Here is a 57,671-nt window from a genome sequence, read left to right on the forward strand (position 1 = left end):
GCGGCCTCCACGGCACGGCCGGACTTGGCGATGACGTTCAGGCGGACCAGACGGTCCATCCCGGCAATGCCAATCGCCGACAACAGGCCGCCGATGGTGGTCGGGATCAGCGTGACCAGCAACGCCACCAGAAACACCAGTGGCAGGTTGCCCACCGCGAAATGAGCGAACGGCTGAAGCGTCACCACTACCAGCAGAAAAATCAGGGTCAAACCGATCAGGAGGATATCCAAGGCCACTTCGTTGGGGGTTTTCTGACGCTTGGCGCCTTCCACCAACGCAATCATGCGGTCGAGGGTCGATTCGCCGGGGTTGCTGCTGATGCGCACCAGCAACCAGTCCGAGACCAGCCGAGTGTTGCCGGTCACCGCCGAGCGATCGCCGCCAGATTCACGAATCACGGGAGCGGATTCACCGGTGATCGCCGCTTCGTTGACCGCGGCGATGCCAGCGATCACCTCACCGTCGCCGGGAATCAGCTCGCCCGACTCGACCCGCACCACGTCGCCCTTGCGCAATGTGCTGGCATTGACCGTGATAAAGGCCCCGGTGGCCCCCTGCAAACGAGCTTTGAGGCCTTCGGTTCCGGCTTTCAGGCTGTCGGCCCGGGCCTTGCCGCGTCCCTCCGCCAAGGCTTCGGCGAAGTTGGCGAACAACACGGTGAACCACAACCACAGCGCAATCTGCACCGCCACGAACGTCGGCACGGCAGGGTTGGGAATCAGGCAGAGCAGCGTGGTCAGAATCGCCGTCAGCTCCACCACCAGCATCACAGGTGCCCGCTGCAACTGACGGGGGTCGAGTTTGACGAACGCCTGGACCAACGCCGGCCGCCACAGCTCGGCGAAACCAGTCTTTACCGAGTCGGCCGCCGGTTCAGGGTGTTTCGGTGCAGCAGCGTTTGGGACAGTAGCACGCATATTCATGATTCGATCCTCAGAAGCCCAGGCTCAGGTGTTCGGCAATGGGGCCCAGTGCCAGCGTCGGCAGAAACGTCAGGCCTCCCACCAGCAAGATGGTCACCATCAGCAGGGTGACGAACAGCGGGCCATGGGTCGGGAAACTGTTGAGGCCAAGGGGCGCGGTCTTTTTCGCGGCCAGGCTGCCGGCCAGTGCCAGCACGGGCAGGATGTAGCCGAAGCGACCGATGAACATCGCCAGGCTCAGCATCAGGTTGTGAAACAGGGTGTTGGCGCTGAATCCACCGAACGCCGAGCCGTTGTTCGCCGTGGCCGAGGTATAGGCGTAGAGCAGTTGACTGAAACCATGAGGGCCGGGGTTGCTCACCGCGCCGGCAGGGCCGGGCAACGAGGCAGCCAGTGCACCGAACACCAGCACGCCGACCGGCATCACGATCAGGGTCGCGACCAGCAGTTTCACCTCTCGGGCTTGCAGCTTCTTGCCCAGGTATTCCGGCGTGCGTCCGATCATCAGCCCGGCGAGGAAGACCGCGATCAGGACATTCAGCAACATCCCGTAAAGGCCCGCCCCGACGCCACCGAAAATCACCTCGCCCACCATCATGTTGGCCAAGGCAATCATTCCAGACAGCGGGTTGAGGCTGTCGTGCATGCCGTTGACCGAGCCGTTGGATGCCGCGGTGGTGGTCGTCGCCCAAAGCACGGTGGCGGTCGTGCCGAAGCGCGTCTCCTTGCCTTCCATGGGCGCCGTCTGCTCGACACCCGCGATGTTCAATGCCGGGTTCGGTTGGTACTCGGCCCACAGCGCGACCGCGCCGCCGATCAGGAACAGCACGAGCATGCAGGCGATAATGGCGCGGCTCTGGCGCATGTCCTTGACGTAGTGGCCGAAGGTGAACACCAGCGCCACCGGGATCAGGATGATCGACACCAGCTCGAACAGGTTGCTCCAGGCGCTCGGGTTCTCGAACGGGTGCGCCGAGTTGACGCCGAAGAAGCCGCCGCCGTTGGTGCCCAATTGTTTGATTGCGATCTGGCTGGCGGCCGGGCCGAGGGGGATCGTCTGGTCGGCGCCTTGCAGGGTGACCGCGTCCACGTAATGAGCAAACGTCTGGGGCACTCCCTGCCACACCAGGAACAGCGCCAACACCAGGCACAGCGGCAGCAGGCCGTAGAGGGTGGCGCGGGTCATGTCGGTCCAGAAATTACCCAGATGCTGAGTCGAGCGGCGCCCGATGCCGCGACAGAACGCGACCAGCACGGCGATGCCAGTCGCGGCGCTGACGAAGTTCTGCACCGTCAGCCCAGCCATCTGGCTCAGGTAGCTCAGCGAGGCCTCACCGCTGTAGCTTTGCCAGTTGGTGTTGGTCACGAAGCTCATCGCCGTATTGAACGCCAGCGACCACTCCATCCCGGGAAGGCCTTGCGGGTTCAACGGCAGCGCGCCCTGAAACAGCAGAATGGCGAACAACACGGCAAACCCTGCCAGGTTGAATGCCAGCAAGGCCAAGGTGTAGGCCTTCCAGTTTTGTTCGACGCTGGGGTCGACCCCCGACAATCGATAGCAGATGCGCTCGACCGGCCCCATCGCCGGACTCAGCCAAGTGCGCTGGCCCTCCATCACCTTATAAAAGAAACGCCCCAGCAGCGGCGCGGGCACCAGCACCAAGGCGAAGAATGCGAGTAACAGCAGGTAGTCGTAACCGTGCATGGTCGTCACTCCTCGACCCGGCCAGCACGCAGCAGCGCCACCAGCAAGTACACGAACAATCCTGCTGCCAGCAGCAGAGACACCCCATCCAGAACGCTCATGAAAAACTCTCCGTCATACGGCGATTACCGTGTGGGAATTGTCTTCATGAGCGGTGTAAAGGAACGAGATCGGGGACGGAGGCCTCGCATAAAGAAAGTGTAAAAATTACTTGGCGACAAACCAATTCAGGGGGCGATCGGGGGCTTTACTTGGGCAATTGTCGGGCACGGCTGTCGCCGGCCCAATCCAGCAACAAACTGTAGGCCACCGCCAGCAAGGTCGGGCCAATGAACAGGCCAATGAAGCCGAACGCCAGCAAGCCACCGAACACCCCCAGCAGCACGATCACCAGCGGCAGGTTGCCGCCCCGGCTGATCAGGTAGGGCTTGAGCACGTTATCGACCCCGCTCACGATGAACGTGCCCCACAAGCCGAGGAACACTGCCATGCCGTATTCGCCCCTCCACGCCAACCACGCCGTGGCAGGGATCCAGATCAGTGGCGGCCCCATTGGCACCAGGCTCAACAGGAAGGTTCCGATCCCGAGCACCAGCGCACCCGGCACGCCTGCAATCAGAAAGCCGATCAGGGCCAGAATCGCCTGGGCTGCTGCCGTGCCGATCACTCCGTTCACGACGCGCTGCACCGTGCCTGCCACCAGATCGAGGTAATACTGCGCCCGGTCGCCGATCAGGCGCTCCAACAGGCTCAGCACGAACGCCTCCAGGCGAGGCCCATCGCGGTAGAAGAAAAACACGAAAACGATACTCAGCGTCAGTTCGAGCATGCCGCTGCCGATTTGCGCGCTGCGCGCCAGCAGCCAATTACCCATCTGACCCAGATAGGGCTTGAGACTGGCCAGCATCGCAGCGCCCTGCTGGTCGATGGTGTTCCAGTAACCCACCAGTCGCTCGCCTACGAACGGCAGGCTGCCCAGCCAGACGGGCGGATCCGGCAAGCCGTCCACCTGTACATCGCGGATGAAGGCCGTGGCATCACGGACGTGATCGGCCAGGTTGAACCCGAGCCAGACCAGCGGTGCGGCCACCAGCAACATCCAGCCAAGGGTCAGAATGCCTGCTGCCAGCGATTCGCGACCGTTGAACCATCGCGTCAACAAACGCATCAACGGCCAACTGGCATAGGCCAGTACGGCTCCCCAGAACAGGGCCGACCAAAACGGCGCCATGACCCACAGACAGGCGCCAAGCAGCGCCAGCAGCAGGATCTGGACCAACAGGCGATCGTTATTGAGCATGAATCATTCCGTACAAATGGAAACAGGAAACGGAAGCATAACGGCGAACATCACCGCGCGCCTTATTCCGACCGCAGGCTCATTGAACTCCCCGAGACGCACGGGACTGCCGCGTGCTCAACGGATGAGCTCGACCACCAGTCCCTGAGTGGGCTTGTTCCCGGATTCCAGCCGCGCACCCCGGACGCCTTTGTCGATCAACGCCTGCCGCCATGCCTCGCTCGTCGGCCCGGAAAGGATCACCCGCAGTGCACTGTCCAGGTTCAAGCCCCTCGACAACAGGGTTATCCAAGGCTCTCTGGGTTCGCCCTTGAGCATGGAAAGGTCAAGATCCCCGGAGCTTTTCAGCTCACGCAGAAGGGTCGCCGACGTGGGCAGCAACTCACCCAAGGGCGCATCGGCCTGAAACTCCTCGACGTGCAACATGGCCCTGCGATTGCCACGGGTGATGCTGTAGAGCGCCACCAGCGTGTCACTGTCCGGCGCCATACGCAGCAGCAAATAGGCCTGTCCATTGTCGGCACCGTACAGCCGGGCGTTGCCGAATACCTCATTGGCCCACAGACTGCTTTCACCGCAATCACGTGCCTGGCACCAGAACAACAGTTGCGCGCCCTGTTGCTGAAATGCTTCGCGGGCGGCCGTGAACGCCTCGTCGGCGGAACGCTCCGGCGGTAATTGATAGGTCACGGAACGGCTGGTGCCTCGGGAAGCCACCTGGCCATCGAAGCGCAATTGGCCACTGATCTTGCGAATCGAGCCGAGAGGGATGATGCGTTCCTGGCTCGTGGCAGGTTTGTAGTCGACGATTTCTGCGTCGGTGGGGCGCGGAAGATTGGGAAAATCCTGACTGCCGGCGACATCCGCCGCCAGACCGGTCGTGACGTAGCCAGCCAAGCCCAGCAGCCAGCCAAGCGAGCACGCAAAACGCTTGGACGCCCTCATGGGCGCGTCATCGAAGGGGACAGCAGGACGGCAAGGGGGCGCAGTCCGGGGCAGCAAAGCAGGTGTGAGCGGTGGTCCATCGGGCAGTCTCCTGTTTCAACCCGCTCAGCCTCGGCAGTTGCGCTGCTCAAGTCAAGGAACGGTGAAGAACCGATTGAAACAGTCTGCAACAGAGGCCGCACCCGCCTCGTCATTCAAATGCAGATGATGGCCGCCCGGCAGGACAGTCACGCCGAACGGCACGCTGCCCAGCAATGACGTGTTCTGCGCCAGCATGCCCGAATCGGCGACGATCAGGTGCACAGGACAACGAATGGCATGGACGAAGGAAAGCGCCTGGACCCGGGTCATGCGCATCGCCGATGGCAAAGTCAGTCGACTGTCGCTGCGCCAGGTGTAACCGCCCGGCACGGGCATCAGGCCCCGTTGGGCAAGAAGCTCGGCGGCCTCGCGACTCACCGCCACCCTTCCCTTCATTCGGGCCTCGATCGCCTGATCCATCTGCGCATACACCGGTTTGCGCTTGCCGGATTGAGCCAGTTGCGCCGTCAGCGCAGCCCCCATGCGCTCGGCGGCTGTTTCCGGCTCGCCAAGAAGAGGCATCAGGCCATCGATGAGCGCCAAACGTTCGATGCGGTCCGGCACCGACCCGGCGAGAATCACCGAAACGATGGCGCCCAGCGAGTGCCCCATCAGCGAGAAGCGCTCCCAGCCCATCTGCTGCGCCACGTGCAGTACATCGTGGGCATAATCGGGCAGCCCGTAGCCCGCCCCCGCTGGCCGATGGTCCGAATGCCCGTGCCCGGCCATGTCCAGCGCCAACAGGCGAAGACCTTTGAGCTTCGGCGCAAGGCGAGCGAAGCTGTTCGCGTTGTCCAGCCAGCCGTGCAAGGCAATGACCGGCTGACCGTCCTGCGGGCCGAACAGATGGGCGGCCAGCTCGATATGGGGCAGGCTCAAACGTATTTCTTCGACCGCACAGCTCATGCGCCCACTCGCCGCTGGGGTGGTACCTGCGCAGCGGCAGGTTCGAGCGCGGCCCAACGGGAAAACAGGGCTTTGAGCATCTTCGCGGTGTCTTCGGGATGTTCCAGCGGGAACATATGCCCGCCAGGTACCGAAAGGTACACTCCCCCGCGCATACGTTTGACGGGCAACGCATGATGACGCCGGACCACATCGCTGCGCTCCCCCCGGACCATCGCCAACGGGACGCGAAGGTGGCGAGCAACGCCAGGGCTGGTGTGCGGTACGCTGCGGTAAATGCTGATTTCCGTGGCCGGGTCGAAACGCAGGCGCAGTTGCTCACCGTCCGGTTGCAAACCGTGCAACAGATAGGCTTCGAAACATTCGGGGTCGAAGCGACGGAACAGGGTCTTCCCGGAAAAGTAATGCCGGGCAGCGTCCAGATCGCTGAATACCTCACGACGGCCCAGCGTCCGGCCTGCCGGGGTGATGCGGTCAATGAAACCGAAACGCTTGGCCGCGCGGATCATCCATTGATCGAAGCGGGTCAGCACCGGCGAATCGAGCATCACCACCCCACGGTACAGTTCCGGATGCCGCAACGCGGCGTGGTAATGAAGCACGCCGCCCAGCGAGTGGCCCACTCCCCACACGGGGTACGGTTGTTCACGAAGGTGGTGAATCAACTCGTCCACCAAATTCGGCCAGTTATCACTGACCGGAAACCGTGGATCATGGGCATGCTGCGCAAGATGGGTGACCTCGAACTCATCTCCCAGCGCCGCGAACAACTTGCCGTAGGTGGCCGACGGGAAGCCGTTCGCGTGGGCGAAAAACACGTGTTGAGTCATGCCTGCACATCCAGAGACCGTGATCAGGCTGCAATTGTGGGCGTGAGCCTGACACAGCGGCAATGACCGGAACTGCCATCGGGGATGACACTCCGGTCACAGCGGGAGTTTTAACGCGCAGGGGGCTGTTCACCCAAAGGCACGACCGCCACGGTCAATCGTGAAATACAACTGGCCTTGCCCTCATCGCTGGTCAGGCGGATATCCCAGACGTGAGTCGTGCGGCCGATATGCACCGGATGCGCTACGGCCGTAACCCGACCCGTGCGCAGACCGCGCAGGTGGTTGGCGTTGATTTCGAGCCCGACGCAGAAGTACTTGGCGGGGTCGATGACCAAGTAGCTGGCGGACGAGCCGACGGTCTCCGCCAGCACTACCGACGCCCCGCCGTGCAGCAGGCCATAGGGTTGGTGTGTCCGGTGGTCGACCACCATGCTGGCAGTGAGAGACTGGTCGTCGAACGCCTCGAAACGGATATCCAGCAGCTCACCAATGGTGTTTCTCTGCATGGCGTTGAGTGCGTCGAGATCGGGGGTGTCGTGCCATAGGCTCATGGGGTTTCCTTTTTATTAAATAGTCCACTGTTGAACGGCTTTCACAGAAGAACATCATCTGCCGGGCCGAGGCGCATCACCCCGGATGCCGCAGACCGATCAGGTTCATCGCCCCCGCCAGCGGAAAGTCGGCTTCCAGTTCGGCAAGGCTTGCGGTGTGCATCCCGGCAGGCTGCTGCACATGGCCATGCACGGCCAGACTGATCAACGAGCCCACCAGCGGCTGATGGCTGACCAGCAGTACATCGTCCGGTGCGTACAGGTCCAGGTTGTCCAGCGCCTGGCGCGGATCGCTGTCCGGTGTGAGCCAGGGCACGGTGACCACGGCATCCGCGAACCCCAGGGCCTGACGGACGCGTTCGGCAGTCTGCTGCGCCCTGACATAGGGGCTGGCAATGATCCAGCGCAAGGGCTCGCCGAGCAGATGCGCCGCGCTGGCGAGCACCTCCTGGCAGCCGTTGGCGGTCAGCTCCCGTTCGGCGTCGGTACGGGCCCGGTACTGCGCCTCCCCATGGCGCAGAATCCACACTTTCATAGCTTGGGTTCCTCGTCACGCACCGGGTGCGCTGCGGCAGGCACGGTGTGCGGTGCTTCGCCTTCCGGTGGGCGTGGAGTCGGCCAGTCGGCGAACGGCCAGGGCTTCTGATCGGTATGGAACGTGCCAAACCGGCCGATTTGAGCCATGAACTGGCTCAGGCTGTCGCCAAACGACATCAGGCTCAGGCTTGGCGCGCCGTAGAACAGCCGGTACGCCAGCTGCACCAGCACCACCACCCCCAGCACGATCACCGCCACCTCCCACACCACAACAAAGAGCAGCATCCATACGATGCGCAGGAGGATCGATTCGTGCTGCTTGAATTTCGATTCGTTCACGGGCTTCTCCAGAGAAGAGAGGGATCAGTTGAAATCGCCGGTCGAAATGAAGTCGACGTCGGTTTTGGGCTCGGCGCGCATCAACAACTCGATGACCTGCTCCAGCGTCCGGCCTTCGAAAAGAATCGCATGCAGTCCTGCCACCAAGGGCATATACACCTGAAGCTCCTGGGCTTTGGCCTTGAGCACCTTGAGCGTATTGACACCCTCGGCAACTTCGCCCAGCCGGGTCACTGCTTCGTCCAGCGAGAGCCCTTGGCCCAAAGCGAAGCCGACCTGGTAATTGCGGCTCTTGGGCGACGAGCAGGTCACGATCAGATCGCCGACGCCCGCAAGGCCGAGAAAGGTCATGGGGTTGGCGCCCTGACTGACGGCGAAGCGGGTCATTTCAGCCAGGGCGCGGGTAATCAGCATGCTCTTGGTGTTCTCCCCCATCCCCAGCGCCACCGCCATGCCCGCAATGATGGCGTAAACGTTCTTCAGCGCGCCGCCGAGCTCGACACCAAATCGGTCGGCGCTGGCGTAGACCCTGAAAGTGCGGCCATGCAGCGCGGCCTGGACCGCCTGGCACAATGCTTCGTCTTCACTGGCCACCACCGTTGCGGTCAGCGCATGTTCGGCAATCTCACGGGCCAGATTCGGCCCGGACAGCACCCCGATGCGAGCATTCGGGGCGATGTCTTCGAGAATCTCGCTCATCAGCTTGAACGTCTGGGCTTCGATGCCCTTGGTCAGGCTGACCAGCATCTTGCCGGTCAACCGCTGGACATGGGGGGTCAACACGCTGCGCAGCGCACTGGACGGCAGCGCAACGAAGATCAGTTGACTCTGGCTCAGAACGCTCTGCAGGTCAGTCACCGGCTCGACGGCCTCGAGCACCTTGATGCCCTTGAGGTAACGCGGATTCTCGCGGTTCACGCGAATCGCCTCGGCCTGCTCGGGGTCGCGCATCCACTGCAGGACCCGGTGGCCATTGCCGGCCAGCAGGTTGGCCACGGCGGTGCCGAAACTGCCACCACCCAAAACGGCGATCGGTTGCTGTTGGGTCATAAAACCATCCATCTAGAGCCATCGAAACTGGCGATGGCAGCATTATACGGAGCGCCGGGCTCGCCACCAGCGGCAAAACACGCTCCCACGGATCAGATAGCAAGCACCCTACTCTTCACGAGGAAAATCCCGACGGCTCGGTTAAGATGCGCGCTCCGAGTGAAAATTCCACCCCGCCGCCGATGAGCTATCGTAAGAGCGCTTTCAATGAGAATCGTACCCACGATGACCTGTGAGACACCCTTGACCTCGGGAGTCCGGCTTTGACGGCGCAACGCGGCTGGAACATCAGCACCCGCACGCAAATCCTCAGCCTCGGTCCGGCCTTGCTGTTGACCCTGTTGCTGATCAGCTTTTTTACCGTGGTGCGCATTCAGGACCTGCGTCAGGAACTGACCCACACGGGGCAATTGATTGCCAACCAGCTGGCACCTGCCTCCGAATACGGCGTCATCGTGGGCAACGAGGACGTGCTGGAGAGCCTGATGAAGGCCACCATGAGCACGCCGCATGTGCGCTTTCTTGAGGTTCAGGACAGCACGGGCAAGGTACTGGTCCATGTCGAGCAGGCGACCGACTCCACGCACTCACGCCAACTGGAGGTGTTCCAGGCGCCTATACGCCTGCAACGGGTCAAACCGGCGGATGAGCTCGATGATCTCACCAGCGTCCCGGTCGAAGATTACCTGGGCCGCGTCTTGGTCGGCATGTCCAGTGATGCGTTCAACATCAGGGAGCAGGAGATTCTGCTCAAGGCCGGCATTCTCGCCCTGTTCGCGCTTCTGTTTACCTACATCCTGGCGCGCCGCTTGTCCCTGAGCCTGTCCCAACCCATCAGTGCCATGAGCGATGCTGTCAAAGGCATTCAGCATGGCGATTACACCGTACCCCTACCCGTTGCGGACGACGCCGAGCTGGGTGACCTGGCGCGCCACATCAACAACCTCGCGCTGGGCCTGGAAAAAGCCAGCCGCGAGCAGAAAAAAGCCATGGACGAACTGATCAGGACCCGTGAGGAAGCCGAGCGCGCGAACAATGCGAAGTCGGAATTTCTGGCGATGATGAGCCACGAGTTGCGCACCCCGATGAACGGCGTGCTGGGAATGCTCCAGCTCATGGAAACGACTCGAATGACCGAGGAGCAGGCCGAGTACGCGGCACTGGCCACCGAGTCCACCGAGCATCTGCTGCGCGTGATCAACGATATTCTGGACTTCTCCCGGTTCGAACGGGATGCCCTCGAGTTGGAGAATATCTCCTTCAACCTGGCGGACCTGATCGCCACGTCCGTGCAGGCATTTGCCCACAACGCGCAACAGCGCGGTCTCGCGCTGGAGCTGGATTTGCCTCCAGGCATGAATCTGCTGCGCGTCAAAGGCGATCCGACCCGGATCAGACAGATACTGGTCAACCTCATCGGCAACGCGTTGAAATTCACCGAATTCGGCAGCGTGAGGGTCGAAACCGCCTGGCAGCAGACGGACAGTCAACATGTCCTCTTCACTTGCGCCGTGCGGGACAGCGGCATCGGTATTTCGGCGCAGTTGCTTGAATCGATGTTCGACGCGTTTCAACAGGCGGACAATTCCATTTCAAGACGTTACGGAGGTACGGGACTTGGGCTGCCCATCGCCCGTAACCTGGCCGAACGCATGGGCGGCTCGTTGCTGGCACAGAGCAGCGAGGGCATCGGTTCGGTGTTCACGCTGCGAATTCCGCTGCTGCGCGTGGCTCAAGAAGACCCTTCCCCTCCGCCAGGTGCAGTGGGCGAGCTGCCGCAAGAAGGCGACAGCAGCGTTCTGCTGGTCGAAGACAACCCCGTCAACCGCACCGTGGTCGAGGCGATGTTGCGTAGCCTGGGGCTGCAGGTCAGCGTGGCCGGTGACGGGGCACAGGCAGTCAGCATGGCCAGCAAGGAAAAATATGCGTTGATTCTGATGGATTGCCGCCTGCCGGTCATGGACGGCTATGAAGCGACACGCCGGATCCGGGCACTGCCAGGACTGGAGAGCCTGCCCATCATTGCGCTCACGGCCAACGCCCGGCATGGCGATCGGGATCTGTGTCTGCAGGCGGGAATGAACGATTACCTGGCCAAACCCTTCAAACGCACTGATTTACAGCAGGTTTTGCAGCGCTGGCTGACCATTAAGGCATCTGCGACTGGCGATAAATGATAAATTGCGGCAGTCTTGTGTGCCGTGATCGACCCGTGCAGCCGCGCGGACGGACGATTTCAGTGTACAGGTGTACATTCATTTCACTTGTGCTGTGACTTTCACTACAACGCAATAGTCTATGGGTAGGCTGCCAGCGCCGGGGAAACCCGCTGGCCAGATTGGGTCAAACATAAGCCACACCCAGCCGCACAGGATTATCGAGGAGCTCGCATGACCAAACAAAACGCCTTTACCCGGGAAGACTTGCTGCGCTGTAGCCGCGGCGAGCTGTTCGGCCCGGGTAACGCGCAACTGCCCGCCCCCAACATGCTGATGATGGACCGCATTACCCACATCAGCCAGGAAGGCGGCAAGTTCGGCAAAGGTGAATTGGTCGCCGAACTGGATATCACTCCAGACCTGTGGTTCTTCGGCTGTCACTTCGAAGGCGATCCGGTGATGCCGGGCTGCCTGGGCCTCGACGCCATGTGGCAACTGGTCGGTTTCTATCTGGGCTGGCAAGGTCTGCCGGGCCGCGGCCGTGCGCTGGGCTCGGGCGAAGTGAAATTCTTCGGCCAGGTCCTCCCGACCGCGAAAAAGGTCACCTACAACATCCACATCAAGCGCGTCCTCAAAGGCAAGCTGAACCTGGCCATCGCCGACGGTTCCGTGGCCGTGGACGGTCGCGAAATCTACACCGCCGAAGGCCTTCGCGTCGGCGTCTTCACCTCCACTGACGATTTCTAAGGGTATTCGCATGCGCCGTGTCGTTATCACCGGTCTGGGCATTGTTTCCTGCTTGGGCAATGACAAAGAGACCGTCTCCGAAAACCTGCGTAAGAGCCGCCCGGGCATCCGCTTCAACCCGGAATACAAGGAAATGGGCCTGCGCAGCCAGGTGTCCGGCTCCATCGACCTGAACCTGGAAGAACTGATCGATCGCAAGGTCTATCGCTTCGTCGGCCATGCCGCTGCCTATGCCTACCTGGCGATGGAGCAGGCGGTCAAGGATTCCGGCCTGACCGAAGACCAGGTGTCCAACGTACGCACCGGCCTCATCGCCGGGTCGGGCGGTGCTTCGACCCTGAACCAGATGGAAGCGCTGGACATCCTGCGCGAAAAAGGCGTGAAGCGCGTCGGCCCTTACCGCGTGACCCGCACCATGAGCAGCACCGTGTCGGCCTGCTTGGCGACGCCGTTCAAGATCAAAGGCCTGAACTACTCCATCGCCTCGGCTTGCGCCACCAGTGCACACTGCATCGGGACGGCGATGGAACAGATTCAGATGGGCAAGCAGGACATCGTCTTCGCCGGTGGCGGTGAAGAGGAGCATTGGAGCCAGTCGTTCCTGTTCGACGCCATGGGCGCGTTGTCCAGCAAGCGCAACGAGACCCCTGAGAAGGCGTCTCGCGCCTACGATGCCGACCGTGACGGTTTCGTGATTGCAGGCGGTGGCGGAATGGTCGTCGTCGAAGAACTGGAGCACGCTTTGGCCCGTGGCGCCAAGATCTACGCCGAGCTGGTCGGCTACGGTGCGACCTCCGACGGTTACGACATGGTCGCGCCAAGCGGCGAAGGCGCCATCCGCTGCATGCAGCAGGCACTGTCTACCGTCGACGGCACCATCGACTACCTGAACACCCACGGCACCTCGACCCCGGTCGGCGACGTCGCGGAGATGAAAGGCGTGCGTGAAGTGTTCGGTGCCAACGCACCGGCCATCAGCTCCACCAAGAGCCTGTCGGGTCACTCCCTGGGCGCCGCAGGCGTTCACGAAGCGATCTACTGCATGCTGATGATGGAAGGCAACTTCATGGCCGGTTCGGCGAACATCGACGAACTGGACCCCGAAGTGGCTGACCTGCCGATCCTGACCAAGACCCGCGAAAATGCGGACATCAACCTGGTCATGAGCAACAGCTTCGGCTTCGGCGGCACCAATGCGACCTTGGTGATGAAGCGCTGGACCGGCAAGTGATTGTCGCCCCCTGCGCGGCCCGTCAATGAAGAAGGCGCCTTTCGAGGCGCCTTTTTTATTGCCCTGACCACTGCCCCGGTGATCCCCATTGACGACTCAAGGGCGAGCAGCGACGTGGACTGATGTGCGCCTCCATCGGCAGATGGCGCAACCATTCGACTTCCCACGCGATGAGTGGCGCGCAGCCTGAGCACACGCGGACCAGACGGATGTTCCTGTGCCTTGTATGCTGCACATACGTCCCACGAGAGCCATGAAATGCTGACCATAAAACCCCGCGCCGAAGACGTCGAAGGGCAGCCGATCCTGCGTCCCCTGCCGAGCGCCCAATGCCGCAGCGTCGGACCCTTCGTGTTTTTCGACCACATGCTGAAAACCACATACGCGCCAGAAAGCGGAATGGACATCCGTCAGCATCCCCATATCGGGCTGTCGACCTTGACCTACCTGTTCGAAGGCGAAATCCAGCACAAGGACAGCCTCGGCAGCGATCAACGCGTCAAGCCAGGCGATGTCAGCTGGATGACGGCGGGCAGCGCCATTGCCCATATCGAACGCACCCCGCCCGACCTGCTGCAGAGCGGGTCTCGCTTGCACGGCTTGCAGGTCTGGCTGGCATCCCCAAAGGCCCATGAGCAAGGGGCCGGTCACTACAGCCACCACCCCGCTAGCAGTTTGCCGGTGAGCGACGCTATGGGCATTACCCTGCGCATGATCGCGGGCACCGGTTTTTGCCTCGCCTCTCCCGTCCCGGTGTTGTCGCCGACGCTCTACGCCGAACTGAAGATGCAAGCCGCCACCACTTTGCTGATTCCGACCGAGCATGAGCAGCGCGCTCTGTACGTAATCGACGGCGACATGGCACTGGATGGCGAACCGGTTCCCCTTCGAACTCTGGTGGTGCTGGAAGCAGACGCGGAGCCCGTCTTGTGTGCCAATGAAGAATCCCACGCGGTACTCATCGGTGGCGCGCCACTGGACGGCCCGCGGCGGATGAACTGGAACTTCGTTGCCAGTGATCAGGCGCTCATCGATCAGGCAAGGGCCAAATGGGCGGTGGGTGACTGGCCGACGGTGCCCGGAGAAATCGAACGGATCGAACTGCCGCCCGCTCGCAGATGAGCTGACGGCAACGACGGGGACCCTGCAGCCGCACCGCTCGCCGATGGCAGCGACCTTCAGGGTGCCACCGTTGGCGAGCCGTGCCGCTACGGCGGCGGTAGGACGCCGCTACAGCGGGCGCCTCTCAATGGGCGAAGACTTCATCCAGCAGGTTATGCATCGCGGTGAAAGCACGCTTGGAAACGGTTGGGTTATACATCTGCACCCCCGGGTTGTTGGCATGTGGGTCGGTGAAGGAATGAAACGCCCCGCCGTAGCTCAGCAGTTGCCAGTCGACCTTCGCTGCGTTCATTTCCGCTTCGAACGCCGGCAATTGTTCCTTTGGCACCAACGGGTCGGACGCACCGTGCAGCACCAGTACCTTGCCCTGGATGTTCTTCGCATCCGCCGGGTGGGTGGTATCCAGCGTGCCATGGAACGACACCGCAGCCTTCAACGGCGCGCCGGTGCGGGCCAACTCCAGGGCACAGCAGCCGCCAAAGCAGAAGCCGAATGTCGCCAGGCGACCGGTATCGACGGCCGCCACCGACTGCGTGGTGAGCTGATCGAGGGCGGTACGCATACGCTTGTTCAGCAGCCCACGATCATTTTTCAAAGGCAGCATGGCGGCCATGGCTTGATCGGCGTTGGTGGGGCGTACGTTCTGCCCATACAAGTCCGCCAACAGCACCACGTAGCCTTTACTGGCCACTTGCTTGGCAATTTCCTCAGCGTCTTCGCTGACCCCCATCCAGTTGGGCGCCATCACCAAGCCGGGCAAGGCTTTCGCGCCTGGACTGAACACCAGCCGGCTTTCGTAGTTTTGCCCATCAATCGCGTACACCAAGGACTGCACGGTCACGTCGTTCATTGCTGACTCCTGCTACTGAAAATGGCTAGATCAAATGACAAAACCCGCCGAAGCGGGTTTTGGCGGGTTTCAATGTTAAGCCGAAAGCTCGACCAACAACTTGTTCAAACGGCGCACGTAAGCGGCCGGATCCTTCAAGCTGTCGCCCGCAGCCAGCGCCGCCTGATCGAACAGGATGTGCGACAGCTCGCCGAAGCGGTCTTCGCTCTGTTCGTTGTCCAGTTTGTCGATGAGCGGATGCGTCGGGTTGAATTCGAAGATGGGCTTGGAATCCGGAACCTTTTGCCCGCTGGCTTCCAGGATCTGACGCATCTGCAGGCCCAGATCCTGCTCACCAATGGCCAGAATCGCAGGCGAATCGGTCAGGCGATGGGAAACACGCACTTCGCTGACGGCGTCGCCTAGTGCAGTCTTCAGGCGCTCGATCAAACCCTCTTTGTCCTTGGCAATTTCTTCCTGGGCCTTCTTGTCCTCTTCCGAGTCCAGCTTGCCGAGATCCAGGTCACCGCGGGCCACATCGACGAAGCCTTTGCCGTCAAAGTCGCTGAGGTAGCTCATCAACCATTCGTCGATACGATCGGTCAGCAGCAACACTTCGATGCCCTTCTTGCGGAAGACTTCCAGGTGCGGACTGTTCTTGACCTGCGCGTAGCTTTCACCGGTGAGGTAGTAGATCTTGTCCTGACCTTCCTTGGCGCGGCCGAGATAATCGGCCAGCGCAACGCTCTGTTCGCCGCTGTCGTCGGAGGTCGAGGCGAAGCGCAGCAGCCCGGCGATCTTTTCCTTGTTGGCGAAATCTTCGGCCGGACCTTCCTTCATGACTTGACCGAAGTTTTTCCAGAAGCCTTTGTAGTCCTCCGGCTGGTTCTTGGCCAGTTTCTCCAGCATGTCCAGCACACGCTTGGTCAGGGCCGACTTCATCGAATCGATGATCGGGTCCTTTTGCAGGATCTCGCGGGAAACGTTCAACGACAGATCGTTGGAATCCACAACGCCTTTGATGAAACGCAGGTACAACGGCAGGAACGACTCGGCCTGGTCCATGACGAACACACGCTGCACATAGAGCTTCAAGCCCCGTGGCGCTTCGCGCTGGTACAGGTCGAACGGCGCACGCGCCGGTACATACAACAGCGAGTTGTACTCCAGCTTGCCCTCGACCTTGTTGTGGCTCCAGCTCAGCGGGTTTTCGAAGTCATGGGCGATGTGCTTGTAGAACTCCTGGTACTCCTCATCCTTCACTTCGGTACGAGGGCGGGTCCACAGGGCGCTTGCGCGGTTGACGGTTTCCCACTCTTGCGCGGGCTCAGGCTCGCCTTCAACGGCAACCTGCTCTTTGGGCAACTCGATCGGCAAAGCGATGTGGTCAGAATATTTCTTGATGATGTTACGCAGGCGATAGCCGTCGGCGAATTCGTCTTCACCGCTCTTCAGGTGCAACACGATGCGGGTGCCGCGCTCGGCCTTCTCGACCGTCGCCACCTCGAACTCACCCTCGCCCCGAGACGACCAGTGAACACCTTCGCTTGCGTCGGTGCCGGCGCGACGGCTGAAGACGTCGACCTTGTCGGCCACGATGAACGCTGAATAGAACCCCACACCGAACTGGCCGATCAGGTGCGAATCCTTTTTCTGATCGCCCGTGAGATTTTTCATGAAATCGGCGGTACCGGATTTCGCGATCGTACCCAGGTGCGTGATGACGTCATCGCGGTTCATGCCGATGCCGTTGTCTTCCAGAGTGACGGTCTTGGCAGCCTTGTCGAAGCTCACGCGGATCTTCAGCTCAGCGCCGCCTTCGAGCAACTCGGGCTTGGAGAGCGCCTCGAAGCGCAGCTTGTCCACCGCGTCAGAGGCGTTGGAAATCAGCTCGCGGAGGAAAATTTCCTTGTTCGAATACAGCGAATGGATCATGAGGTGCAGCAGCTGCTTCACCTCGGTCTGGAAGCCCAGGGTTTCCTTTTGAGTTTCCACACTCATGGTCATCAAACTCCAATCAGTCCACACGAATAGGGGGCCGCCCCAAGAACCCGACAGCACAGGGCCGGACGGCGGGTTGTCATGAAGGTGGGGTCGAAACAGTGGATTTCAAGGGGACCGAAGCGACGAGCGTCGAATCTTCGCGAGCAACTAGCGGCGTTAACGCAAACGTTTGGAACTGCAACAAGCGCAAAAACGTTTCATCAGATACCTCCTACAAGATGGCGTGTCGAGTCTGAAGAAATGCGCTGTTAATTCACACTAAAAATGGAACCAATTTAACGCGACCGCGTTCGAAGGCACGTTGATGATCAATAAGGAGAAACACCCCATGCGTAAGACTTTAGCCATTGCCCTGATGCTCTCTGCCACCCTGGGCCTCGCTGCCTGTGACAAGAAATCCGAAGACAAACAACAGGATGCGAACAAGGCTGCCCAGCAATCCCAAGAGTCGATGCAAAAGGCTCAAGAAAAAGTGAACGACGCGGCCAAGGAAAGTCAGGAAGCTGCGCAAAAGAACGCTGAAGCCGCTCAAGAGCGCGCGAAAGAAGCGAACGAACAAGCGCCTGCGACAACTAAGCCGTAAGTTCCAAAGTTTCAAAAAAATAAAGCCCGACTCGTCGGGCTTTATTTTTTAGTGCATCACGCTCAAGCCAATGCCTCGCCACGCTTGCCAATGACGCGATCAATCACGAACGCAGCGAACAGCGTGATCAACGATGGCACCAGCCAGGCCAGCCCCTGGTCGCTCAGAGGCAGATGGGCCATCACGTCCGGCAAGTAGGCGTCGAGCCCTGCCCCCTTCACTGCATCCACCATTCCGAACACCAGTGACACGGCCATCACAGGCGCGACAATCCGGCCTTGAGCATGCCAGAACGCTTTGCAGAAGCTAAGCGCGACCAAGGCGATGCAAGGTGGATAGATGGCGGTCAGGACGGGAATCGAGAAATGGATCAGATTCGTCAGCCCCAAGTTAGAGACCAGCAGCGAGAAGCCAGCCAGAAGCACTACCAGCGTCTTATACGACAACGGCAACAAGCGGCTGAAATACTCTGCGCAGGCGCACGTCAAGCCAACCGCGGTGACCAGGCACGCCAGCGAAATCAGGACAGCCAGAAAGCCGCTGCCCATTGAGCCGAAGGTATGCTGCACGTAGGCATGCAGCACCGCCGCGCCATTGGTCGCGCCAGCCGCCACGGCATGGCTCCCCGAGCCAAGGCGGAACAGACTGATGTAGACCAGCGCCAGGCCGACCCCGGCGATCAGCCCGGCGATGATGGCGTAGCGCGTGATCAACCGCGCAGAATCCACGCCCCTCGAGCGAATGGCGTTGACGATGACGATGCCGAACACTAACGCACCGAGCGTATCCATCGTCAGGTAACCGTTGATGAAACCCTGGGAAAACGGCGCGGCGACATAGGCCGGTTGCGCCGTGCCGACGTCGCCTGCGGGCAGCGCAAATGCGGCAATCCCGAGCACTGCCAGTGCGATGATCTTGAGCGGTGCCAGGAAGCGCCCCACGGTGTCGAGCAACCGGCCCGGATACAGCGAGATCCAGAACACCAGCAGGAAATAGACAAGGCTGTAGAGAAACAAGGCCAACGAGCTCTCGCCGGTCAGCGGTGCAAGGCCCACTTCGAACGAAACGGTCGCTGTGCGCGGCGTCGCGAACAAAGGCCCCACCGAGAGATAGCACACGGCAGCGAGCACCGTGCCCGCCACGTTACCGATGGGGCTGCTGAGCGCGTCCATCGCGCCTCCCACCTTGGCCAACGCAATGACCGTGACGACCGGCAGGCCCACGGCAGTCACCAGAAAGCCCAGCGCCGCCATCCACACATGAGGACCGGCCTGAAGGCCGACGATAGGAGGGAAAATAATATTGCCAGCACCCACGAACAACGCGAACGTCATGAAGCCAAGCGCCAGGATGTCCTGACCTTTCAACACTTTCATCGAAGAAACCACACTGCAGAATCGGAATTAAGAGGAGATTTCCCAATGGGTCGAGGGAAATGCTGCCCATCCTTTTAAGACAGGCCCTTAGGAGCGTGACCGCTCCTTTTGGGAGCTGGCCGAGCAAAACGGCGGCTAGCCTACCCTATTTGCCGCTCCAACACAGGGCAGATCGACCAATGCATGCACATTCATGTCGCATTTCGGAAGTTTCCTACATATTTCGCAGATTCACTTGTCGGAGCGCGTTTGCTCGCGGCTATAACCGTTCCGTCGGCACCCTGCCGCCCGATGCACCGTAATTGCGGGCAAGCGCGCTCCTGCCACACTCATTGCACAATGCCTGGAAACACAAAGGCCACCCGAAGGTGGCCTTTGTGGATCGAGCGATGATCGGTAAGCGATGCTTACTTCTTCATTTCCCAACCGGTCAGCTCAGCCAGGGCTTTGCCGATGTCTGCCAGCGAACGGACAGTTTTTACGCCAGCGTCTTGCAGCGCAGCGAACTTCTCGTCTGCAGTGCCTTTACCACCGGAGATGATCGCACCGGCGTGGCCCATGCGCTTGCCCGGAGGCGCCGTCACACCTGCGATGTAGGAAACGACCGGCTTGGTCACGTTTGCCTTGATGTAGGCAGCCGCTTCTTCCTCGGCCGAACCACCAATCTCACCGATCATGACGATCGCTTCGGTCTGCGGGTCGTTCTGGAACAGCTTCAGGATGTCGATGAAGTTCGAGCCCGGGATGGGGTCACCACCGATACCGACGCAGGTGGACTGACCGAAACCGGCGTCAGTGGTCTGCTTCACTGCTTCGTACGTCAGGGTGCCGGAACGCGAAACGATACCGACTTTTCCTGGCAAGTGGATGTGACCTGGCATGATGCCGATCTTGCACTCGCCCGGGGTGATGACGCCAGGGCAGTTAGGCCCGATCAGGGTCACGCCCAACTCGTCGCATTTGACCTTCGCGTCCAGCATGTCCAGGGTAGGAATGCCTTCGGTGATGCAGACGATCAGCTTGATGCCCGCGAATGCCGCTTCCAGGATCGAGTCCTTGCAGAACGGAGCTGGAACGTAGATGACCGAAGCGTCGGCGCCGGTGGCCTTGACGGCTTCGGCGACGGTGTTGAACACCGGCAGGCCCAGGTGAGTGCTGCCGCCTTTGCCTGGGGTCACGCCGCCGACCATTTTGGTGCCGTAGGCAATGGCTTGTTCGGAGTGGAAAGTACCTTGCGAGCCGGTGAAGCCCTGGCAGATGACTTTGGTGTCTTTATTGATCAGGACGCTCATTATTTGCCCTCCGCAGCTTTGACGACTTGTTGAGCAGCGTCGGTCAGGCTGGTAGCTGCGATGATGTTCAAGCCGCTTTCTGCCAGTACTTTTGCGCCCAGCTCAGCGTTGTTGCCTTCAAGGCGAACAACAACCGGGATTTTCACGCCGACTTCTTTCACGGCGCCGATGATGCCTTCGGCAATCATGTCGCAACGAACGATGCCGCCGAAGATGTTGACCAGTACTGCAGCGACGTTGCTGTCGGACAGGATGATCTTGAACGCTTCGGTCACGCGCTCTTTGGTCGCGCCGCCGCCAACGTCCAGGAAGTTGGCTGGCTTGCCGCCGTGCAGGTTGACGATGTCCATGGTACCCATGGCCAGGCCGGCACCGTTGACCATGCAGCCGATGTTGCCTTCCAGTGCCACATAGTTCAGTTCGAACTTGGCAGCGTGGGCTTCACGCGGATCGTCCTGCGACGGGTCGTGGAACGCCTTCAGCTTGGGCTGACGGTACATGGCGTTGGCGTCGATGTTGATCTTGGCGTCCAGGCAGTGCAGATCGCCGTCGGCCTTGATGACCAGCGGGTTCACTTCCAGCAGGGCCAGATCGTGGTCCTGGAACAGTTTGGCCAGACCGGTGAAGATCTTGGCAAACTGAGCAACTTGCTTGCCTTCCAGGCCCAGCTGGAATGCCAGATCGCGGCCCTGGAATGGCTGAGCGCCGACCAGTGGGTCGATAGTGGCTTTGAGAATCTTCTCAGGTGTGTCGTGAGCGATTTTCTCGATGTCCACGCCACCTTCGGTGGACGCCATGAACACGATACGACGGCTCGAACGATCGACTACAGCGCCCAGGTACAGCTCTTTGGCGATGTCAGTGCAGGATTCAACCAGGATCTTGGTGACCGGTTGACCGTTGGCATCAGTCTGGTAAGTGACCAGACGCTTGCCCAGCCATTGGGCAGCGAACGCAGCTGCGTCTTCTTTGCTCTTGACCAGCTTGACGCCGCCGGCCTTGCCGCGACCGCCCGCGTGAACCTGGGCTTTGACGACCCACTCGGTCCCGCCGATCTTGTCGCACGCTTCTGCTGCTGCTTCCGGGGTGTCTACTGCGAAGCCTTTGGATACTGGCAGGCCGTATTCAGCAAACAGCTGCTTACCCTGATACTCGTGAAGATTCATGCTTTTTACCGTCTTCGTTAGGTACTGCGCTTCGGTGCTGCCCGTCCAGGCGTGCCGCACCACCTGTGACCGCTTCCCCTGGCAAGCGCCCTCTCTTCACCAAGGTGAGGAGACGAAGCCTGACAGGGGTTCGAGTCCGACGGACCTTCCGCGGCCAGGCTTGCGAACAAGACTGGCGACGGGCGGTCCGCCGTGGTTTTTTCTTAGCGTTTCTTCTTGTTCTGGATGTGGATGGCATGGCCATTCACAGCCAGCGCTGCTTCGTGCAGCGCTTCGGACAACGTCGGGTGCGAGAAGACCATCATGCCGATGTCTTCAGCGCTGGTACCGAATTCCATGCCGATAGCGCCCTGCTGAACCAGTTCCGCAGCGCCTGGGCCGATCACGTGAACGCCCAGTACACGGTCGGTCTTGGCGTCGGCGATGACCTTGACGAAACCGCCGGTGTCGTTGGCTGCCATTGCACGGCCGCTGGCCGCGAATGGGAATTGCCCGACGTTGACTTCCACGCCTTCGGCTTTCAAGGTCTGCTCGGTCTTGCCCACCCACGCGATTTCCGGGTGAGTGTAGATAACCGAAGGAATCAGGTCATAGTTCATCTGGGTCTTGTGACCCTTGATGCGCTCGACCACCATGATGCCCTCTTCCGACGCCTTGTGCGCCAGCATCAGACCACGAACCACGTCACCGATCGCATAGACGCCAGGCACGCTGGTTTCACATTGATCGTTGACGAAGATGAAGCCGCGCTCGTCGATGTCGACGCCGCTGTCGGCAGCCAGCAGGTCAGTCGTGACCGGACGACGGCCGACCGCGACGATCAGGCGGTCGAAGGTGATCTTCTGCTCGCCGTCCTTGTCGGTGTAGCTGACTTCGACTTCGTTGCCATTGACTTTCGAGCCGGTGACGCGAGCGCCAAGCTTGATGTCCAGGCCCTGCTTGGTGAAGGTCTTCTGTGCTTCCTTGGAAACCGCTTCGTCGGCGGCCGGCAGGAACTTCTCCAGCGCTTCCAGAACGGTGACCTTGGAGCCCAGGCGGGACCAGACCGAGCCCAGCTCCAGACCGATGACTCCAGCGCCGATCACGCCCAGACGCTCAGGGACGGCCTGGAATTCCAGGGCGCCAGTGGAGTCGACGATCACATTCTGGTCGACCGGGGCCGGCGGGATGTCGATCGGACGCGAACCGGACGCCAGAATGATGTTGTCCGCTTCGATGACTTCGGTGCTACCGTCAGGCTTGGTCAGCTCGACCTTCTTGCCGGCCAGCAGCTTGCCGTGCCCTTGCAGGGAGGTGACGCCGTTGGCCTTGAACAGGCTGGCAACGCCGCCGGTCAGGCCTTTGACGATCTGCGACTTGCGACCGACCATTGCCGGCACGTCCATCTTCACATCGCCGGAAACGGAGATGCCATGAACCCCGAACTGATTCTTGGCTTCGTAGAACTTCCAGGAACTGTCCAGCAACGCCTTGGACGGAATGCAACCTACGTTCAGGCAGGTACCGCCGAGGGCCAGCTTGCCCTCTTTATCCTGATACTTCTCGATGCAGGCAGTCGTGAAACCAAGTTGCGCAGCCTTGATAGCGGCAACATAACCGCCCGGGCCCGCGCCAATCACTACCACGTCGAATTTCTGGGACATAACAAAGTTCCTTTAGCTACAAGCTTCAAGCTGCAAGCCGCGAGCTGATCCGTATCAAACGTCAGACCCGACTCACGGCCAGCATCATTGGATGCGACTTACGGGCCGCAGGCTCCACGCCGTGCGCTTCCCTCTTGAAGCGTTCGGCGTACAGCGTGCGGCTGCCTCATCAGATATCCAGCAACAGACGCGCTGGATCTTCCAGCAGGTTCTTGATCGTCACGAGGAACGTCACGGCTTCCTTACCATCGATCAGGCGGTGGTCGTAAGACAGCGCCAGGTACATCATCGGGCGAATGACCACTTGACCGTTGATCGCCATCGGGCGTTGAACGATGTTGTGCATGCCCAGGATGGCCGCTTGCGGTGGGTTGACGATCGGCGTCGACATCATCGAACCGAACGTACCACCATTGGTGATGGTGAAGGTACCGCCAGTCATCTCGTCGATGGACAGTTTGCCGTCGCGGGCTTTCTTGCCGAAGGTGGCGATGCCGCCTTCGATTTCAGCCAGGCTCATCTGTTCAGCGTTACGCAGCACCGGCACCACCAGCCCGCGGTCGCTGGAAACGGCAACGCCGACGTCCGCATAACCGTGGTAAACGATGTCCGACCCGTCGATCGAGGCGTTGACGGCCGGGAAACGTTTCAGCGCTTCGGTGGCCGCCTTGACGAAGAACGACATGAAGCCCAGGCGTACACCGTTATGGCTCTTCTCGAACAGGTCCTTGTACTTCGCGCGCAGCGCCATGACTTCGGTCATGTCCACTTCGTTGAAGGTCGTGAGCATGGCCATGGTCGATTGAGCCTCGACCAGACGCTCGGCAACCTTGGCACGCAGGCGAGTCATCGGCACACGCTTCTCGGTGCGGTCGCCGACCGCCACGACAGGGGCGGCAGCAGGAGCGGCGGAAGGCTTGGCGGCTGGCGCAGCGGCTGGAGCGGATTTCTTCGCGTCGATTGCGGCGACGACGTCTTCCTTGGTCACACGACCGTCTTTGCCGGTGCCCTTGATGCTGGACAGGGCGATGCCGTTTTCTTCAGCCAGCTTACGGGCAGCCGGGGCGCCGATAGCGTCGTCATCCGCAGCGGGAGCTGCGGTCGGTGCTGCAGCAGGTGCGGCAGCTGGAGCGGCGGCAGCAGGGGCAGCGGCTGGCGCGGCGGAGGCCGTAGCGCCTGCGTCCAGGGTCGCGATCAACTCGTTGGACAGGACGGTGTCGCCCTCGCCCTTGACGATGGAAGCCAACACGCCGTCCGCTTCGGCCAGCACTTCGAGGACGACCTTGTCCGTCTCGATGTCGACCAGCAGCTCGTCACGTTTTACCGCTTCGCCGGGTTGCTTGTGCCATTTGGAAATGGTGCCGTCGGCAACGGATTCCGGGAAAGAGGGGGCTTTGATCTCAATAGCCATTGTCTGTAATTCCTTAATTCGGTTTCTAGTGCGCGAAGGCGTTAAACGGTGAACGCGTCTTGCAGCAGTTTTTCCTGCTGTTCGGCGTGCATCGAAGCGTAACCACAGGCAGGCGCAGCGGAGGCGTCACGACCGGCGTACTCGAGGACGAGGTTACGGTTGTGATTGCCGATGCTACGACGCAAATGGTGCTGGCTGCTGTACCAGGCGCCCTGGTTCATCGGCTCTTCCTGACACCAGACCACATGGGTCAGGTTGGTGTAAGGCGCGATGGCCTCCATCAGGTCGTCTTCCGGGAACGGGTACAGCTGCTCGATACGCACGATGGCGATATCTTCGCGGCCTTCGGCACGGCGTTTTTCCAGCAGGTCGTAGTAAACCTTGCCACTGCACAGAATCAGACGGGTCACCTTGGCCGGATCGAGGGTGTCGATTTCCGGAATGACAGTCTGGAACGAGCCTTCGGCCAGATCTTCCAGGGTCGAGATCGCTAGCTTGTGACGCAGCAGGGATTTCGGCGACAGCACCACCAGCGGTTTGCGCAGCGGGCGAATCACCTGACGGCGCAGCAGATGGTAGATCTGGGCCGGGGTGGTTGGCACGCACACCTGGATGTTGTGCTCGGCGCACAGCTGCAGGTAACGCTCGAGACGTGCCGAAGAGTGCTCCGGACCTTGGCCTTCGTAGCCATGCGGCAACAGCATCGTCAGACCGCACAGACGGCCCCACTTGTGCTCGCCACTGGTGATGAACTGGTCGATCACCACCTGCGCACCGTTGGCGAAGTCACCGAACTGAGCTTCCCAGATCACCAGCGCGTTCGGCGTGGTGGTCGAGTAGCCATATTCGAACGCCAGGACGGCCTCTTCCGACAGGAAGGAGTCATACAGTTCGAACTTTGGTTGACCAGGAAACAGGTTCTGCAGCGGCAGGTAGACGCTGGCATCCTTCTGATTGTGCAGCGCGGCATGGCGGTGCGAGAAGGTGCCGCGACCTACGTCCTGGCCGGTGATGCGCACAGGATGGCCTTCGAACAGCAACGTGGCGTAGGCCATGGTTTCCGCGTAGCCCCAGTTGATCGGCAAGCCACCGGCCTGCATCTTCTGGCGGTCTTCGTAGATCTTCTGAACCTGACGCTGAACCACGAAACCTTCCGGCAGCTCCATCTGCTTGGCAGACAGCTCCTGCAGGGTCTTGAGGTCGAAACGGGTGTCATGACGCGCCGTCCAGGCATGGCCCAGGTAGGGACGCCAGTCGACGAACAGTTCCTTGTTCGGCTCCTTGACCAGGCTCTTGACCACATGCATGCCGTTGTCCAGCGCGCTGCGGTATTCGTCGACCTTGGCCTGGGCACCTTCAGCGTTGAGCACACCCGCGGCAGCGAGTGCATCGGCATACAGCTCACGGGTGGTGCGCTGCTTGGCGATCTGCTGGTACATCAATGGCTGGGTACCGCTTGGCTCGTCGGCCTCGTTGTGGCCACGACGGCGGTAGCAGACCAGGTCGATCACCACGTCACGCTTGAACTGCATGCGGTAGTCGATCGCCAACTGGCTGACGAACAGCACTGCTTCAGGATCGTCGCCATTCACGTGCAGGATGGGCGCCTGGATCATCTTCGCCACATCGGTCGCGTATTCGGTCGAACGCGCATCCAGCGGGTTGCTGATGGTGAAGCCCACCTGGTTGTTCACCACGATGTGGATCGTGCCGCCCGTCTTGAAGCCGCGCGTCTGGGACATCTGGAAGGTTTCCAGGACCACGCCCTGACCGGCGAATGCCGCGTCACCGTGGATGGAAATCGGCAGCACCTTCTCGCCGGTGGTGTCGTTGCGGCGGTCCTGACGGGCGCGCACGGAACCTTCCACCACTGGAGAAACGATCTCCAGGTGAGACGGGTTGAACGCCATGGCCAGGTGGACTTCGCCACCGGTGGTCATGACGTTGGAGGAAAAGCCCTGGTGGTATTTCACGTCACCGGAGCCCAATTCGACCTTCTTCTTGCCTTCGAACTCGTCGAACAGCTCGCGAGGGTTCTTGCCGAACGTGTTGACCAGAACGTTGAGACGGCCGCGGTGGGCCATGCCGATGACGATTTCCTTGGTGCCGTAGGAACCGGAACGCTGAATCAGCTCATCCAGCATCGGAATCAGGCTTTCGCCACCTTCCAGGCCGAAACGCTTGGTGCCCGGGTACTTGGTCCCCAGGTACTTTTCCAGACCCTCGGCCGCGGTGACGCGCTCGAGCAGATGGCTCTGAATGTCGGCGGAGTAAGCTGGACGGCCCCGCACGCTTTCGAGGCGCTGCATGAACCAGTTGCGCTGATTGGAATCGACGATATGCGTGAACTCGGCACCGATGGTGCGGCAATATGTCTTCTGCAACGCGTCGACGATTTCGCGTAGGCTCGCCTCCTCCTTGCCGATGAACAGGTCGCCGGCACGGAAGGTGGTATCGAGGTCAGCGTTGGTCAGGCCGTAATGGTCGATCGACAGGTCAGCTGGCGCAGTACGCTTCCACAAACCCAGCGGGTCGAGCTGCGCACCCTGATGGCCGCGCATACGGTACGCCTGGATCAGTCGCAGCACTTCGACTTGCTTCTTCTCGTGTTCGCTGCTCACGCTACCGGCGGAGACCGGCTGTGCGCGGCGCTGGTTCTTGCCCAGCAACACAAAATGATCGCGAACCGTAGAGTGCGATACATCGGTGACAGTGCTGCCATCTGCCGGCAGCGTCTGGAAGTAGGTGCGCCATTCTTCTGGCACAGCGTTAGGGTCGTGCAGGTAGAGCTCATAGAGCTCTTCCACATAGGCAGCGTTACCACCTGAAAGGTGGGCGCTGTTCCACATGCGCTGCATCACGCTTTCTTGCATGCTTGGTCACCCTCGGTTAGGGGACACCACCGGCGTCGACGCCCGAGCCTGCTTGGAATCCATCCCGCGACGATATCGAGTCGCGCACGAATCCGGCTGCCAGGGATCACGCAGATAGTCCGGGTACCAGCCCGGATGCCCCTGCTGGTCTCATTTCTTCAAATAAGAGCCGCAGCCATATGACCGCTGCTCAGGTTTAAACTCCGGCGCCGGTTGAAGCCTGCGCCGCAGCGTTTGCGGGTACAACATTTTCAAATACTGCGATGTATCGATGCCACAGGGTGCAACGAACCGGCCCGTAGCGTTGCCGCACGGGCCGGAACATCAGATACCGCTGGTCAGAAGCATGCTGCGAACGTGACCGATGGCCTTGGTAGGGTTCAGGCCTTTCGGGCAAACGTTCACGCAGTTCATGATCCCGCGGCAACGGAATACGCTGAACGGATCATCCAGCGACGCCAGGCGCTCCTGGGTCTTGGTATCACGGCTGTCAGCCAGGAAACGATAGGCTTGCAGCAGTGCGGCCGGACCGAGGAACTTGTCGGGGTTCCACCAGAACGAAGGGCAGGACGTCGAGCAGCACGCGCACAGGATGCACTCGTACAGGCCGTCCAGCTTCTCGCGCTCCTCAGGCGACTGCAGACGCTCGATGGCCGGCGCCGGCGTGTCGTTCTGCAGGAATGGCTTCACCTTCTCGTACTGCTTGTAGAAGATGCTCATATCGACGACTAGGTCACGAATGACCGGCAAGCCAGGCAGCGGACGCACCACCAGCTTGTTGTTCTTCACGACGGCAGACAGCGGCGTGATGCACGCCAGGCCGTTCTTGCCGTTGATGTTCATGCCGTCGGAACCGCAGACGCCTTCACGGCAGGAACGACGATAGGAGAACCCTTCGTCCTGCTCTTTGATCAGCGCCAGCACGTCCAGCACCATCAGGTCCTTTCCGCCGGTATCGACGTCGAACACCTGGGTTTTAGGCGCCGAGTCGGTATCGGGGTTGTAACGATAAACTTCGACTTTCAACATAGCAGCCACCCTTAGTAAGTCCGGACTTTAGGTTCGAACGCCGGAACGGTCTTCGGCGCGAAGTTGACGCCGCGCTTGGCAACACGCTTTTCACCCGGATAGTACAGGGTGTGGCACAGCCAGTTGACGTCATCACGGTCTTCGAAGTCTTCACGGGCGTGAGCGCCGCGAGATTCAGTACGGGTGTTGGCCGCGATCGCCGTGGCTTCAGCGACTTCCAGCAAGTTCTGCAACTCCAGCGCTTCGATACGCGCAGTGTTGAAGCCCTGGGACTTGTCGTTGATTTTCACGTTGGCGATGCGCTCGCGCAGGCCCGCTAGTTGCTCGATCCCCTTCTCCATGTATTCACCGGTACGGAATACACCGAAGTAATTCTGCATGCAGCTCTGCAGCTCGCGTTTCAGGCTGGCAACGTCTTCGCCTTCGGTACGGCTGTTCAGCGCGTTCAGACGGTTCAGGGCAACATCGATGTCGGTGTCGCTGGCGTCGGCATATTCAATGCCTTCGGTCAGCGCTTTTTCGAGGTGCAGACCCGCAGCACGCCCGAATACCACCAGGTCGAGCAGCGAGTTGCCGCCCAGACGGTTGGCGCCATGAACCGATACGCAAGCCACTTCACCGACGGCGAACAGACCCGGAATGATCTGGTCATTGCCTTCGGCGTCCATGGTGATCGCCTGGCCGTGAATGTTGGTAGCGACGCCGCCCATCATGTAGTGACAGGTCGGAACCACGGGAACCGGCGCGACGACTGGGTCGACGTGGGCGAAGGTCTTCGACAGTTCGCAGATACCGGGCAGGCGGCTGTGCAGCACTTCCTCACCCAGGTGGTCCAGCTTCAGCAGTACGTGGTCCTTGTTAGGGCCCACACCATTGCCGGCGATGATCTCCTTGACCATGGAGCGCGCAACCACGTCGCGACCTGCCAGGTCTTTCGCGTTCGGCGCGTAACGCTCCATGAAGCGTTCGCCGTGCGCGTTGATCAGGTAGCCACCTTCACCGCGGCAACCTTCGGTGACCAGTACACCTGCGCCCGCAATGCCGGTCGGGTGGAACTGCCACATTTCGATGTCCTGAACCGGAACACCCGCACGCAGTGCCATGCCGATGCCATCGCCGGTGTTGATCAGGGCGTTGGTAGTAGAAGCATAGATGCGCCCTGCACCGCCCGTGGCCAGCACGGTGGCCTTGGACTTGATGTACATGGTTTCGCCGGTTTCGATGCAGATCGCGATCACGCCGACGAAGGCGCCTTCGGAGTTCTTCACCAGGTCGACAGCGTAGTACTCGTTGAGGAAGGTGGTGCCTGCCTTGAGATTGCCCTGGTACAGGGTGTGCAGCAGCGCGTGACCGGTACGGTCGGAGGCCGCGCAGGTACGGGCAGCCTGACCGCCTTTACCGAAGTCCTTGGACTGACCGCCAAACGGACGCTGATAGATGCGACCGGTTTCGGTGCGGGAGAACGGCAGACCCATGTGGTCCAGTTCGAAGACCGCTGCAGGGCCTTCCTGACACATGTATTCGATAGCGTCCTGGTCGCCGATGTAGTCGGAACCCTTGACGGTGTCGTACATGTGCCAGCGCCAGTCATCGTTCGGGTCGGCCGACGCAATGGCGCAGGTGATGCCACCCTGGGCGGATACGGTGTGGGAGCGAGTCGGGAAGACCTTGGTGACTACGGCGGTCTTGTGGCCGCCCTGAGCCAACTGCAGGGCAGCACGCATGCCTGCACCGCCGCCACCGATGATGATGGCGTCGAAGGATAGTGTCTTGATGTTAGCCATGAATCAGATACCCCAAAGAATCTGCACACCCCAGACGAAGTACGCGAACATCACGATGCCGCAGACCGCCTGGAACAGGAAACGCACAGCCAGCGCGGACTTGCCGAAGCTCATGGGCGTCAGGTAGTCGGTCGCGATGGTCCACATGCCGACCCAGGCGTGAGCGCCCAGGGCCACGAGGGCCAGCAGACTGAAGATGCGCATTCCGTTATGGGAGAAGAGGCCATGCCACTGGGCGAAATCCAGGCCCGGGTGAACGACCAGGTATCCGATCAGGAAAATGAAATAAGCCGCGAGCACTACAGCGGAGACGCGTTGCGCCATCCAATCGTAGAGGCCCGAACGAGACAGGTTCGTAACGCTGGTTACCATATCCAAACTCCCGCCAGAACGATCAGCACCACGGAAACGGCGATGACGATTTTCGAGCCCAGCTTTCCGCCTTCAAGCGTTTCACCGACACCCGAATCCATGATCAGGTGACGAACGCCCGCCACCAGGTGGTACAACAGGGCAGACAGAAGCCCCCATGCGATGAACTTGGCCAGAGGACTGGTCAAGGACGCCTTCACGTCGGCGAAACCCTCTTCGGAGCCCAGCGACTTGCCCAGCGCGTACAACATGAAGGCAATGCCGATGAAGAGAATGATGCCGGAGATGCGGTGAAGGATCGACGTGATCGCGGTGATGGGGAGTTTGATGGTCCTTAGGTCTAGGTTTACAGGTCGTTGGCTTTTCACGGCTTTTTTTTCACACTGAAGAGCCCCTAGGAATCAGGGCAAGTTGTTGGGAAGTGCACTGGTCAGGTACCCACTACCCAGGAAGTGACGACCCCCAGAAAAACGGGCCTGCGAGCCCCTGGCGGTCGGGTGCCGAGTATAGACAGTTAGCCAACTAATGACAACGCACCTGCCCTCCCCTAATGGCGGATTGCGCTGGCGGAATAAAAGGCGTAAATGGCAGTGAATTTCGTGGAAAAGCCACACTTAAAGCCCTCTGCCAGAAGACTTTTGGCAAATTGACTTTAGAATTTATCTCACTATAGTGATGCGGGCCCTGCGTGGGGGGCCTGTCTGATGATTTGAAGCATAAATAGGAGGCCACATGGCTGACAAAAAAGCGCAGTTGATCATCGAGGGCGCTGCCCCCGTCGAGCTGCCCATTCTGACCGGCACCGTTGGTCCCGATGTTATCGACGTACGCGGCCTGACCGCCACCGGACGCTTCACATTCGACCCAGGCTTCATGTCGACCGCCTCATGCGAATCCAGGATCACCTACATCGACGGTGACAACGGCATCTTGCTGCATCGCGGCTACCCGATCGAGCAACTGGCCGAGCAGTCCGACTACCTCGAAACCTGCTACCTGCTGCTCAATGGCGAACTGCCTACCGCCGAGCAGAAAGCCGAATTCGTCGAGAAAGTGAAGAACCACACGATGGTTCATGAACAGTTGAAGACGTTCTTCAACGGCTTCCGTCGCGATGCTCACCCGATGGCCGTCATGTGCGGCGTGGTCGGCGCACTCTCGGCGTTTTACCACGACTCGCTGGACATCAATAATCCGCAGCACCGTGAAATCTCGGCGATCCGCCTGGTCGCCAAGATGCCGACCCTCGCGGCCATGGTGTACAAGTACTCCATGGGCCAGCCCATGATGTACCCCCGCAATGACCTGAGCTACGCCGAAAACTTCCTGCACATGATGTTCAACACGCCGTGCGAGATCAAACCGATCAGCCCGACGCTGGCCAAGGCCATGGACCGGATCTTCATCCTCCACGCCGACCATGAGCAGAACGCTTCGACCTCCACCGTACGCATGGCAGGTTCCTCGGGTGCCAACCCGTTCGCCTGTATTGCCGCGGGCATCGCAGCCTTGTGGGGCCCTGCCCACGGCGGCGCCAACGAAGCAGTGCTGACCATGCTCGATGAAATTGGCGATGTCTCCAACATCGACAAGTACATCGCCAAGGCCAAGGACAAGAACGACCCGTTCAAGCTGATGGGCTTCGGTCATCGCGTCTACAAGAACCGCGACCCGCGCGCCACGGTAATGAAACAGACCTGCGACGAAGTGCTGCGCGAACTGGGCATCACCAACGATCCGCAGTTGGAACTGGCCATGCGCCTCGAAGAGATCGCGCTCACCGATCCTTACTTCATCGAGCGCTCGCTGTACCCGAACGTCGATTTCTACTCGGGCATCATCCTCAAGGCGATCGGCATCCCAACCAGCATGTTCACGGTCATCTTCGCGCTGGCGCGTACCGTGGGCTGGATCTCCCACTGGAAGGAAATGCTTTCCAGTCCGTACAAGATTGGCCGTCCGCGCCAACTGTACACTGGCGAAACGTCCCGCGACATCAAGCCCCTGGCTGAACGAAAGTAAGCGCGAGACAACTGAAAAAGGCTGCCACTGGCAGCCTTTTTTGTTCCGCATGAAAAATCGTCCGGGTTATTTCGATGCGCGATCCCGCAGCGCCTTGAGCGTATTGAACGGCGCATCTACAACGAACTTGTTCGCCACCCAGGAAGGTACGCTCCCGCCTGGTTCAGTATGCACCTGGTAGGTCACCTCTGTTTCATTCGGCCCCTTGGGCACGAGTTTCCAAAACCCCTCCACTTGCGCCACCCGAACGAAGCCTTTCTCTTCCGGAATGTACGTCGGCTGCCCGAGTAACTTGCGCGTCAAGCTTCCATCAGCACCTTCAACCGTTGTGATTTGCAGCACCGAGTCACGAGGCGTAACGGGCCAAGGGGTGTTGAATTGCGTGTAGGTCCAGGCCTTGTCACCCTCGAGCTTGAGCACTTTCTGCAGCTTGCACTCATGCACCCAGGCACAGGCACCCGCCACGTCCTCTTGCAAGCTGCGCAGCTTCGCAACGCTGGCCTTGATGGTGGTCACACCCCGATAAGCCTTGTATTGCGAGCCAGGAACGTCACTTAGAGAGACCTTGATGCCGTCCTCGTCCTTGGCGACCTTCCAGTCTTCGGCTTGGACGGCGCTCGCCACCAGTACAGTCATGCTCAGCCCTAAGGCAATCCGGTACAGCGAACCCATATTCTTATTCCTTATTGTTTGTCGTTCAGATACTCAGATCCACCGCCCCCGCCGCCTTTCAAGCGACCGAGGTAGCCTGCTCCCACCACCCAATCAAACGCACAGCTTCTTCGAAACTACTGCCGCAGACCTCGGGGTCGGCTGAGAAACCGCCACACACCGGAGGACGCTGAGGCTGGCCGAAAATCAGACACCGCTTGTCCGCAGAAAGCTGGATACAGCGCTCACCCGCAGGCTTGCCATGGGGCATCCCGGGGATGGGTGAGGAAATAGACGGCGCAATGCAGCAGGCACCGCAGCCCGGACGGCATTCCATGACGATTTCTCTAAAGACGTGATGAGAGCGAATACGATCTTAACCGCTGAAACGCGCGTTTGAAATGCCGCGTAACAGCCTAAACCAGGCTACATCACTGAGTGAATTTGAAATCCAGGGCGGCACCGTCGACCTCTTTGCGCGCTTCATTGCGCAGTTGCAACTCCATTTCGTTACTCAACAAACGCCCCTGAAGCTGAAAGTCAGAGGGTTGCTGGGCATCCGGAAACATCTTCGGCAACAGCGGCTTGCCGCCCGCCTGCGGGGACTTCGTCCTGCCGCCCGCTGTGATTACATTCGCCGGAGGGGTCAATTGCTTGACCATGTCCGGTGGCAGGCTCAAATCCAGAGCGGCCTTGGGCAGACGCGTCTCTTTCACCACCTGCGACGGGGATTTGCTCTTGCTGGAAACCGGCGCGCGGTTTGCGATCTCGGCGTTATCCGCTTTGACCTTGGCTGATTTGGCATTAGCTGCAGAGGTTTTCTGCTGCCCAACCGATTCCTTGGCAGGCACCTTGGCCAACTTCTCCTCAGCCGCCCTGCCCCCTGCTGGCTTGGAGCCTGCGGTCACCGGCACGACATTGATGTTGGGCTTGAGCTCGTGCACCGGCTCACCCGGGGTAGGCGCTGCTACGGGAGCACGTTGAGCACTTTCGGGTTCGGGGGACGCGCGCTCAACCTTGGCCTGTGGTGCCTGAGCGGCGGCCTGTGGTGCCTGAGCGGCGACTTTGGGAGGCGGCGCAGTCGGCTTGTCGGGATCGCATCCTGACAGAATGACAAGCACTGAAAGTCCCACACAACGAAGAAAATTCATAATCGAACGGCAGTAAAAAGGCAGAAGCCGATATGCTGGCCCTTTGCATGGCCGCTGACAAGTGAGTGCACTGCCAGTCGACCTCTCTAACTCGTATAGAGTGGAAAGCGCTCAGCGGACCAAGTTCACCAGGATTGACCGCTGTCCTGACACAGTTGTTTGGCAAGCATACCCAGCGTCATCAGCGCACGTTCCGCCTCCCGATTCCACGGCAAGCCACAGTTCAAGCGAATGCAGTGATTGAACTGCTCCGTGTTGCTGAAAATCAGGCCCGGCGCAATGCTGATCCCCTGCTCCAGCGCCCGGACGTGCAATTCCTGCGTGTTGACCCGACCTGGCAAGCTGATCCAAAGGATGAACCCGCCTGCAGGGCGGCTGATCTGCGTCCCCTCTGGAAACATCTGCTGCACCGCCAGCTGAAATGCGCTCAGATTTTTCCGGTGTTCATGCCGGATGTAGCGCAGATGGCGGTCATAACCGCCGTTCTCCAGATAGGAAGCGACCGCCATCTGTGTGACACTGCACGCCGAGTGCGTGCTGAACGTCTGCAAACGCTGAATTTCCGCCTGATACTTGCCCGCGATCATCCAACCGATACGCACACCGGGCGACAGCGTTTTGGAAAAACTCGAACAATAGATCACCCGCCCTAGACGATCGAACGCCTTGAGGGCCTTCGTTTTGTTCTGCTCATACATCAGCTCGCCGTAAATATCGTCCTCGATCACCTGAATATCGAAATCCGACGCCAACCGCAGCAAGTGTTTCTGTCGCTCCTCCGGCATGGTGCTGCCCAAGGGGTTGCTCAAGCGCGAGGTCATGACCAACGCCTTGATCGACCATTGATTGGCGGCCAACTGCAAGGCTTCCAGGCTGATGCCTGTGTTGGGATCGCTGGGGATCTCGATCACTTTCAGGCCCAACAGGTCCGCCAGTTGCAACAGCCCATAATAGGTGGGGGATTCGGCGGCGATCAGATCGCCCGGACGGGTCAGCACCCGCAGCGACATCTGCAGCGCATCGACACAGCCATGGGTGATGACAATGTCTGAAGGATCAACCACGACCCCCGCGTCACGCATGCGGATTGCCACCTGACGACGCAACGGCTCGAAGCCGGGGCTGAACATGTAATTGAATGCACGCGGACTGTGGAACCGAGTGACTTTGGCCAACTGCTGATGCAATGCGCGCAACGGCAGGTAATCGATGTGCGGAACGGCCGCTCCGAAAGCAAACACGCCTTCGCGACGCGCCTCGACCAGAACCTGTTGAATGATGCTGGCACGGGTAACGAGGCCGGGGCGCTCAACCCGGGCGATGTCCGGCGTCGGGGCCGTCAGAGCCGGCGTCTGGTGCACGTAGTAACCGGACTGGGGGCGTGCCCGAATCAGCCCTTGATCTTCGAGATTCGCATAAGCCTGCAACACCGTGGCATGGCTGACGTTGAGCTGTGAGCTCATCTTGCGTACGGAGGGCACCCGCTCGCCGGGCTGATACACGCCTCGGCGAATGTCTTCAGCCAACTGCTGAGCGATGCGTTGATACAGCAGAAGATTGGTCATTTCGAGTCCCTCGAAGCACGTTTTACGCGCCATGACCCAATCATCAGCGGGCACCGGCGCGAGCAGTTCACCATTACAGTTGCGAAGTGTACGGGGACAGTTAGCCCTCCGACTAGTCATACATCGGTTTGCGGATCAATTCATGCGCACTCCTCCCGCCACCCCTCGAACAGACCTCTTTTCACCGCCCATGAAAAAGCCCGGCTTTTCAACGAAAAACCGGGCTTGGTGAGGGATGCTTAGCGAGGGGCGCTCAACACGCCCTTGTCGTCAGAAAACACGATTTCAACCCGACGATTCTGCGCCCTGCCACGCTCAGACGTGTTTGCACTCACTGGAAATTGATCGCCGTACCCCTCGACCTGAATACGCTCGTCATCAATGCCGAGATCGGAAAGGACATCGGCCACCGCCTGTGCACGATCGCGAGACAACTGCAGATTCTCCCGACTGTCCCCAGTGCCGTCGGCGTAACCCTCGATCCGCACCACGCGTTTTGGGTTGTATTGAAGGAACTGGACGACCTTCAGCACCGTACGGTTCGCCGAGCTCTTCAATTCGGCGCGCCCAGTGTCGAACAACATGTCGCCAAGGGTCATGACAAGCCCTCGCTCGCTTTGCTGGGTCGAGAGGCTGACCACCTGATCTTCGGCCCACTGGCCTTGTTTCTGGGCGCCCGCCAACTTCGCTTCGCGCAGCGCCAGTTGCAGGCGCTGACGCTCCAATTCCAGGCGTGCAAGCTTCTCCTGATTGAGCAACAGCCGACTGTGCTCAGCCGCGATGGCGCTGTAGCGACTGCTCAGATAGGCGTAATGGGTAACGTCCTCCGAACTGCCGATGTAGCTGGACAAGCGCTCGGCCCGCGCCAGCAACTCACCGGCTCGGATCACATCCCTGGGCGCACTGCGCAACACATTGGTGTCGCCCTTCACTTTCTGGAAATCGGTATTGGCGCGTTGCAGGGCTTGCTCGCTGGCCTGGTGACCGGCACAGCCATACAGGCCGGCGCAGCCCAACAACAGCCCAAGCGCCAGCGTACGGGGAACGCGATTCATTGGCTGGTCCCCAATTGTTTACGCAGGCGCTCGAGTCGCCCGTTCACCTGAGTCAACTGCTCGTCGCTCTTTTGCGTCAGAACACGCGCCTCGGCGAGCCGTGCGTCCAGCTCGGCCTGTTCTGCCTGCATGCGGGCATCCTTGTACGACTGGTGGGTCATGTCAGCCTTGGCCTGTGCAAGCTTTGCCTGCGCAGCGGCCATGTCCGGCTCATCTTCCGTTGCACCAACGGCCGAGGCCTGAGCGACCGCTTGTTCGGTGAGCTTGAGTTGCTCTGTCGGCGCAGGGTCGGTGGCGCAGCCGAACAGCGAAGCGATCGCCATGGCCGCCAACATGGGGCGGACTTTCAAAAAGAAACTCAAAAAAACATTCCTACTGATGGGTGGCCCTACGGATGGGTAACGCTGGTCGGCTGCTGAAGCTGGGCCTTCCACAATTCGAGATTGCGCGAGATGGCTTCGGCTGCACGACCGGAAGCCGCCAATTCTGTCATCTTTTTCGCCAACTGTCCGCGCAGCCAAGGCTCGTTGCAGGCGGAATTGAACGACAACGCCAGATACAGCCCAGGACGGTCCAGCGCAAGGGGTTGTGCCTGCAGGTCCTTGTCGATGGCCAGCGCTTGGGTCAGCGCCATGGCGGCGTAGCGACCGGCAAGTACGTATTCGACCTGTCCCATCATCAGCCTCTGAAAAGTCTGAGTCAGGTTGGGCTGCCGCTCGACGGCAAGGTGTTCTTTGATGGCGCTTTCAAAACCGGGGGTGATGCGGGTCTTTTCCGAAATGGCGCCCGGATGCCCGTGCAGATCCGCCAAGGCATTGAACGGCTGAGCATGCCCTGAGCGGGTCCAGACCATGATCTCGTTCTGCGCGATGGGGGGATGGATGAAATCCAGGGCTTCAAGCTCATTGGTATTCAGTGGCGTGTCTGCCAGCAAATCCACACGACCCGAGCGCACTTCTTCCAGCGCCTGACTGCGTTTGCCGCCATACAGCACCTCAACCTTGACCCCCATCTGCGTCGCGGCGTCCTTGAGCAGATCGGCATTGGCGCCCATCAGATGCACAGGATCATGGGGATCGCGCCACAGGTAGGGGGGCGCATCCGGGCTGCCGGTCACCACCAGCCGATCACATTTCCCTGCGGCGAAGGCACTGGTCGCCGGCCACAACAACAGGCCGGCGACGAGTGCGGTCAGCGTCTGCCTTGGCGACGACATGGCCATCTTCCTTTCCTTCAAACGAATAAAAAACCCGCTCGTCGAAGGCTGCAGACCGCGTCGACATCAATGAAGCTCGATGATCAGCGCGGTCGGACAGCCCGAAACGAACGGGTTCTCTTTATAAGTCAGGCGGCGGGTTTAAACCAGCTTCTCCAACTCCGGTACGGCTTCGAACAGGTCCGCGACCAGACCGTAGTCAGCCACCTGGAAGATCGGGGCTTCTTCATCCTTGTTGATCGCGACGATCACTTTAGAATCCTTCATGCCGGCCAAATGCTGGATCGCACCGGAGATACCGACGGCGATGTAGAGCTGAGGCGCAACGATCTTGCCAGTCTGCCCCACTTGCATGTCGTTCGGTACGAAACCGGCGTCGACCGCAGCACGGGAGGCACCCACCGCAGCACCCAGTTTGTCCGCCAGCGCGTACAGATGCTTGAAGTTGTCGCCGTTCTGCATGCCACGCCCGCCGGAAACGACGATCTTGGCAGCGGTCAGCTCAGGACGGTCGGACTTGGCCAGCTCTTCACCGACGAAGGACGACTTGCCCGCATCGTGAGCGGCCGAAACAGCTTCGACGGCAGCGGAGCCACCTTCAGCGGCCACGGCATCGAAACCGGTGGCGCGCACGGTGATGACCTTGATGGCCGCCGTCGACTGAACGGTCGCAATGGCGTTGCCGGCGTAAATCGGACGCTTGAAGGTGTCGGCAGACTCCACCGAAATGATTTCGGAGATCTGGTCGACGTCCAGTTGCGCGGCCACGCGAGGCAGGGTGTTCTTGCCATTGGACGTGGCAGGCGCCAGCACATGGCTGTAACCGGAAGCCAGTTCGGCAATCAAGGGTGCAACGTTTTCCGGCAACTGATGGGCGTAGGCCGCGTGGTCAGCGACCAGCACCTTCGCCACGCCAGCGATTTTCGCAGCCGCCTCGCCAACGGTGCCGACGTTTTGGCCGGCCACCAGGACGTGGACATCGCCACCGATCTTGGCGGCGGCGGCAACGGTGTTCAAAGTGGCGGGAGCGATCGCGCCGTTTTCGTGCTCAGCGATAACCAGGATAGTCATTTAGATTACCTTCGCCTCGTTCTTCAGTTTTTCGACCAGTTCTGCAACCGACTTGACCTTGATGCCGGCGCCGCGGACAGCCGGGGCCTCGACCTTCAGGGTCTTGTTGGTGGAGGCAATGGAAACGCCCAGCGCATCCGGGGTGAGGGTTTCCAGAGGTTTCTTCTTGGCCTTCATGATGTTGGGCAGCGATGCGTAACGCGGCTCGTTCAGGCGCAGGTCGGTGGTGACGATCGCCGGCAGATTCAACGAAACGGTCTGCAGGCCGCCGTCGATTTCACGCGTCACGGCAACCTTGTCCCCCGACACCTCGACCTTGGAGGCGAAGGTGCCTTGAGGGTAACCGCTCAGGGCGGCCAACATCTGGCCGGTCTGGTTATTGTCGCTGTCGATGGCCTGCTTGCCCAGGATGACCAGTTGAGGCTGTTCTTTATCGACTACGGCCTTGAGCAACTTGGCCACGGCCAGGGAAGTCAGTTCCTCGGCGGCTTCAACGAGAATGGCGCGGTCGGCGCCCAGCGCCAGCGCAGTACGGAGTTGCTCCTGAGCGGTGGCAGGGCCGATGGTGACGACGACGATTTCGGTCGCAACGCCTTTCTCTTTCAGGCGAACGGCCTCTTCCACGGCGATTTCGCAGAACGGGTTCATCGACATTTTGACGTTAGCGAGATCGACGCCGGAGTTGTCCGCTTTGACGCGGACCTTGACGTTGTAGTCGACCACTCGTTTGACAGCTACAAGAACCTTCATGGATTCCTCGGTACTCTCCGGTGAAAAGAAGTCGCCAGACCTGGCTGGCGATGGATACACGTCAGTGTAAAGAACACCTTTGAAAACAGCGTATTCGTGGTTGCTTAACGGGGAGTTCAGCAAAAAACAACCGCTCACCCGCCGCAACCCACGTCATATTCTGGCCGCGCGTGTAAACTGCACCCGCTAGCCGATGCGACAGCCTTTAGGGGGCGCGCCGCACGGCTTTTCGTGCCGTTTTCAAAGGGGCTCTCAGACCCTTGATCAGCTTACGGCAAGCGCAAAACCGCCCGTATCTTGACCGGAAGACCTATTCCGGTCAATACGACAAAAATGCCAGTCATGAGCCGTCTCCCTATGATTTATCAGGGTTTCAGCTGATTCAAACAAACGTTTGTATTGGACCTCCAAGGTGGTGTAGATATAATGCGCCCCTTTGAGATGACACCGGAATGACAGCCTCCGTCGTGTCGGTTTTTTACGACTTATAAAAAAATACCGTTCGAGCCTTGATCAGGAGATAGCCAGTGGAACGCGAATTTATGGAATTCGACGTCGTCATCGTCGGAGCCGGCCCTGCCGGGCTGTCCGCCGCATGCCGTCTGAAGCAGAAGGCCGCCGAAGCTGGCCAGGAAATCAGCGTCTGCGTGGTCGAAAAAGGCTCTGAAGTCGGCGCCCACATCCTCTCCGGCGCAGTGTTCGAACCTCGCGCCCTGAATGAGCTGTTCCCGGACTGGAAAGCACTCGGCGCCCCTCTGAACACGCCAGTCAAAGGTGACGACATCTACGTGCTGACCAGCAGCGAGGCGTCGACCAAAGTCCCAGGCGCCTTCGTGCCCAAGACCATGCACAACGAAGGCAATTACATCATCTCGCTCGGCAACCTGTGCCGCTGGCTTGCGCAGCAGGCCGAAAACCTGGGCGTCGAGATCTACCCTGGCTTCGCGGCGCAGGAAGCGCTGATCGACGAGAACGGCGTGGTCCGCGGGATTCTCACCGGTGACATGGGTGTCGACCGTGAAGGCCAGCCTAAAGAAGGCATGTACACCCCCGGCATGGAGCTGCGTGGCAAATACACGCTGTTCGCCGAGGGTTGCCGTGGCCACATCGGCAAGCAATTGATCAAGCGCTTCAATCTGGACAGCGAAGCCGATGCCCAGCATTACGGCATCGGCCTGAAAGAAATCTGGGAAATCGATCCGGCGAAACATCAGCAGGGCCTGGTGGTGCACACCGCTGGCTGGCCGCTGGATGTCATGGGCACCGAGAACACCGGCGGCTCCTTCCTCTATCACCTGGAGGACAACCAGGTCGTGGTCGGCCTGATTGTCGACCTGTCCTACGCCAACCCCTACCTGTCGCCATTCGACGAGTTCCAGCGCCTCAAGCACCACCCGGTCCTCAAGCAATACCTGGAAGGCGGCAAGCGCATCAGCTATGGCGCCCGCGCGATCTGCAAGGGCGGTTTGAACTCGCTGCCGAAGATGGTCTTCCCCGGGGGCGCGTTGATCGGCTGTGACCTGGGCACCCTGAACTTCGCCAAGATCAAGGGCAGCCACACGGCGATGAAGTCCGGCATGTTGGCCGCTGAAGCAGTGGCCGATGCGCTGCTCGCAGGGAACGAAGGCGGTGAAGCGCTGAATGCCTACGTCGAAGCCTTCAAAGGCAGTTGGTTGCACGAAGAGCTGTTCGCCAGCCGTAACTTCGGCGCCGCGATCCACAAGTTCGGCCCGATTCTTGGTGGCGCCTTCAACTTCATCGATCAGAATCTCTTCGGTGGCAAGATCCCATTCACGCTGCACGACAACAAGCCCGACTACGCCTGCCTGAAGCTGGCAGCCGATGCCAAGCGCATCGACTACCCGAAGCCCGATGGCAAGCTGAGCTTCGACAAGCTGAGTTCGGTGTTCATCTCCGGCACCAACCATGAAGAAGAACAGCCCTGCCACCTGAAGCTCAAGGACCCCAGCATTCCGATCAACGTCAATTTGCCCAAGTACGATGAACCCGCGCAGCGGTACTGCCCTGCGGGCGTGTATGAGGTGGTGACTCAGGAGGATGGCACCAAGCGGTTCCAGATCAACGCGCAGAACTGCGTGCACTGCAAGACCTGCGACATCAAGGACCCCTCGCAAAACATCACGTGGGTGGCCCCGGAAGGCGCCGGCGGGCCGACTTACCCGAATATGTAAGCGCCCTCTGTGGGAGCGCGCCTGCCCGCGACAGCATCGTGCCGGTCAACACATCGGTTGCCGACAGATCGCCATCGCGGGCACGCGCGTTCCTGGAACAGGTGACCGCTTCACGCCGAGATCCGCAGTAAAGCCCCCTCCTCGCCTGGGTTGCGCTCGAAGTACCGCTTGTATTCGCGGCTGAACTGCGACGTGCTCTGATAGCCCACTCGGTGCGCGGCCTGCGCCACACCCAGCCCCTCTCCGATCAGCATCTGCTGCGCTTTGAGCAGCCGAAGCCGCTTGAGGTACTGCACCGGCGACAGCAAGGTGCTGCGCTTGAAATGCTCATGGAAAGTCGACACGCTCATGTTGGCGCACCGGGCCAGGTCGTCGACACTCAACGCCTCATTGTAGTGATCCCGCAGGTGCTGGAGGGCGGCCGCAATTCGAGCGAAATGCCCTTGTTGTTCGACCAGAGCCCTCAGTACACCGGCTTGCGGCCCGCGCAAAGCGGCGTAAAGCACTTCGCGAACCCGCGCGGCGCCGATCACTTGAGCATCCAGCGGATCGTGCAGGCAGCGCAGCAGACGCTCCACGCTTTCGCGCATCGACTCATCCATGGCCGCCGAACTCATGGATTCCGGCGTCTGCGCCTTGACCGTCACACCGGGGGCCTGCCCCATGGACTGAACCAGTTCACTCAACACGGTCCGGTCGATGGACACTGCGACACCGTACATCGGCTCGTTTTCAGTGGCGAAGGTCTCGCACATGAACGGCACCGACAGCGCCTGGACCAGATAGTGGCCCGCGCCGTATTCGAGCGTGCGCGACCCCAGACGCGCCAGTTTGCTGCCTTGGGCAAGCACCACCAGGCTCGGCTCGTAAATCTGCGGGCTGCTGGCAACGTAATAATTCCAGGACATGACTTGGACACCGCCGACGCGCGTGTCGACAAAACCAGGGCATGTGGCCAGCGGTTTGATCAGCGACACCAGCGTGTCATTGGCATCGGTATGAAGAGAAAGGGGCATCGAACGACCGGACATAGGATTAGACACTGCCATCATCGCAGATACGTGGCGAGAGTCAGCCCCTGTCGGTGCGATTCCGGAGAATTAGGCATGACACGCGTAGGAATGGTCATGGTCGCTGGCAACAGCCCTGAGCAGAATGCACAGCCTCTATTTTCACGTTCTAGCGAGGTTCACCATGTACACAGCCATCGGTTATGCCGCCCAGTCAGCCACCACGCCCCTCGCCCCCATGACCTTCAACCGCCGCAGCCCGCGTCCGGATGACGTCGCCATCGACATTCTGTACTGCGGGGTCTGCCACTCCGACATTCACCAGGCGCGCAACGAATGGGGCATCGCCGTTTACCCGCTGATGCCTGGCCATGAAATCGTCGGCAAGGTCACTGAAGTGGGCGCCAACGTGACCCGCCACAAAGTCGGCGATCTGGTCGGTGTCGGCTGCATGGTCGACTCCTGCCGTCAGTGCGAAGCCTGCGCTGCGGATCTGGAACAGTATTGCCTGGAAGGCCCGACCCTGACCTACGCCGCCCCCGATCGCATCGACGGCACCAACACCATGGGCGGTTACTCCAGCAGCATCGTGGTCAGCGAGCACTTCGTGGTACGCATTCCGGAGAAACTCGACCTGGCCTCCGCGGCACCGATCCTCTGCGCGGGGATCACCACCTACTCCCCACTCAAGCACTACGGCGTCAAGGCCGGCGACAAGGTCGGCGTGCTGGGCATGGGCGGCCTGGGCCACATGGGCATCAAGTTCGCGAAGGCGATGGGCGCGCAAGTGACCCTCTTCACCCGCTCCGCAAGCAAGGCCGAAGAAGCTCGGCGCCAAGGAGCAGATCACGTGATCGTCTCCACCGACGAAGCCCAAATGAAAGCGGCCGCCGGGCAATTCGATTTCTTGCTGGACACCATTCCGGTGCAGCACGACCTGAACCCCTACCTGGAGACCCTGCGCTTCGACGGCGTGCACATTCTGGTGGGCCTGATCGAACCGGTCGACCCGGCCCTGCACACCGCCAATCTGGTCATGAAGCGTCGCGTCCTGGCCGGTTCATTGATCGGCGGTATTGCCGAGACCCAGGAAGTCCTGGACTTCTGTGCCGAGCATGACATCCGCTGCGACATCGAGATGCTCGACATCAAACACATCAACGAAGCGTACAGCCGGATGATCGCCGGGGACGTGAAGTATCGGTTCGTGATCGATATGGCAACGTTGAAGGCCTGAGCATCACCGAGAACTGCCTGTCCCTGGTCGCCCTCACGCTCGCTGGCAGCGTCATCGACGCTGTGCTCCCATGATGCGTGAGGACGATCGGATGGGCTTCAGCGTGTCTGGGGGCATGAGGGATCATCCGCCCAGTTCCGCTGACAAGCGGGCCGCGACGTCCTTGATCACCGGCACCAGCTCGGTCATCTTTTCCAACGGCATATAGGGCACGGTGCCAGCGACGCTGATACCGGCCACAATGTGCTTGCTGGCGTCCCGGATCGGTGCCGCGACGCAGCGGATCGACGGTTCGTTGTCTTCCAGATCGAACGCGTAGCCCCCCTCCACGTAGTCGTGCATCCGCGCGCAGACCTGCTCCCAAGTCTGCTCTTGATAGGCGGGCCACAATGGGTTTCTACCCCCTTCCGGTACGCTGATCTCGAACAGACGCCGCCATTCGCTTTCCGGGCTGTCCAGCAACAACGCCTTTCCGATACCGGTCCGCGCCAACGGCATGCGGTGGCCGACCCTGGAGCGCATTTCGGGGCCGTTGCGGCCGGGATTCTTGTGCAGGTACAGCACGTCATCGCCTTCACGGATCGCTAAGTGCACTGTGTCGCCGGTCAACGCCGACAGTTCATCAAGGAAAGGCCGGGCCAACATCGGCAGCGGCAGCTCCTCTCGCGCCTGAAACCCCAATTCGATCAGCTTGGGGCCCAGAACATAACCAACCTGTGGCAACACCCGCAGATAGCGTTCCTCGACCAGGCAACTGGCCAGACGGTGCGTGGTGCTGCGGGTGGTACCAATGGACTGGGCGATTTCCTTGAGGTCCCGGGCGCCGCGGGCAACGGCCTGCACCACGCCCAAACCACGCAACAGGGTTTGCGTGCCAGTGGGGGCGGCGTCTTTGCTGGCGGGCGGCGTGGTGTCGGAAGAGTCGTGCATGTCGCGCCTTATCGATTCGGAAAGCTGGCGGCATTATCGTCGCCAGCCTGTGCAGTGCCAACCTTACAACTCGATCCGCTCGACCTTCCCCACCAGCAGGATGTAAGACAGTGCCCCGAGCAGCGCCAGCACGGCGATGTAGGTGATCGCCGGGGCGAAGGATTCACCCGCCGCGAGGAAACCGATCACGATGGGCGTGGCGATGGCCGACAGGTTACCGATCAGGTTGAAGGTGCCGCCGGTCAGGCCCAGCAAACGAGCTGGCGCCAGCGTCGAGACCAACGACCACGTGATCGACGCCAGCCCATTGCCAAAGAACGCCAGCGCCAGGAAAGCGATCACCAAAGGGGTCGATTCCACGTAGTTGGCGCCGATGATCGAAGTGGAAATCAGCAGCCCCGCGATAATCGGCAGTTTGCGCGCGAAGCCCACCGTATGGCCGCGACGGATCAGCCAATCGGAGAAAAAGCCCGAACACAGCACGCCGATGAAGGCCGCCAGGAACGGCAAGGACGCCAGCAATCCGGATTTGATGAAATCCATGCCCCGGTACTTCACCAGGTAAGTCGGGAACCAGGTGAGAAAGAACCACAGCGTCGAGTTGAGGCAGAACTGCCCCAGATAAATCCCCCACAACTTGCGCTTGCTCAGGACGATGCCCAGATCGGCCCAGTTGAAACCGGATTTCGCCGACTCGGCCTGTATGTCCACCAGACCGCCGCCCGCCTTGATAAGGTCGATCTCCCCCTGATTCACCCCCTTGAAATCCCGGGGCTCACGGTAGACCCAGTACCAGATGACCGCCCACAGCACACCGACGCCGCCGGTGACGACGAACACCATGTGCCAGCCGAACGCGGTCTGCAGCCACGCGAGGATCGGCGTCAGAAACGCCAGCCCGACGAACTGTCCGGAGGTGTAGAAGCCCACGGCCGTGGCCCGCTCTTTTTCCGGAAACCAAGCGGTGACCACACGGCTGTTGATGGGGTACGCCGGGGCTTCCAGTGCTCCAACGGCCATACGCAACACGAACAGACCGACGAAGCTGCCGACGAAACCCAGGCATATCGTGGCGATGGACCACAGCGCCAATGCGACGGCATAGAGGACGCGCGGCGGCACGCGATCCACCAACCAGCCGCCGGGCAGTTGCATGGCAGCGTAGGTCCAACCAAAGGCCGAGAAAATCAGCCCGGCATGCACGGCATCGATACCCAATTCGCGGGTCAGTGCCGGAGCGGCAATGGACAGGTTGCTACGGTCCAAATAGTTGATCACCACGGTGATGAACAGCAGGACCATGATGAAATAACGTTTGCGGGTCGGCGTGGCGGTGATCGCCCGCGCCGGCGACAAGGTCTGTGTGCGCATGGGAGATGAGCCTCTTTTTATGGTTGTCTGAGGTCTGCAAGAGCCGCGGTGGGTCGGGTTGGCCTTTTCCGGCTTCCCACGGCGGATGATCCAGGCGGCTGGGCCGGCCAGGATGCGCAGTATCCCCTCTGGGACGAGCGCACCCCGCCTGCCCGAGCCTGATCACCACTCGGCGAAACTGCCGTCCGCGTGGCGCCAGATCGGGTTGCGCCAGCGATGGCCAACAGCGGCGCGTTCCTGGACGTATTCCTCGTTGATCTCGATGCCCAGGCCCGGACCGTTGGGGATCCTCACCATGCCCTTCTCGTAGTCGAACACGTGCGGGTCCTTGACGTAGTCGAGCAGGTCGTTGCTTTCGTTGTAATGGATACCCAGGCTCTGTTCCTGGATGAACGCGTTGTAGCACGCCGCGTCCAGTTGCAGGCAGGCTGCCAGCGCGATCGGTCCCAGCGGGCAATGCAGCGCCAGCGCCACATCGTAGGCTTCGGCCATGTTGGCGATCTTGCGGGTTTCGGTGATTCCGCCGGCGTGGGATGCATCGGGCTGGATGATGTCGACGTAACCTTCACTCAGCACGCGCTTGAAGTCCCAGCGCGAGTACAGGCGTTCACCCAGCGCAATGGGGGTACTGGTCAGCGGCGCCAGCTCCTTGAGTGCTTCGTAGTTTTCACTGAGCACCGGTTCTTCGATGAACATCAGTTTGAATGGGTCCAGTTCTTTCATCAGCACCTTGGCCATCGGCTTGTGCACGCGACCGTGAAAATCCACGCCGATGCCCACGTTCGGGCCCACCGCATCGCGCACCGCGGCAACGTTGGCCAGCGCCAGGTCGACCTTGTCGAAGGTGTCGAGGAACTGCAGTTCTTCGGTGCCGTTCATTTTCACCGCCGTGAACCCGCGGGCCACCGCTTCCTTCGCGGCACGCGCGGTGTCCGCCGGCCGGTCGCCGCCAATCCAGGAATACACGCGAATCTTGTCCCGCACCTGGCCACCCAACAGATCGCTGACTGACACGCCCAGCGCCTTGCCTTTGATGTCCCACAGCGCCTGATCGATGCCGGCCAGCGCGCTCATGTGGATCGCGCCGCCGCGATAGAAGCCGCCGCGATAGAGCACCGTCCAGATGTCCTCGATGTTGCGCGGGTCCTTGCCGATCAGGTAATCGGACAGTTCATCCACGGCCGCGGCGACGGTGTGCGCCCGTCCCTCGACCACCGGCTCGCCCCAGCCGGTGACACCCTCGTCGGTTTCCACCTTTAGAAAGCACCAGCGCGGCGGCACGATGAAGGTGGTCAGTTTGGTGATTTTCATTTCATTTCTCTCTTATTCGAAAACGCCTAATCGAAAACGCAGCGTCACGGCCACCTGTCAGCAGGGGCCACGCCTGTTCATCAGCCATTCGCCCGGCGCTGACGGTTCCAGGCCGCGACATACGCCTGGGCGCGCTCGGCGACATCCGCCGCGCTCATGCCCGGCTTGAACAGGCCCGACCCCAGGCCGAAACCGGCCACCCCCGCTTCCAGGAACACCTGCATGTTGTCCGGGGTGATGCCACCCACTGGCAGTAGCAGCGTGCCGGCAGGCAGTACCGCCAGCCAGGCCTTCACCACGGCGGGGTTCATCTGTTCGGCGGGGAAGAGCTTGAGGACGTCGGCGCCATTGGCCAATGCCGCGAAGGCTTCGGTCGGCGTGGCGACCCCCGGGGACAGCTGCAAGCCTTCGGCCTTGGCTGCCCGGAGCACCTCGGGATCGCTGTGCGGCATGACGATGACCTGCCCGCCTGCCGCCTTCACCTGACGCACCTGATCCGGCGTCAGCACCGTGCCCGCGCCGATCAGGCAATCGGCAGGCAGGCTCTGACGCAACGAGCGGATGCTGTCGTAGGGCTGTGGCGAGTTGAGGGGGACTTCGATGACCCGAAAACCGGCGGCATAAAGGACTTCACCGATCTGCGTGGCCTCTTCCGGGCGCAGGCCGCGCAAAATCGCGACCAGGCCGTTTTGCGCGAGGGCGTGTTTGAGCATGTCAATTCTCGATGGGATGGCGCCGGGGCGCGACGGTAGAAAGAGGGGCGATCAGACCGGCTTGCAGTGCAACTTGCCAAAGACCGCGTTCGGTGGCCTGCTCGGCAAACGTCACCTGAGCAAAGCCATGAGCGTTCAACGCTCGCTGGTAACGTTCGAGTAACGGGCCGTTGCCGATCAGAATCACGTCAGGCAACTCAGCGCCGGACCGGTGGAGCAATTGGGCCAGCGCGAGGAGTTCGTGACCGATCAACAGCCCGGACAGGTAGTCGGCTTGTTCAGTCGCGGACAGCGCGCCCGTCAGGCCCAGGGTGCGGGTGCTGAAAATGGTCGACAGCGGGCCGGCAGCGCCTTCGGGTGAGCGCGACACCGCAACGCCACGATCAAAGGCCGCTTCGTGGAAGGCCTCGCCGCGTTGAAGCGTCCGCCCGAGAATGGTGTGAGTGGACAGTGCAGCGTAAACCTCGCCGGTCATGAAGGTATCGAAATGTTCAATGCGACCCTCCACCGCCCTCACCCATTTCGAATGACTGCCCGGCAGCCCGATCAGTAAAGAAGATGAGTGATTCCGCAGCGCACTGAGGACACCCAGCACCTGGGTTTCTTCGCCGCGCATCACGTTCGGCAGGGCCGAGCGTTGCAGCACGCCCGGCACGATGTACACGTCCACGCCGCGCAGGCTGCGCACAGTGACCAGCGCGCCACTCAACGCGCTGACGCTGGCCGGGGTTTCCCGATACGCCGCTTCGCGCCAGCCTTGGGCGCTGCCGACCATGCCGCAGGCGATGACCGGTACGTGGGGCTCGGCATCGAGCCAATCGCCGCAGGCCTCGTCGAAAGCCAATTCGAATCCGTCTGTACAGAGCTGTCCAGCGATGGACCGAGGCGTCGACGGCAATTGCATGATGCCCGCGTTCAGCGAGCGGTGTTCCAGCACTCGGCCGTGTTCGCCGAGCCGGTACGCCCGTAAGGAAGTCGTCCCCCAATCGAGCGCGATCAATTGCGCCTGCATGGCTTCACCTGATTGTTATTGATGGGTGGTGGTGTGGGCGGACTATACCCCCCTAAGCGGTTAATTCTCAATATGTAAATTTGCATCCCACATAGTGGGATTAATCTTCGAAGCAGCCGAACGACGAGCATCGCGACCACCGGTTAGCAGTCGCCTCGCGGACTGAGGCATACTCCCCTGCAGTTGGCGCCCCTTCCTCAAGCCAACCCCACCATTCATCAGCCGTCCGTGCCGAAGGTGGTAACCTCCCCGCGCTGTGTTCCTGCCTGTGATCTGCCTTGCCTGCGCGCGTCCGCGCGGGATAGCTCGCTGCCAGCCACGCTCTACACTCATCTACAAAAGGACCCGTCAGATGAAGCGATTTCTCGTGCTCGACAGTTTCCGCGGCCTCTGTGCAGTGGCTTTGGTCGTTCATCATTCGCACATTGAACGCAGCATCACCGAGCTCACGTTTTTTCGTAATGCCAGCCAGTTCGCCGGATTTTTCTTCGCGCTGAGCGGCTTTCTCATCTATCGCCGCTATGTCAGCTACCTGAGCAGCGCACGCGAACTGAGGGACTTCATGATCGGCCGTGTCTGCCGGGTGATGCCGCTGCATGTTGCCGTGCTGCTGTTCTTCATCGGTTTCGAATGCTTGAAACTGCTGCTGGAGCGCTACGGTTTGTCCCTCAGCTATCCCGCCTTCAGCGGCGACCGCGCGCCACGTGAGATCCTGCCAAACCTGCTGCTGATTCAAGCCTGGTGGCCAACCTTCAATGCGCTCTCGTTCAATTACCCGGCCTGGCTGATCAGCGTGCAGTTCTACCTGTGGCTTCTTTTCGGATGTTTGATGGTTGCGCTGCCTGGGCTGGCACGCACGCTGTGCCTGCTGGTGTGCGCGGCGGCTTTCGTGGCGTTGTATCTGGATGTCACGCAGATTCCGCGCAACGTCCTCTGGGGGGCGGCGTGCTTCTTCGCCGGGACTTTCACTTATCGCCTGTACGTGCGCCTGCGTGACTCGGCCCCCGGCCCTCTGGTGAGCAGCACCTTGGAAATCGCCATCCTGGGGATGATCGGCTTCGTGATGACCGAAGTCGAGGGTCCGATAACGGTCGAACTAGGCCTGCTGTTCTGCGCGGCGATTCTGATCTTTTCCCACGAAGCCGGGATCGTCTCGCGGCTGTTGAGCCTGCGGCTATTCCCAGCGCTCGGTAACCTCTGGCTGTCGATCTACCTGACCCATGCGGCGGTGATCTTCGTCCTGGGGTCGGCCTTGGCGGTGGCGTCGAAATATGCCGGTCTTCCACTGTTGCTCGACAAGCCAGCGCAGGACAGCGGGCTCATGACGCGCTACCTGAGCACCGGCAGCACCTTGAACGACAACCTGCTCATGCTGTTCGTGGTGGTGGCGGTCATCGTGGTGTCGATGCTCACCCATCGCTACATCGAGGCGCCGGGAATACGCTTTGGCTGGCACTGGAAACGCGGGACCCTGCTGCGTCGTCGCAAGGACGACCCGCCGCAGACGCAGGTCTGAAGGCGCCCTTTGCGCCTTTCCCGTCCAAGGGTTCATGGGTGAGCGCCGACTGCCTCTGCCTCCGCTGCCTGACTTGGTGTTAAATACCGCTCGCGGATGACACGTACAGCCTGCTTCGACCGACATCGGCAGGCCATGAACAGGAAGGCACCATGAACAGCCCTATCAACACCTCTCTCTCGCCGGTGGCAACATGATCGAAGTCACCGAAGTTTCCATCGCCGACTTACGCGCTGCCCTGGCGGCCGGCCGCACCACCTCCGTGGAATTGGTCGAAGCCTATCTGGCACGTATCGATGCCTATGACGGCCCCGACACGGACACCGCGCTCAATGCGGTGGTGGTGCGTAACCCTGAGGCGCTGCGGGAAGCGCAAGCGGCGGACGAACGCAGGGCCAATGGCAACACCCTGGGGCCGCTCGATGGCATTCCCTACACCGCCAAGGACAGCTACCTGGTCAAGGGCCTGACCGCCGCCTCGGGCAGTCCGGCCTTCGCCGACCTGATCGCCTACCGCGACGCGTTCACCATCGAGCGTCTGCGCGCCGCCGGTGCCATTTGCCTGGGCAAGACCAACATGCCACCGATGGCCAACGGCGGCATGCAGCGCGGCGTTTATGGCCGTGCGGAGAGCCCGTACAACGCCGCTTACTTGACCGCGCCTTTTGCGTCGGGCTCATCCAACGGCGCGGGCACCGCGACGGCCGCCAGCTTCGCGGCGTTCGGCCTGGCCGAGGAAACCTGGTCCAGCGGCCGCGGCCCGGCATCCAATAACGGGCTGTGCGCCTACACCCCGTCGCGGGGCGTGATCTCGGTCCGTGGCAACTGGCCGCTAACGCCCACCATGGACGTGGTCGTGCCCTTCGCCCGGACCATGGCTGACCTGCTGGAGGTGCTCGATGTGGTGGTCGCGCCGGACCCGGACACCCGCGGTGATCTTTGGCGTTTGCAGCCTTGGGTTCCGATCCCGTCGGTGGCGTCGGTTCGCCCTGACACCTATGCAGCGCTTCGCGTGGGCGCAGAAGCGCTGGCCGGCAAGCGCCTCGGCATTCCCCGCATGTACATCAATGCCGATCCCGACGCCGGCACCAGCGAAGCGCCCGGCATTGGCGGTCCCACTGGGCAGCGCATTCGCACGCGGGCGTCGGTGATCGAACTGTGGGAGGCTGCGCGCCAGGCCCTGGAAGCGGCGGGTGCCCAAGTGATCGAGGTGGATTTCCCACTGGTCTCCAATTGCGAAGGCGACCGCCCGGGTGCGCCGACCGTGTACAACCGTGGCATCGTCTCCAAAGAATTCCTCCATCACGAACTGTGGGACCTGACAGCCTGGGCGTTCGATGATTTCCTGCGGGCCAATGACGACCCGAAACTGAACCGGCTGGTGGACGTCGATGGCCCGAACATCTTCCCCCACGATCCCGGCACCCTGCCCAACCGCGAAGGCGACCTGGCCGCGGGCATGGACGAGTACGTGCGCATGGCCGAGCGCGGCATTACGCCATGGGACAAGATCCCTACCTTGCCGGACGGCTTGCGCGGCCTGGAACGCACACGTAAGCAGGATCTGGAAGACTGGATGGACCAACTGGGCCTGGATGCCGTGCTGTTCCCGACCGTCGCTGACGTCGCACCGGCCAACGCCGACGTCGACCCGCAAGCCGCAGACATCGCCTGGAGCAACGGCGTGTGGGTGGCTAACGGCAACCTTGCCATTCGTCATCTGGGCGTCCCTACGGTCACTGTGCCCATGGGCGTCATGGCGGACATCGGCATGCCGGTCGGCTTGACCTTCGCCGGGCGCGCCTATGACGACTCGGCGCTGTTGAAACTGGGTGCGGCGTTCGAGTCGACGGGCAACAGGCGTTTGATTCCGCCGCGTACCCCTCCGCTGGGCCCGGCCTAGTCAGCCAAAGCGGGTGGGGCGCCTCGCCGAAAGCGCCTGCACGCTCGACGTTTAGGTACGTCGGCGTTGCAGGCGGCGCTATTGCCCTTGGCCTCCCGGCCACCAAGGCCTCCCCTAACGACACGATGGTCGGCGTACGCGGGCTGGGCAATACTGCTTTGACAGTTCCCCCGTTGAGAAGGAAGTCCCGTGTCGTCGAGCGCCTCCCCCCTTCCTCTGCTTGAAACCCGGCACTTGAGTCGTCTAGCGCCGGACGGGCATGACCTGCTGTTGCAACCCACACACTTCACCTTGATGCCAGGCGACCAAGTGGCGATCACGGGCGCCTCCGGCTCGGGCAAAAGTGTGCTGCTGCGGACCCTCGCGCTGCTCGACGCGCCCAGCGGTGGCGAGCTGCTGTGGCTGCAGCGGCCGCTCCGCGCCGACGCCATTCCCGCCTTTCGCACCTGCGTGAGCTACCTCGCCCAGCGCCCGGCGCTGATCGAGGGGTCGGTGCTCGACAACCTGCAACTGCCCTATTCCCTCAAAAGCTTGAAGGGACGCGCTTTCGACCTAAAACGGGCAATCCATCTGCTGGCGCAGGCGGGCAAGGAGCCAGTGTTCCTGAACCGCTCCGTTGCCGAGCTTTCCGGGGGAGAATCACAACTCGTCGCCTTGGTGCGCACGTTGCAACTGGAGCCTCGGGTCCTGTTGTTCGACGAACCAACGTCCGCCCTCGATCCGCAATCGGCCGCCGCGGTCGAGGCACTGGTGCTGCACTGGTTCCAAGCGGACGCTGGCGCCCGAGCCTATGTCTGGGTGTCGCACGACCCCGAGCAAGCCGAACGCATGAGCACTCGGCACCTCACCATGGCCAAGGGTGCCTTGCGGGAGCGGCAGCCGTGAACTACCAGAACCTGACGCCCCTCGATCTGGCCATTGCCGCCGCACTGATTCTGATCAACGGTGCCCTTTCACTGCTGCTCAAGCTCGGCCTGGGCCGGCAGTTGCTCTGGGCCGCAGTGCGCACGGTCGTCCAGTTGTCGGCCATCGGCTATCTGCTCGGCTGGGTGTTCGGCAACGCACATTGGTACGTCGTCCTGCCGCTGATGTGCCTGATGACGCTCATTGCTGGAGTCTCAGCGGCGGGTCGGGGCAAACGTACCTACGCTGGACAACGGCTGGACAGCATCGTGTCGATCTGGGGCAGTTCTTGGCTGATGGCCGCCATCGGCCTGTTCGTCATCATTCGGATCCGCCCCTGGTACGAGCCCCAATACGCGATTCCAATTCTGGGGATGATCCTGGGCAACACCCTGACGGCCGTGGCACTGGGCATCGAGCGCATGACCCAGGAATTGGTCGCGGGGCGCGCAACCATCGACATGATCCTCGCCCTCGGCGGCAGCCGCTGGGAAGCCGCACAACGCGCCGCGCGGCAGGCGGTGCGCGCCGGCATGATGCCTACCTTGAACCAGATGACCGTGGTCGGCATCGTCAGCCTGCCAGGGATGATGACCGGTCAGGTGCTCGCCGGAGAGAGCCCGGTGGATGCGGTGCGCTACCAGATCGTGATCATGTTCCTGATTGCCGCCGGTTCCGCCCTGGGCACGGTGTGTGCGGTGGTGCTGACCTTCAGCCGACTGTTTTCGGCAGACCACCGCTTCCTCAGCCATCGGTTGTCCATCCGCCGGTGATACCCGATGGGCCGGTCACGCAGGTGTCACAAAGCAGTATTACTCTGCCATCACTTCGCGGCAGGGGCTTTACACGGTGATCCGCCGATCCTTTTCTTCCCTCAACTTCCTGCAATGGCTGCTGATCACGCTCAGTGCGGCGACGCTGCTGTTCCTCTGGGCAGTCTGTGCTCAGCAGAAAGCCATGTCCGGTCGCGACGCGCTGGCGGCCAAGGCCGTTGAACACCTTAACCTGGCCACCATCGCCGCGCAGAGCCTGCTTCAACGGGTGGACCGGGCCCAGGCCGTCGCAAGCCTTTCCCAAGACGCTGTGCGCAGCCTGGATGAGCGCCACACCGGGCTGCTACGCCCGCTCGCCGACGACCCCGCGTTCGACGGCGTGGCAGTCTACAGCCGCGACGGCGCCCTCCTTTCGGCAACCACCGTCGATGCGCCGGGCCAGTTGCCCACCGACTGGCTCACGCAACTCGACCGGCACAGCGCGCAGTTCGGATTGACACCGTTGCTGCCCAATTCGCTGCCAGAGCGGATCGAGGCCACCCCACCCCGCCCACCCCTGTCGTTTCTGTTACCGCTGGGTGACACGGCTACCGGCAGCATGGACCGGGTCTTGGTCGTGCAATTGAACCTGGGTTATCTCGCGACGCTGTTCGAACACCTCGACCTCGGCCAGACCGGGATGATGCGATGGGTCGACGGCGCCGGCCACGAACGCTTGCGGATCAGCAATACCGGCATCGTCGTGTCGGGGGTGCCGTTGATTCCCGAAGTGTCCAGCGGCGCAGACACCACCGGCCAACTGCTTCAACGCAGCGGCGCGCGCGACTACCAAAGCCTGTACCAGCGCGTGCCCCAGCGCGGGTTCAGCGTGGTCGTGAGCCAGAGCCAGGACGAAATACTGGCCTCGTCTCGTCTGACCTATGATCGGCAACTGGGCCTGACGCTGTGCATGACCCTGCTGATTCTTGGCGGGATGGTCTGGACACTGCGTGGGTTGCGCAAGGGTCAGGAGGCGTTCAACGCCTTGGAGCAGGCGCAGCAGGTCAATCAGCAATTGATCGACCGACTCGAAGACGCGCACCGGCGCAGCAGCCATGCGGCCGCGACCGATCACCTGAGCGGCCTGCACAACCGTCGCCAGTTCCTTGAAGTCGCCGCACGCACCCTGTCGGCTCAGCGCGGCAAGCGTCGGCTGATGGCGATTCTGTTCATCGACATGGACCGCTTCAAATCGATCAACGATTCGCTGGGGCACAAGGTCGGCGACATGTTGTTGCAAGCCGTGGCCGGACGTATTCAACGCCTGCTGGAGCCCAACGACGAAGCGGCCCGATTCGGCGGCGACGAGTTCGTCGTGCTGCTGGCCGGCGAGCGCTCCGAGGAACAGATCGACGCCTGGGTCCGGATGCTGGTGCAGAAACTGTCGGCGATCTACTCACTGGGCGAGCACGAAGTCACCACCAGCCCCAGCGTAGGGGTCAGCATCTGCCCACGCGACGGCCAGAACGTCGAAGGCCTGATCCGCAGTGCCGACGCCGCGATGTACTCGGCCAAACGTGCAGGTCGGGGCCAGTACCGCTTTTTCGACCCGTCGCTGAACGTGGCGGACGTCGAAGAATTCATCCTGGAACAGGCGTTCGGCCACGCCTTGAACGAGCGCCAGTTCGTTCTGCATTTTCAGCCGCAAGTGCGGCTGGACACGATGGTCGTCGATGGTTACGAGGCCTTGGTGCGCTGGGAGCATCCCGAGTTCGGCCTGCTGTACCCCGACCGCTTCATTCCGCTGGCAGAGCGCAGCGGCTTCATCACCGCGCTGGGCTGGGAAGTGTTGCGACTGGCCTGTGAGACGCTGGCGCGTTGGCACGCCGAAGGGCGCAAACTGCGGCTGGCGGTCAATGTCTCGGCCATTCAACTGCATCAGGCGGATTTCAGCGACCGGGTGCTGAGGAAACTCTTCCGCCACAACCTGGCCCCGCAGTGGCTGGAACTGGAAATCACCGAGACCACGCTGCTCGATGAGGAAGGCCGCGCCATCGAGCAGTTGCAGCGTCTGCGTCAGGCCGGGCTGAACATCAGCCTCGACGATTTTGGCAAGGGATATGCTGGCTTCGCCCATCTGCAGTCGTTGCCATTGACCAAGCTGAAAATCGACCGCGCGTTGATCGCCCCGCTGTCCAACAGCCCGGACGACAGTCCGATCGTGTCCTCCACCATCATTCTCGCCAAACGCCTGGGGCTGACCGTTGTGGCCGAGGGCGTCGAAACCCGCGAACAGGTGGTGTGCCTGAAGCTCGCCGGGTGCGATGTTGCCCAGGGCTACCACTTCGCCCGGCCGTTGGCGCCCACGCAACTGGCCGAATACCCTCCCTTTCTGGAAGCCGCCGGTGTCGTCGCGAACGCCACTTGCGTGCCGAGCTGAAGTCGCTGATCGGCCAGCCCGCGCAGATCCGCATCGAATTGGCGGATGGCACTGTTCGCTACCTCGACGGCTGCGCCAGTGCGTTCACCCTCGCAGGCAGCGATGA

52 protein-coding genes (2 of these 52 cut by a window edge) are annotated in these 57,671 nt (G+C 61.2%); 14 read left to right on the forward strand and 38 right to left on the reverse strand.

The genetic code is table 11. The features are described 5' to 3' along the window. From kdpB to DBP26_RS17260, 11 genes are all read right to left on the reverse strand, one after another. Positions 1 to 926: the start of a potassium-transporting ATPase subunit KdpB gene (gene kdpB, locus DBP26_RS17210; protein WP_108238716.1), read on the reverse strand. Its footprint begins 1,150 nt before the window's first position; the window shows 926 of its 2,076 coding nt (coding positions 1-926); the start codon lies at positions 924 to 926; its stop codon lies off the left edge, out of view. 10 nt (positions 927 to 936) lie between these two features. After that, complete coding sequence (gene kdpA / locus DBP26_RS17215; protein ID WP_108238717.1) at positions 937 to 2,631, reverse strand: potassium-transporting ATPase subunit KdpA; 1,695 nt, start codon at positions 2,629 to 2,631, stop codon at positions 937 to 939. A gap of 5 nt (positions 2,632 to 2,636) precedes the next feature. Then, positions 2,637 to 2,732, reverse strand: coding sequence for a K(+)-transporting ATPase subunit F (kdpF, locus tag DBP26_RS17220; RefSeq protein ID WP_037009437.1), 96 nt, complete (start codon positions 2,730 to 2,732; stop codon positions 2,637 to 2,639). Positions 2,733 to 2,878: 146 nt separating this feature from the next. Then, positions 2,879 to 3,931, reverse strand: coding sequence for an AI-2E family transporter (locus DBP26_RS17225; protein WP_108238718.1), 1,053 nt, complete (start codon positions 3,929 to 3,931; stop codon positions 2,879 to 2,881). 117 nt (positions 3,932 to 4,048) lie between these two features. Next, positions 4,049 to 4,876, reverse strand: coding sequence for a DUF4892 domain-containing protein (locus tag DBP26_RS17230; protein ID WP_108238719.1), 828 nt, complete (start codon positions 4,874 to 4,876; stop codon positions 4,049 to 4,051). 132 nt (positions 4,877 to 5,008) lie between these two features. After that, positions 5,009 to 5,863: an alpha/beta fold hydrolase gene (locus DBP26_RS17235; protein ID WP_108238720.1), complete on the reverse strand. Its 855-nt coding sequence runs from the start codon at positions 5,861 to 5,863 to the stop codon at positions 5,009 to 5,011. Further along, complete coding sequence (locus tag DBP26_RS17240) at positions 5,860 to 6,693, reverse strand: alpha/beta hydrolase (protein WP_108238721.1); 834 nt, start codon at positions 6,691 to 6,693, stop codon at positions 5,860 to 5,862. Before DBP26_RS17240 ends, DBP26_RS17235 begins: the two co-directional genes overlap by 4 nt. 110 nt (positions 6,694 to 6,803) lie before the next feature. Then, positions 6,804 to 7,247: a hotdog fold thioesterase gene (locus DBP26_RS17245; protein ID WP_108238722.1), complete on the reverse strand. Its 444-nt coding sequence runs from the start codon at positions 7,245 to 7,247 to the stop codon at positions 6,804 to 6,806. Positions 7,248 to 7,323: 76 nt separating this feature from the next. Then, complete coding sequence (sixA, locus tag DBP26_RS17250) at positions 7,324 to 7,782, reverse strand: phosphohistidine phosphatase SixA (RefSeq protein ID WP_108238723.1); 459 nt, start codon at positions 7,780 to 7,782, stop codon at positions 7,324 to 7,326. Next, positions 7,779 to 8,123, reverse strand: a complete 345-nt coding sequence (locus DBP26_RS17255; protein ID WP_108238724.1) for a DUF4389 domain-containing protein — start codon at positions 8,121 to 8,123, stop codon at positions 7,779 to 7,781. Before DBP26_RS17255 ends, sixA begins: the two co-directional genes overlap by 4 nt. A 24-nt stretch (positions 8,124 to 8,147) precedes the next feature. Beyond that, positions 8,148 to 9,173, reverse strand: coding sequence for an NAD(P)H-dependent glycerol-3-phosphate dehydrogenase (locus DBP26_RS17260; RefSeq protein ID WP_108238725.1), 1,026 nt, complete (start codon positions 9,171 to 9,173; stop codon positions 8,148 to 8,150). A gap of 263 nt (positions 9,174 to 9,436) precedes the next feature. Here DBP26_RS17260 and DBP26_RS17265 point away from each other — a divergent pair, with 263 nt between their 5' ends. The 4 genes from DBP26_RS17265 to DBP26_RS17280 all read left to right on the forward strand — a co-directional run bounded on the left by DBP26_RS17265 (position 9,437) and on the right by DBP26_RS17280 (position 14,432). Then, positions 9,437 to 11,350: a response regulator gene (locus DBP26_RS17265; protein WP_108238726.1), complete on the forward strand. Its 1,914-nt coding sequence runs from the start codon at positions 9,437 to 9,439 to the stop codon at positions 11,348 to 11,350. 213 nt (positions 11,351 to 11,563) lie between these two features. After that, on the forward strand, positions 11,564 to 12,079 hold the full coding sequence (gene fabA, locus DBP26_RS17270; RefSeq protein ID WP_108238727.1) for a 3-hydroxyacyl-[acyl-carrier-protein] dehydratase FabA: 516 nt from the start codon (positions 11,564 to 11,566) through the stop codon (positions 12,077 to 12,079). A 10-nt stretch (positions 12,080 to 12,089) separates the two neighbouring features. Beyond that, positions 12,090 to 13,310, forward strand: a complete 1,221-nt coding sequence (fabB, locus tag DBP26_RS17275) for a beta-ketoacyl-ACP synthase I (protein ID WP_108238728.1) — start codon at positions 12,090 to 12,092, stop codon at positions 13,308 to 13,310. A 258-nt stretch (positions 13,311 to 13,568) separates the two neighbouring features. After that, positions 13,569 to 14,432, forward strand: a complete 864-nt coding sequence (locus DBP26_RS17280) for a pirin family protein (protein ID WP_108238729.1) — start codon at positions 13,569 to 13,571, stop codon at positions 14,430 to 14,432. A gap of 124 nt (positions 14,433 to 14,556) precedes the next feature. On the opposite strand, the gene DBP26_RS17285 is transcribed toward DBP26_RS17280, so the two are convergent. Further along, positions 14,557 to 15,282 (reverse strand): dienelactone hydrolase family protein, encoded by a 726-nt coding sequence (locus DBP26_RS17285; RefSeq protein WP_108238730.1) that lies wholly within the window; start codon positions 15,280 to 15,282, stop codon positions 14,557 to 14,559. Positions 15,283 to 15,357: 75 nt separating this feature from the next. Beyond that, positions 15,358 to 17,262, reverse strand: coding sequence for a molecular chaperone HtpG (htpG, locus tag DBP26_RS17290; protein WP_108238768.1), 1,905 nt, complete (start codon positions 17,260 to 17,262; stop codon positions 15,358 to 15,360). 331 nt (positions 17,263 to 17,593) lie between these two features. On the opposite strand from htpG, the gene DBP26_RS17295 reads away from it, so the two are divergent. Next, entirely contained in the window at positions 17,594 to 17,848 is a 255-nt protein-coding gene (locus tag DBP26_RS17295) for a hypothetical protein (RefSeq protein ID WP_108238731.1), read from the forward strand. A 62-nt stretch (positions 17,849 to 17,910) separates the two neighbouring features. Here the strand turns inward: DBP26_RS17295 and brnQ are convergent, their stop codons facing one another. From brnQ to sdhC, 10 genes are all read right to left on the reverse strand, one after another. Further along, positions 17,911 to 19,224 (reverse strand): branched-chain amino acid transport system II carrier protein, encoded by a 1,314-nt coding sequence (gene brnQ, locus DBP26_RS17300; RefSeq protein WP_108238732.1) that lies wholly within the window; start codon positions 19,222 to 19,224, stop codon positions 17,911 to 17,913. Between the two features lie 407 nt (positions 19,225 to 19,631). Beyond that, positions 19,632 to 20,516 (reverse strand): succinate--CoA ligase subunit alpha, encoded by an 885-nt coding sequence (gene sucD, locus DBP26_RS17305; protein WP_108238733.1) that lies wholly within the window; start codon positions 20,514 to 20,516, stop codon positions 19,632 to 19,634. Beyond that, the gene (sucC, locus tag DBP26_RS17310) at positions 20,516 to 21,682 is read right to left on the reverse strand and encodes an ADP-forming succinate--CoA ligase subunit beta (protein ID WP_108238734.1); all 1,167 of its coding nucleotides are present in this window, start codon (positions 21,680 to 21,682) and stop codon (positions 20,516 to 20,518) included. Before sucC ends, sucD begins: the two co-directional genes overlap by 1 nt. A gap of 203 nt (positions 21,683 to 21,885) precedes the next feature. After that, positions 21,886 to 23,325, reverse strand: coding sequence for a dihydrolipoyl dehydrogenase (gene lpdA / locus DBP26_RS17315; RefSeq protein ID WP_108238735.1), 1,440 nt, complete (start codon positions 23,323 to 23,325; stop codon positions 21,886 to 21,888). 169 nt (positions 23,326 to 23,494) lie between these two features. After that, entirely contained in the window at positions 23,495 to 24,736 is a 1,242-nt protein-coding gene (gene odhB, locus DBP26_RS17320; RefSeq protein WP_108238736.1) for a 2-oxoglutarate dehydrogenase complex dihydrolipoyllysine-residue succinyltransferase, read from the reverse strand. 41 nt (positions 24,737 to 24,777) lie between these two features. Further along, positions 24,778 to 27,609, reverse strand: coding sequence for a 2-oxoglutarate dehydrogenase E1 component (locus tag DBP26_RS17325; protein WP_108238737.1), 2,832 nt, complete (start codon positions 27,607 to 27,609; stop codon positions 24,778 to 24,780). 324 nt (positions 27,610 to 27,933) lie between these two features. Continuing rightward, positions 27,934 to 28,638, reverse strand: a complete 705-nt coding sequence (locus DBP26_RS17330) for a succinate dehydrogenase iron-sulfur subunit (RefSeq protein ID WP_108238738.1) — start codon at positions 28,636 to 28,638, stop codon at positions 27,934 to 27,936. Between the two features lie 11 nt (positions 28,639 to 28,649). Beyond that, positions 28,650 to 30,422, reverse strand: a complete 1,773-nt coding sequence (gene sdhA, locus DBP26_RS17335) for a succinate dehydrogenase flavoprotein subunit (RefSeq protein ID WP_108238739.1) — start codon at positions 30,420 to 30,422, stop codon at positions 28,650 to 28,652. Positions 30,423 to 30,425: 3 nt separating this feature from the next. Next, positions 30,426 to 30,794: a succinate dehydrogenase, hydrophobic membrane anchor protein gene (sdhD, locus tag DBP26_RS17340; RefSeq protein ID WP_108238740.1), complete on the reverse strand. Its 369-nt coding sequence runs from the start codon at positions 30,792 to 30,794 to the stop codon at positions 30,426 to 30,428. Beyond that, positions 30,788 to 31,162, reverse strand: coding sequence for a succinate dehydrogenase, cytochrome b556 subunit (sdhC, locus tag DBP26_RS17345; protein ID WP_108238741.1), 375 nt, complete (start codon positions 31,160 to 31,162; stop codon positions 30,788 to 30,790). The genes sdhD and sdhC overlap by 7 nt, the downstream gene beginning before the upstream one ends. Positions 31,163 to 31,526: 364 nt before the next feature. Here sdhC and gltA point away from each other — a divergent pair, with 364 nt between their 5' ends. Next, the gene (gene gltA, locus DBP26_RS17350) at positions 31,527 to 32,816 is read left to right on the forward strand and encodes a citrate synthase (RefSeq protein WP_108238742.1); all 1,290 of its coding nucleotides are present in this window, start codon (positions 31,527 to 31,529) and stop codon (positions 32,814 to 32,816) included. Between the two features lie 66 nt (positions 32,817 to 32,882). On the opposite strand, the gene DBP26_RS17355 is transcribed toward gltA, so the two are convergent. The 9 genes from DBP26_RS17355 to DBP26_RS17395 all read right to left on the reverse strand — a co-directional run bounded on the left by DBP26_RS17355 (position 32,883) and on the right by DBP26_RS17395 (position 40,275). Then, positions 32,883 to 33,488 carry an START domain-containing protein gene (locus DBP26_RS17355; protein ID WP_108238743.1) on the reverse strand — a complete coding sequence of 202 codons (606 nt, stop codon included), beginning with the start codon at positions 33,486 to 33,488 and terminating at the stop codon, positions 32,883 to 32,885. Positions 33,489 to 33,546: 58 nt separating this feature from the next. After that, positions 33,547 to 33,804, reverse strand: a complete 258-nt coding sequence (locus DBP26_RS17360; RefSeq protein WP_108238744.1) for a YkgJ family cysteine cluster protein — start codon at positions 33,802 to 33,804, stop codon at positions 33,547 to 33,549. Positions 33,805 to 33,898: 94 nt separating this feature from the next. Then, the gene (locus DBP26_RS17365) at positions 33,899 to 34,588 is read right to left on the reverse strand and encodes a translation initiation factor 2 (protein WP_108238745.1); all 690 of its coding nucleotides are present in this window, start codon (positions 34,586 to 34,588) and stop codon (positions 33,899 to 33,901) included. A 155-nt stretch (positions 34,589 to 34,743) separates the two neighbouring features. After that, the gene (locus tag DBP26_RS17370; protein WP_108238769.1) at positions 34,744 to 36,183 is read right to left on the reverse strand and encodes a PLP-dependent aminotransferase family protein; all 1,440 of its coding nucleotides are present in this window, start codon (positions 36,181 to 36,183) and stop codon (positions 34,744 to 34,746) included. Positions 36,184 to 36,422: 239 nt separating this feature from the next. After that, positions 36,423 to 37,238: an OmpA family protein gene (locus DBP26_RS17375; RefSeq protein WP_108238746.1), complete on the reverse strand. Its 816-nt coding sequence runs from the start codon at positions 37,236 to 37,238 to the stop codon at positions 36,423 to 36,425. Next, positions 37,235 to 37,588, reverse strand: a complete 354-nt coding sequence (locus tag DBP26_RS17380; protein WP_108238770.1) for a DUF4398 domain-containing protein — start codon at positions 37,586 to 37,588, stop codon at positions 37,235 to 37,237. The genes DBP26_RS17375 and DBP26_RS17380 overlap by 4 nt, the downstream gene beginning before the upstream one ends. 38 nt (positions 37,589 to 37,626) lie before the next feature. Beyond that, positions 37,627 to 38,454 (reverse strand): transporter substrate-binding domain-containing protein, encoded by an 828-nt coding sequence (locus tag DBP26_RS17385; RefSeq protein ID WP_108238771.1) that lies wholly within the window; start codon positions 38,452 to 38,454, stop codon positions 37,627 to 37,629. Between the two features lie 141 nt (positions 38,455 to 38,595). After that, positions 38,596 to 39,525, reverse strand: a complete 930-nt coding sequence (locus DBP26_RS17390) for an FAD-binding protein (protein WP_108238747.1) — start codon at positions 39,523 to 39,525, stop codon at positions 38,596 to 38,598. Then, a complete protein-coding gene (locus DBP26_RS17395) occupies positions 39,526 to 40,275 on the reverse strand; it encodes an electron transfer flavoprotein subunit beta/FixA family protein (RefSeq protein ID WP_108238748.1) in 750 nt (249 codons plus the stop codon). It lies immediately after the preceding gene. A 527-nt stretch (positions 40,276 to 40,802) separates the two neighbouring features. On the opposite strand from DBP26_RS17395, the gene DBP26_RS17400 reads away from it, so the two are divergent. Next, positions 40,803 to 42,467, forward strand: a complete 1,665-nt coding sequence (locus tag DBP26_RS17400; protein WP_108238749.1) for an electron transfer flavoprotein-ubiquinone oxidoreductase — start codon at positions 40,803 to 40,805, stop codon at positions 42,465 to 42,467. A 110-nt stretch (positions 42,468 to 42,577) separates the two neighbouring features. On the opposite strand, the gene DBP26_RS17405 is transcribed toward DBP26_RS17400, so the two are convergent. Continuing rightward, positions 42,578 to 43,483: an AraC family transcriptional regulator gene (locus DBP26_RS17405; protein ID WP_108238772.1), complete on the reverse strand. Its 906-nt coding sequence runs from the start codon at positions 43,481 to 43,483 to the stop codon at positions 42,578 to 42,580. A 178-nt stretch (positions 43,484 to 43,661) separates the two neighbouring features. Between DBP26_RS17405 and DBP26_RS17410 the strand changes: the two genes are divergently transcribed. Beyond that, positions 43,662 to 44,714: an NAD(P)-dependent alcohol dehydrogenase gene (locus tag DBP26_RS17410; protein ID WP_108238750.1), complete on the forward strand. Its 1,053-nt coding sequence runs from the start codon at positions 43,662 to 43,664 to the stop codon at positions 44,712 to 44,714. Positions 44,715 to 44,837: 123 nt separating this feature from the next. Here DBP26_RS17410 and DBP26_RS17415 read toward each other — a convergent pair whose 3' ends face one another. The 5 genes from DBP26_RS17415 to DBP26_RS17435 all read right to left on the reverse strand — a co-directional run bounded on the left by DBP26_RS17415 (position 44,838) and on the right by DBP26_RS17435 (position 50,051). Beyond that, positions 44,838 to 45,644: an IclR family transcriptional regulator gene (locus tag DBP26_RS17415; protein ID WP_108238751.1), complete on the reverse strand. Its 807-nt coding sequence runs from the start codon at positions 45,642 to 45,644 to the stop codon at positions 44,838 to 44,840. A gap of 63 nt (positions 45,645 to 45,707) precedes the next feature. Further along, complete coding sequence (locus DBP26_RS17420; protein WP_108238752.1) at positions 45,708 to 47,015, reverse strand: MFS transporter; 1,308 nt, start codon at positions 47,013 to 47,015, stop codon at positions 45,708 to 45,710. A 162-nt stretch (positions 47,016 to 47,177) separates the two neighbouring features. Beyond that, the gene (gene dgoD, locus DBP26_RS17425) at positions 47,178 to 48,326 is read right to left on the reverse strand and encodes a galactonate dehydratase (protein ID WP_108238753.1); all 1,149 of its coding nucleotides are present in this window, start codon (positions 48,324 to 48,326) and stop codon (positions 47,178 to 47,180) included. Positions 48,327 to 48,406: 80 nt separating this feature from the next. Beyond that, positions 48,407 to 49,039: a 2-dehydro-3-deoxy-6-phosphogalactonate aldolase gene (locus DBP26_RS17430; RefSeq protein ID WP_108238754.1), complete on the reverse strand. Its 633-nt coding sequence runs from the start codon at positions 49,037 to 49,039 to the stop codon at positions 48,407 to 48,409. A 1-nt stretch (position 49,040) separates the two neighbouring features. Next, on the reverse strand, positions 49,041 to 50,051 hold the full coding sequence (locus DBP26_RS17435; protein ID WP_108238755.1) for a 2-dehydro-3-deoxygalactonokinase: 1,011 nt from the start codon (positions 50,049 to 50,051) through the stop codon (positions 49,041 to 49,043). Between the two features lie 352 nt (positions 50,052 to 50,403). Between DBP26_RS17435 and DBP26_RS17440 the strand changes: the two genes are divergently transcribed. The 6 genes from DBP26_RS17440 to DBP26_RS26975 form a co-directional block, all read left to right on the forward strand. Further along, complete coding sequence (locus DBP26_RS17440) at positions 50,404 to 51,567, forward strand: acyltransferase (RefSeq protein ID WP_108238756.1); 1,164 nt, start codon at positions 50,404 to 50,406, stop codon at positions 51,565 to 51,567. A 193-nt stretch (positions 51,568 to 51,760) separates the two neighbouring features. Then, entirely contained in the window at positions 51,761 to 53,470 is a 1,710-nt protein-coding gene (locus DBP26_RS17445) for an amidase (protein ID WP_108238757.1), read from the forward strand. A 189-nt stretch (positions 53,471 to 53,659) separates the two neighbouring features. Further along, positions 53,660 to 54,355 (forward strand): ATP-binding cassette domain-containing protein, encoded by a 696-nt coding sequence (locus DBP26_RS17450; protein ID WP_256601782.1) that lies wholly within the window; start codon positions 53,660 to 53,662, stop codon positions 54,353 to 54,355. Then, complete coding sequence (fetB, locus tag DBP26_RS17455; RefSeq protein WP_108238758.1) at positions 54,352 to 55,146, forward strand: iron export ABC transporter permease subunit FetB; 795 nt, start codon at positions 54,352 to 54,354, stop codon at positions 55,144 to 55,146. The genes DBP26_RS17450 and fetB overlap by 4 nt, the downstream gene beginning before the upstream one ends. A gap of 76 nt (positions 55,147 to 55,222) precedes the next feature. Continuing rightward, the gene (locus DBP26_RS17460) at positions 55,223 to 57,565 is read left to right on the forward strand and encodes an EAL domain-containing protein (RefSeq protein WP_108238759.1); all 2,343 of its coding nucleotides are present in this window, start codon (positions 55,223 to 55,225) and stop codon (positions 57,563 to 57,565) included. Then, positions 57,550 to 57,671, forward strand: the 5' portion of a protein-coding gene (locus tag DBP26_RS26975) for a hypothetical protein (protein ID WP_158541449.1). 67 nt of this gene lie beyond the right edge of the window; 122 of the gene's 189 nt are visible here — the first part of the coding sequence; it begins with the start codon at positions 57,550 to 57,552; its stop codon lies off the right edge, out of view. Before DBP26_RS17460 ends, DBP26_RS26975 begins: the two co-directional genes overlap by 16 nt.

Origin of the sequence: Pseudomonas sp. RIT409, from assembly GCF_003052515.2 — a bacterium.
GTDB lineage: Bacteria > Pseudomonadota > Gammaproteobacteria > Pseudomonadales > Pseudomonadaceae > Aquipseudomonas.

Bases quoted from the DNA above. Each gene is read 5' to 3' on its own strand.
- DBP26_RS17375 (WP_108238746.1), bottom strand. From the start codon at position 37,238: ATGAATCGCGTTCCCCGTACGCTGGCGCTTGGGCTGTTGTTGGGCTGC.
- fabB (WP_108238728.1), top strand. From the start codon at position 12,090: ATGCGCCGTGTCGTTATCACCGGTCTGGGCATTGTTTCCTGCTTGGGC.
- DBP26_RS17415 (WP_108238751.1), bottom strand. From the start codon at position 45,644: ATGCACGACTCTTCCGACACCACGCCGCCCGCCAGCAAAGACGCCGCC.
- DBP26_RS17230 (WP_108238719.1), bottom strand. From the start codon at position 4,876: ATGAGGGCGTCCAAGCGTTTTGCGTGCTCGCTTGGCTGGCTGCTGGGC.
- DBP26_RS17405 (WP_108238772.1), bottom strand. From the start codon at position 43,483: ATGCCCCTTTCTCTTCATACCGATGCCAATGACACGCTGGTGTCGCTG.
- DBP26_RS17420 (WP_108238752.1), bottom strand. From the start codon at position 47,015: ATGCGCACACAGACCTTGTCGCCGGCGCGGGCGATCACCGCCACGCCG.
- DBP26_RS17360 (WP_108238744.1), bottom strand. From the start codon at position 33,804: ATGGAATGCCGTCCGGGCTGCGGTGCCTGCTGCATTGCGCCGTCTATT.
- DBP26_RS17225 (WP_108238718.1), bottom strand. From the start codon at position 3,931: ATGCTCAATAACGATCGCCTGTTGGTCCAGATCCTGCTGCTGGCGCTG.
- DBP26_RS17325 (WP_108238737.1), bottom strand. From the start codon at position 27,609: ATGCAAGAAAGCGTGATGCAGCGCATGTGGAACAGCGCCCACCTTTCA.
- kdpA (WP_108238717.1), bottom strand. From the start codon at position 2,631: ATGCACGGTTACGACTACCTGCTGTTACTCGCATTCTTCGCCTTGGTG.
- htpG (WP_108238768.1), bottom strand. From the start codon at position 17,262: ATGAGTGTGGAAACTCAAAAGGAAACCCTGGGCTTCCAGACCGAGGTG.
- DBP26_RS17240 (WP_108238721.1), bottom strand. From the start codon at position 6,693: ATGACTCAACACGTGTTTTTCGCCCACGCGAACGGCTTCCCGTCGGCC.
- brnQ (WP_108238732.1), bottom strand. From the start codon at position 19,224: ATGAAAGTGTTGAAAGGTCAGGACATCCTGGCGCTTGGCTTCATGACG.
- odhB (WP_108238736.1), bottom strand. From the start codon at position 24,736: ATGGCTATTGAGATCAAAGCCCCCTCTTTCCCGGAATCCGTTGCCGAC.
- sixA (WP_108238723.1), bottom strand. From the start codon at position 7,782: ATGAAAGTGTGGATTCTGCGCCATGGGGAGGCGCAGTACCGGGCCCGT.
- DBP26_RS17385 (WP_108238771.1), bottom strand. From the start codon at position 38,454: ATGTCGTCGCCAAGGCAGACGCTGACCGCACTCGTCGCCGGCCTGTTG.
- DBP26_RS17245 (WP_108238722.1), bottom strand. From the start codon at position 7,247: ATGAGCCTATGGCACGACACCCCCGATCTCGACGCACTCAACGCCATG.
- dgoD (WP_108238753.1), bottom strand. From the start codon at position 48,326: ATGAAAATCACCAAACTGACCACCTTCATCGTGCCGCCGCGCTGGTGC.
- DBP26_RS17390 (WP_108238747.1), bottom strand. From the start codon at position 39,525: ATGACTATCCTGGTTATCGCTGAGCACGAAAACGGCGCGATCGCTCCC.
- DBP26_RS17445 (WP_108238757.1), top strand. From the start codon at position 51,761: ATGATCGAAGTCACCGAAGTTTCCATCGCCGACTTACGCGCTGCCCTG.
- DBP26_RS17395 (WP_108238748.1), bottom strand. From the start codon at position 40,275: ATGAAGGTTCTTGTAGCTGTCAAACGAGTGGTCGACTACAACGTCAAG.
- kdpF (WP_037009437.1), bottom strand. From the start codon at position 2,732: ATGAGCGTTCTGGATGGGGTGTCTCTGCTGCTGGCAGCAGGATTGTTC.
- DBP26_RS17435 (WP_108238755.1), bottom strand. From the start codon at position 50,051: ATGCAGGCGCAATTGATCGCGCTCGATTGGGGGACGACTTCCTTACGG.
- fabA (WP_108238727.1), top strand. From the start codon at position 11,564: ATGACCAAACAAAACGCCTTTACCCGGGAAGACTTGCTGCGCTGTAGC.
- gltA (WP_108238742.1), top strand. From the start codon at position 31,527: ATGGCTGACAAAAAAGCGCAGTTGATCATCGAGGGCGCTGCCCCCGTC.
- sdhA (WP_108238739.1), bottom strand. From the start codon at position 30,422: ATGGCTAACATCAAGACACTATCCTTCGACGCCATCATCATCGGTGGC.
- sdhD (WP_108238740.1), bottom strand. From the start codon at position 30,794: ATGGTAACCAGCGTTACGAACCTGTCTCGTTCGGGCCTCTACGATTGG.
- DBP26_RS17370 (WP_108238769.1), bottom strand. From the start codon at position 36,183: ATGACCAATCTTCTGCTGTATCAACGCATCGCTCAGCAGTTGGCTGAA.
- DBP26_RS17330 (WP_108238738.1), bottom strand. From the start codon at position 28,638: ATGTTGAAAGTCGAAGTTTATCGTTACAACCCCGATACCGACTCGGCG.
- lpdA (WP_108238735.1), bottom strand. From the start codon at position 23,325: ATGTCCCAGAAATTCGACGTGGTAGTGATTGGCGCGGGCCCGGGCGGT.
- DBP26_RS17295 (WP_108238731.1), top strand. From the start codon at position 17,594: ATGCGTAAGACTTTAGCCATTGCCCTGATGCTCTCTGCCACCCTGGGC.
- DBP26_RS17430 (WP_108238754.1), bottom strand. From the start codon at position 49,039: ATGCTCAAACACGCCCTCGCGCAAAACGGCCTGGTCGCGATTTTGCGC.
- DBP26_RS17260 (WP_108238725.1), bottom strand. From the start codon at position 9,173: ATGACCCAACAGCAACCGATCGCCGTTTTGGGTGGTGGCAGTTTCGGC.
- DBP26_RS17235 (WP_108238720.1), bottom strand. From the start codon at position 5,863: ATGAGCTGTGCGGTCGAAGAAATACGTTTGAGCCTGCCCCATATCGAG.
- DBP26_RS17285 (WP_108238730.1), bottom strand. From the start codon at position 15,282: ATGAACGACGTGACCGTGCAGTCCTTGGTGTACGCGATTGATGGGCAA.
- DBP26_RS17440 (WP_108238756.1), top strand. From the start codon at position 50,404: ATGAAGCGATTTCTCGTGCTCGACAGTTTCCGCGGCCTCTGTGCAGTG.
- DBP26_RS17355 (WP_108238743.1), bottom strand. From the start codon at position 33,488: ATGGGTTCGCTGTACCGGATTGCCTTAGGGCTGAGCATGACTGTACTG.
- sucC (WP_108238734.1), bottom strand. From the start codon at position 21,682: ATGAATCTTCACGAGTATCAGGGTAAGCAGCTGTTTGCTGAATACGGC.
- DBP26_RS17280 (WP_108238729.1), top strand. From the start codon at position 13,569: ATGCTGACCATAAAACCCCGCGCCGAAGACGTCGAAGGGCAGCCGATC.
- DBP26_RS17410 (WP_108238750.1), top strand. From the start codon at position 43,662: ATGTACACAGCCATCGGTTATGCCGCCCAGTCAGCCACCACGCCCCTC.
- sucD (WP_108238733.1), bottom strand. From the start codon at position 20,516: ATGAGCGTCCTGATCAATAAAGACACCAAAGTCATCTGCCAGGGCTTC.